50 protein-coding genes (1 of these 50 running past the window's edge) are annotated in these 57,671 nt (G+C 71.6%); 15 read left to right on the top strand and 35 right to left on the bottom strand.

What is annotated here, in order from left to right; genetic code table 11:
• The 22 genes from AB0898_RS27850 to AB0898_RS27745 all read right to left on the bottom strand — a co-directional run.
• Nucleotides 1-1,054: the 5' portion of a Fic family protein gene (locus AB0898_RS27850; RefSeq protein ID WP_366805755.1), read on the bottom strand. The gene continues 326 nt to the left of window position 1, outside the view; only the first 1,054 of its 1,380 coding nucleotides appear in the window; it begins with the start codon at nt 1,052-1,054; its stop codon lies off the left edge, out of view.
• 53 nt (nt 1,055-1,107) lie between these two features.
• A complete protein-coding gene (locus tag AB0898_RS27845; protein WP_366805754.1) occupies nt 1,108-3,315 on the bottom strand; it encodes a DUF262 domain-containing protein in 2,208 nt (735 codons plus the stop codon).
• A 36-nt stretch (nt 3,316-3,351) separates the two neighbouring features.
• The gene (locus tag AB0898_RS27840) at nt 3,352-3,750 is read right to left on the bottom strand and encodes a hypothetical protein (protein WP_366805753.1); all 399 of its coding nucleotides are present in this window, start codon (nt 3,748-3,750) and stop codon (nt 3,352-3,354) included.
• A gap of 70 nt (nt 3,751-3,820) precedes the next feature.
• Entirely contained in the window at nt 3,821-4,399 is a 579-nt protein-coding gene (locus tag AB0898_RS27835) for a maleylpyruvate isomerase N-terminal domain-containing protein (protein WP_366805752.1), read from the bottom strand.
• 173 nt (nt 4,400-4,572) lie between these two features.
• A complete protein-coding gene (locus AB0898_RS27830; RefSeq protein ID WP_366805751.1) occupies nt 4,573-5,616 on the bottom strand; it encodes a sugar phosphate isomerase/epimerase in 1,044 nt (347 codons plus the stop codon).
• A gap of 87 nt (nt 5,617-5,703) precedes the next feature.
• Entirely contained in the window at nt 5,704-7,062 is a 1,359-nt protein-coding gene (locus AB0898_RS27825) for a nucleotide pyrophosphatase/phosphodiesterase family protein (protein ID WP_366805790.1), read from the bottom strand.
• Between the two features lie 140 nt (nt 7,063-7,202).
• Nucleotides 7,203-8,372, bottom strand: coding sequence for a metabolite traffic protein EboE (eboE, locus tag AB0898_RS27820; RefSeq protein ID WP_366805750.1), 1,170 nt, complete (start codon nt 8,370-8,372; stop codon nt 7,203-7,205).
• A 3-nt stretch (nt 8,373-8,375) separates the two neighbouring features.
• Complete coding sequence (locus tag AB0898_RS27815) at nt 8,376-9,263, bottom strand: TatD family hydrolase (RefSeq protein ID WP_366805749.1); 888 nt, start codon at nt 9,261-9,263, stop codon at nt 8,376-8,378.
• Nucleotides 9,263-9,958, bottom strand: coding sequence for an EboA domain-containing protein (locus AB0898_RS27810; protein ID WP_366805748.1), 696 nt, complete (start codon nt 9,956-9,958; stop codon nt 9,263-9,265). Before AB0898_RS27810 ends, AB0898_RS27815 begins: the two co-directional genes overlap by 1 nt.
• Nucleotides 9,955-10,884: a sugar phosphate isomerase/epimerase family protein gene (locus AB0898_RS27805; RefSeq protein ID WP_366805747.1), complete on the bottom strand. Its 930-nt coding sequence runs from the start codon at nt 10,882-10,884 to the stop codon at nt 9,955-9,957. Before AB0898_RS27805 ends, AB0898_RS27810 begins: the two co-directional genes overlap by 4 nt.
• Nucleotides 10,881-11,189 carry a hypothetical protein gene (locus tag AB0898_RS27800; RefSeq protein WP_366805745.1) on the bottom strand — a complete coding sequence of 103 codons (309 nt, stop codon included), beginning with the start codon at nt 11,187-11,189 and terminating at the stop codon, nt 10,881-10,883. The genes AB0898_RS27805 and AB0898_RS27800 overlap by 4 nt, the downstream gene beginning before the upstream one ends.
• The gene (locus AB0898_RS27795; RefSeq protein ID WP_407078421.1) at nt 11,186-12,295 is read right to left on the bottom strand and encodes an SCO3242 family prenyltransferase; all 1,110 of its coding nucleotides are present in this window, start codon (nt 12,293-12,295) and stop codon (nt 11,186-11,188) included. The genes AB0898_RS27800 and AB0898_RS27795 overlap by 4 nt, the downstream gene beginning before the upstream one ends.
• Nucleotides 12,296-12,456: 161 nt before the next feature.
• On the bottom strand, nt 12,457-13,599 hold the full coding sequence (locus tag AB0898_RS27790; protein ID WP_366805742.1) for an inositol-3-phosphate synthase: 1,143 nt from the start codon (nt 13,597-13,599) through the stop codon (nt 12,457-12,459).
• Between the two features lie 153 nt (nt 13,600-13,752).
• Entirely contained in the window at nt 13,753-15,087 is a 1,335-nt protein-coding gene (locus tag AB0898_RS27785; RefSeq protein WP_366805741.1) for a ThuA domain-containing protein, read from the bottom strand.
• Nucleotides 15,088-15,207: 120 nt separating this feature from the next.
• Nucleotides 15,208-17,697, bottom strand: a complete 2,490-nt coding sequence (locus tag AB0898_RS27780) for a PQQ-dependent sugar dehydrogenase (RefSeq protein WP_366805740.1) — start codon at nt 17,695-17,697, stop codon at nt 15,208-15,210.
• A 90-nt stretch (nt 17,698-17,787) separates the two neighbouring features.
• Nucleotides 17,788-18,786: a sugar phosphate isomerase/epimerase family protein gene (locus tag AB0898_RS27775; RefSeq protein ID WP_366805739.1), complete on the bottom strand. Its 999-nt coding sequence runs from the start codon at nt 18,784-18,786 to the stop codon at nt 17,788-17,790.
• A 13-nt stretch (nt 18,787-18,799) separates the two neighbouring features.
• Nucleotides 18,800-20,152: a Gfo/Idh/MocA family protein gene (locus tag AB0898_RS27770; protein WP_407078420.1), complete on the bottom strand. Its 1,353-nt coding sequence runs from the start codon at nt 20,150-20,152 to the stop codon at nt 18,800-18,802.
• A gap of 62 nt (nt 20,153-20,214) precedes the next feature.
• Nucleotides 20,215-21,255: a substrate-binding domain-containing protein gene (locus AB0898_RS27765; RefSeq protein ID WP_366805738.1), complete on the bottom strand. Its 1,041-nt coding sequence runs from the start codon at nt 21,253-21,255 to the stop codon at nt 20,215-20,217.
• A 91-nt stretch (nt 21,256-21,346) separates the two neighbouring features.
• The gene (locus AB0898_RS27760; protein ID WP_366805737.1) at nt 21,347-22,366 is read right to left on the bottom strand and encodes an ABC transporter permease; all 1,020 of its coding nucleotides are present in this window, start codon (nt 22,364-22,366) and stop codon (nt 21,347-21,349) included.
• Entirely contained in the window at nt 22,363-23,880 is a 1,518-nt protein-coding gene (locus AB0898_RS27755; RefSeq protein ID WP_366805736.1) for a sugar ABC transporter ATP-binding protein, read from the bottom strand. Before AB0898_RS27755 ends, AB0898_RS27760 begins: the two co-directional genes overlap by 4 nt.
• Nucleotides 23,881-24,121: 241 nt before the next feature.
• Nucleotides 24,122-25,303, bottom strand: coding sequence for an ROK family transcriptional regulator (locus AB0898_RS27750; protein ID WP_366805735.1), 1,182 nt, complete (start codon nt 25,301-25,303; stop codon nt 24,122-24,124).
• Nucleotides 25,304-25,451: 148 nt separating this feature from the next.
• Nucleotides 25,452-26,429, bottom strand: coding sequence for a multicopper oxidase domain-containing protein (locus AB0898_RS27745; protein WP_366805788.1), 978 nt, complete (start codon nt 26,427-26,429; stop codon nt 25,452-25,454).
• Nucleotides 26,430-26,633: 204 nt separating this feature from the next.
• On the opposite strand from AB0898_RS27745, the gene AB0898_RS27740 reads away from it, so the two are divergent.
• Both AB0898_RS27740 and AB0898_RS27735 read left to right on the top strand, forming a co-directional pair.
• Complete coding sequence (locus AB0898_RS27740; RefSeq protein WP_366805734.1) at nt 26,634-29,111, top strand: ThuA domain-containing protein; 2,478 nt, start codon at nt 26,634-26,636, stop codon at nt 29,109-29,111.
• A 50-nt stretch (nt 29,112-29,161) separates the two neighbouring features.
• The gene (locus AB0898_RS27735) at nt 29,162-31,312 is read left to right on the top strand and encodes an OmpL47-type beta-barrel domain-containing protein (RefSeq protein WP_366805787.1); all 2,151 of its coding nucleotides are present in this window, start codon (nt 29,162-29,164) and stop codon (nt 31,310-31,312) included.
• Nucleotides 31,313-31,386: 74 nt separating this feature from the next.
• Here the strand turns inward: AB0898_RS27735 and AB0898_RS27730 are convergent, their stop codons facing one another.
• Nucleotides 31,387-31,860 carry a hypothetical protein gene (locus tag AB0898_RS27730; protein WP_366805733.1) on the bottom strand — a complete coding sequence of 158 codons (474 nt, stop codon included), beginning with the start codon at nt 31,858-31,860 and terminating at the stop codon, nt 31,387-31,389.
• A gap of 59 nt (nt 31,861-31,919) precedes the next feature.
• Here AB0898_RS27730 and AB0898_RS27725 point away from each other — a divergent pair, with 59 nt between their 5' ends.
• A complete protein-coding gene (locus AB0898_RS27725) occupies nt 31,920-33,470 on the top strand; it encodes an oxidoreductase (RefSeq protein WP_366805732.1) in 1,551 nt (516 codons plus the stop codon).
• 25 nt (nt 33,471-33,495) lie between these two features.
• On the opposite strand, the gene AB0898_RS27720 is transcribed toward AB0898_RS27725, so the two are convergent.
• The 5 genes from AB0898_RS27720 to AB0898_RS27700 all read right to left on the bottom strand — a co-directional run bounded on the left by AB0898_RS27720 (nt 33,496) and on the right by AB0898_RS27700 (nt 37,049).
• A complete protein-coding gene (locus AB0898_RS27720; RefSeq protein WP_366805731.1) occupies nt 33,496-33,786 on the bottom strand; it encodes a hypothetical protein in 291 nt (96 codons plus the stop codon).
• Nucleotides 33,783-34,091: a DUF3515 family protein gene (locus tag AB0898_RS27715; RefSeq protein WP_366805730.1), complete on the bottom strand. Its 309-nt coding sequence runs from the start codon at nt 34,089-34,091 to the stop codon at nt 33,783-33,785. The genes AB0898_RS27720 and AB0898_RS27715 overlap by 4 nt, the downstream gene beginning before the upstream one ends.
• A gap of 27 nt (nt 34,092-34,118) precedes the next feature.
• Nucleotides 34,119-34,739, bottom strand: a complete 621-nt coding sequence (locus AB0898_RS27710; RefSeq protein WP_366805729.1) for a DUF2975 domain-containing protein — start codon at nt 34,737-34,739, stop codon at nt 34,119-34,121.
• Nucleotides 34,740-34,836: 97 nt separating this feature from the next.
• Nucleotides 34,837-35,499: a DUF402 domain-containing protein gene (locus tag AB0898_RS27705; protein WP_366805728.1), complete on the bottom strand. Its 663-nt coding sequence runs from the start codon at nt 35,497-35,499 to the stop codon at nt 34,837-34,839.
• 71 nt (nt 35,500-35,570) lie between these two features.
• On the bottom strand, nt 35,571-37,049 hold the full coding sequence (locus tag AB0898_RS27700; RefSeq protein WP_366805727.1) for an oxidoreductase: 1,479 nt from the start codon (nt 37,047-37,049) through the stop codon (nt 35,571-35,573).
• Between the two features lie 426 nt (nt 37,050-37,475).
• Here AB0898_RS27700 and AB0898_RS27695 point away from each other — a divergent pair, with 426 nt between their 5' ends.
• Complete coding sequence (locus AB0898_RS27695) at nt 37,476-39,035, top strand: AMP-binding protein (protein ID WP_366805726.1); 1,560 nt, start codon at nt 37,476-37,478, stop codon at nt 39,033-39,035.
• A gap of 33 nt (nt 39,036-39,068) precedes the next feature.
• Here AB0898_RS27695 and AB0898_RS27690 read toward each other — a convergent pair whose 3' ends face one another.
• Entirely contained in the window at nt 39,069-39,791 is a 723-nt protein-coding gene (locus tag AB0898_RS27690) for an aspartate/glutamate racemase family protein (RefSeq protein WP_366805725.1), read from the bottom strand.
• 5 nt (nt 39,792-39,796) lie between these two features.
• Nucleotides 39,797-41,254, bottom strand: coding sequence for an NCS1 family nucleobase:cation symporter-1 (locus tag AB0898_RS27685; RefSeq protein ID WP_366805724.1), 1,458 nt, complete (start codon nt 41,252-41,254; stop codon nt 39,797-39,799).
• Nucleotides 41,255-41,398: 144 nt separating this feature from the next.
• Between AB0898_RS27685 and AB0898_RS27680 the strand changes: the two genes are divergently transcribed.
• Nucleotides 41,399-42,073, top strand: a complete 675-nt coding sequence (locus tag AB0898_RS27680; protein ID WP_366805723.1) for a GntR family transcriptional regulator — start codon at nt 41,399-41,401, stop codon at nt 42,071-42,073.
• Nucleotides 42,074-42,190: 117 nt separating this feature from the next.
• Entirely contained in the window at nt 42,191-42,535 is a 345-nt protein-coding gene (locus AB0898_RS27675) for a hypothetical protein (RefSeq protein ID WP_366805722.1), read from the top strand.
• A 101-nt stretch (nt 42,536-42,636) separates the two neighbouring features.
• On the opposite strand, the gene AB0898_RS27670 is transcribed toward AB0898_RS27675, so the two are convergent.
• Nucleotides 42,637-42,942, bottom strand: a complete 306-nt coding sequence (locus tag AB0898_RS27670; RefSeq protein ID WP_366805721.1) for a hypothetical protein — start codon at nt 42,940-42,942, stop codon at nt 42,637-42,639.
• 874 nt (nt 42,943-43,816) lie between these two features.
• Between AB0898_RS27670 and AB0898_RS27665 the strand changes: the two genes are divergently transcribed.
• From AB0898_RS27665 to AB0898_RS27645, 5 genes are all read left to right on the top strand, one after another.
• Nucleotides 43,817-44,029, top strand: coding sequence for a hypothetical protein (locus AB0898_RS27665; protein ID WP_018545975.1), 213 nt, complete (start codon nt 43,817-43,819; stop codon nt 44,027-44,029).
• A 218-nt stretch (nt 44,030-44,247) separates the two neighbouring features.
• On the top strand, nt 44,248-46,242 hold the full coding sequence (locus tag AB0898_RS27660; RefSeq protein WP_366805720.1) for a hypothetical protein: 1,995 nt from the start codon (nt 44,248-44,250) through the stop codon (nt 46,240-46,242).
• A complete protein-coding gene (locus AB0898_RS27655) occupies nt 46,239-46,943 on the top strand; it encodes a hypothetical protein (protein WP_366805719.1) in 705 nt (234 codons plus the stop codon). The genes AB0898_RS27660 and AB0898_RS27655 overlap by 4 nt, the downstream gene beginning before the upstream one ends.
• Before the next feature lie 131 nt (nt 46,944-47,074).
• Complete coding sequence (locus AB0898_RS27650; RefSeq protein ID WP_366805718.1) at nt 47,075-47,341, top strand: helix-turn-helix domain-containing protein; 267 nt, start codon at nt 47,075-47,077, stop codon at nt 47,339-47,341.
• Between the two features lie 17 nt (nt 47,342-47,358).
• Nucleotides 47,359-47,634, top strand: a complete 276-nt coding sequence (locus tag AB0898_RS27645; protein WP_366805786.1) for an IS3 family transposase — start codon at nt 47,359-47,361, stop codon at nt 47,632-47,634.
• Nucleotides 47,635-47,740: 106 nt separating this feature from the next.
• Here the strand turns inward: AB0898_RS27645 and AB0898_RS27640 are convergent, their stop codons facing one another.
• From AB0898_RS27640 to AB0898_RS27630, 3 genes are all read right to left on the bottom strand, one after another.
• Nucleotides 47,741-47,905: a hypothetical protein gene (locus AB0898_RS27640; protein ID WP_366805717.1), complete on the bottom strand. Its 165-nt coding sequence runs from the start codon at nt 47,903-47,905 to the stop codon at nt 47,741-47,743.
• Nucleotides 47,902-48,327, bottom strand: coding sequence for a helix-turn-helix transcriptional regulator (locus tag AB0898_RS27635; protein WP_366805716.1), 426 nt, complete (start codon nt 48,325-48,327; stop codon nt 47,902-47,904). The genes AB0898_RS27640 and AB0898_RS27635 overlap by 4 nt, the downstream gene beginning before the upstream one ends.
• 84 nt (nt 48,328-48,411) lie before the next feature.
• Entirely contained in the window at nt 48,412-52,056 is a 3,645-nt protein-coding gene (locus AB0898_RS27630; RefSeq protein ID WP_366805715.1) for a hypothetical protein, read from the bottom strand.
• 176 nt (nt 52,057-52,232) lie between these two features.
• Between AB0898_RS27630 and AB0898_RS27625 the strand changes: the two genes are divergently transcribed.
• Complete coding sequence (locus tag AB0898_RS27625; protein ID WP_366805714.1) at nt 52,233-52,640, top strand: hypothetical protein; 408 nt, start codon at nt 52,233-52,235, stop codon at nt 52,638-52,640.
• 165 nt (nt 52,641-52,805) lie between these two features.
• On the opposite strand, the gene AB0898_RS27620 is transcribed toward AB0898_RS27625, so the two are convergent.
• Entirely contained in the window at nt 52,806-54,350 is a 1,545-nt protein-coding gene (locus AB0898_RS27620; RefSeq protein WP_366805713.1) for an MFS transporter, read from the bottom strand.
• 298 nt (nt 54,351-54,648) lie between these two features.
• Here AB0898_RS27620 and mgrA point away from each other — a divergent pair, with 298 nt between their 5' ends.
• The 3 genes from mgrA to AB0898_RS27605 all read left to right on the top strand — a co-directional run.
• Nucleotides 54,649-55,695, top strand: a complete 1,047-nt coding sequence (gene mgrA, locus AB0898_RS27615) for an L-glyceraldehyde 3-phosphate reductase (protein WP_366805712.1) — start codon at nt 54,649-54,651, stop codon at nt 55,693-55,695.
• 195 nt (nt 55,696-55,890) lie between these two features.
• The gene (locus AB0898_RS27610; RefSeq protein WP_366805710.1) at nt 55,891-56,376 is read left to right on the top strand and encodes a TrkA C-terminal domain-containing protein; all 486 of its coding nucleotides are present in this window, start codon (nt 55,891-55,893) and stop codon (nt 56,374-56,376) included.
• A 5-nt stretch (nt 56,377-56,381) separates the two neighbouring features.
• Nucleotides 56,382-57,671, top strand: a 1,290-nt coding sequence (locus AB0898_RS27605; protein ID WP_366805709.1) for a cation:proton antiporter, incomplete at its 3' end; no start/stop codon positions are given.

The following is a 57,671-nucleotide window of genomic DNA, read 5'->3' as shown; positions in this document are numbered from 1 at the left end:
TGCCGTAGCGTTCCCGGCCCCGCTTGGCGAAGGCCGGGAGAGCGCGGAACTGCGGCGACTCCGGTGTGTCCAAGACCTTTTGCTGCCAGTTCCGGAGCAGTTCGAAGTCGAGGGAGGCGCCGCGCGCCGCGTCGGCCCGCAGCAGTTCCAGGGCGGCGAGCAGACCCTGCGCCCGGGCGGGGTCCACGGCCGCGTCGAAGCGGCGGATGTCGTTCGCCGCGCCGTCGCGTGCCGGGGTGACGGGGCCGTCCCCGCCACTGTCGGAGGCCTCGTGCCACGGCACGGTCCGGCGTACGGCCAGCCACCGCTCCAGGTGGTCCGGCGCGGGCTCGGTGGCGGACCCTACGCTCTCGCCGCCGTCCGGGCGCAGCGACAGCGCGAGCCGCTCCGCGACGTCCTCCACCAGTACCGGGTCGGGGCCGGTCCAGCTCTCGAACCGGCCGCCGATCGCCTCGCCGACCATCTTCTCGGCGCGTCGGGGCGCCACTCCCCAGCGGCTGAGGAACCAGCCGAGCACCTGACGGCAGTGCCGGTGCCAACCGCTGCCGCAGCCGGTGCGGTCGGTCACCTGCACGATCAGGTTGCGCGCGACACACTCCCACAGAATCCGCTGCTCATCGATGTCGGCCAGGTCCAACGGGTACGCGTCGAACCACCCGGCGAGGCTCTCCAGCCACTCCCGCCACTCGCACAGGGCCGCCACGACCCGGTCGAGCGTCTGCTCCGGCGTGGTGATCGAATCCCGGGGGCAGCACCAGTTCCCGACCGGCCCCCCGTCGAAGTCACCTTCGTCGTGCGCCCAGCGCCACCCCACGGTCCAGCTGCCGTAGCGCCCCACCAGAGCGTGCGACACGGCGTCGGCCCAGGGGCGGCCCTCGTCCCAGCTCCAGGTGCTCATCTCCAGACTCCCGCTCGGGACGTCGGGGCGGTTCGGCACCCGCCCCACCGGACCCAGCGACCGCACCACTCGCGCCGCCGACGCGCTGTCGAACGGGTGACGGGCGGGATCCACGTCGGCCCAGGACAGGTCACCGGGCGCCAGATCAGCAATCACCGGGCCAGCCTGTCACGACCGCACAACGGTCGTTCAACCGAATTTCGTCACCACTACAACAACCCGGCATCCACGGCCCGGTCGCGCACTGTTCGCAGGCTGATGCGCTGCCCCGTCTCGTCCTCGACGTGCCATTCGTTCATGCCCTGGCAGGTCTTGGTGCCCCGGGCGACGGCCCCGGCTTCGTCGACCCTGCCGTATGGGGTGCCGCCGGTAGCCGCGAGGATGATGCCTCCGTCCTCGTCGATGGTGGCCCAGTGCTCGGCGGAGCGGTACGCGAGAACGATCCGGGTGCCGGCTTTCAGGACCTGGGCCTGGATCATCTGGGCGACCTGCGTGCGGCGCCCCCGCGTGGCCGTTCTGCGCTGCGGCCGGCGTACCGGAGCGGTCGATGCCGTGCCGTTCGGAGCGGGTGGTGGGGTGGTGACCGGCAGGCCAAGTCGTCTGGGTTCCCAGATGTGTTCGAACAGCCGCAGGTAGAGGTCCTGACGGGTCTGGACGACCGAGGTCATGGTGTCCCCCGCGCCGAACGGTCTCAGCAGCTTGTCGAGTTGGTGGGTCTTGATGAACTCGCGCAGCACCGGATTCCGGAGGTCGTACTTGGGGGCCATGATGCCCAGCAGGATGTTGCCGCGGACGTAGACAGCGGTCTTCTCGCTGAGGGGCAGGTCGTTGAGGCTGGAGTTCTCACGCCCCAACAGCAGTCCGAGTCCGCCGAGTTGGTTGCGCAGGCTGCGGAAGACGACCTTGTCGGGTATCTCCGGGCGCACCCGGTGGTGATGGTTGGCCCACAGATGCTCGATGTGGAACTTCTCCGCGTCGAGATAGTCGAGAACCTCGTACGACCGTCGGCAGGCATCTTCGACGTAGGCGGTGGCCCGGGCCAGCAGGTAGCGGATCTGAGGGCCGTTGTTGCCCCGCAGCCCCAGGGTGACCGCGTCACGTATCGCTCCGCCCTCGTTCGCGACGAGACCGGCGAGTGCGGATGCGACCTCGTCCACGGTGCGGCATTTCCGCAGGAGGGGGACGAGTTCGGTGTGGATCAGAGAGTCGGCGTCGGCGGACTGGACGGGAAGGTCCTGCAGGATGCGCAGGGCGTACCAGCGGTCGATGTACGCGGCGACGAGACGGGCCTTGTCCTTGGCGGCGGTGGGCTGGTCGCAGGGGTCGATGGCGGCGAGAACGGCGACGGACTGGGCGCCGAGCCCGTTGCGTTCGTTGAAGAACACCGTCTCCAGGCGGTCGCCGTCCTTCTTCAGCGTGCGGGTGGCGGCGAGGAAGGGCCGGTAAAGGCGGGCCGAATCCAGGAGGTCCTGGACGAACTCCAGGAAGCGGTCGGGGCGCCCGGTGATCAGTCCGAGGTGCGTGGCGTTGTGGCGCACCCACACGTTGAGGTTGGTGGTGATCTGGCGGCGGTCGTCGGCGTCGCCCTCGCGTGCGCAGCGGGCGAGAAGGTAGGCCTTGATGAAGCGGGAGGCCGCCTGGGGGTCGTCGCGGTCGGTGGAGAGTTCCCGCAGCATCTCCTGCCACTGGGTGTTGAGTTGCTCCTCGCCCGCGCCGACGTTGGACAGCAGGTGGCTCTTGAGCAGGTCGACGGCGGTGAGGCGGGCACCGCGGTCGTTCATCGTCTCGAACATGCGGTAGCCGTGGTCGCGGCCTGCCGCGCGGATGCCGACCAGAACCACCCGCTTCAGCAACCACTCGGTGAAGTGGTGGAGTTCCTCGGCGTCGAGCTCCTCCACGAGCTGGGATTCCAGCTGCCGGCTGCGTGCCCACAGGTTGCGGCGGGAGAGCGAATCCCCCGCCCCCGTCTCGTACTTACGGCCCTCGCTGATGGCCCGCAGGACGGGGTCGTGGTCGGTGATACCGACGCTGAAGTGCTTGCCGTCGGGCGTGATCACGCGATTCAGCTGGTCGAGTGTGTGGGAGTCCTCGACCTCCTTGGCCCACAGCCTCAGTTGCAGGAAGAGCAGGTGCAGGGTCACGAACCGCTGCTGGCCGTCGACGAGGAAGCGGCGCCCCTTCTCCGGCTCGTGATAGACGAAGGGGCCGAGGAAGTACTCCGGGGCGGTGTGCGGGCGGCGCCGGTATGCCACGTCACCCGACCAGCTGCGGAACGAGTCACACAAGTCCCGCAGGAGGGTGCGGACTTCTTCCTCGCCCCAGGTGTAGTCACGCTGGTAGTAGTCGATCTCGTACGTCACATCGCGGAACAGCTCGTTCAGGTTGAAGCCCTGAGACCTGATCTCGTCCGCCCCCATGCACCCACCCCTCACCTGCCGCGCGACATCCCGCCGTCATGCTCCCAACGGGGGGTCATGGCGTACAGACGGCGCGGGGGTTCGGATTGGCGGTGCGGCTTCCAGCTCTTCTGCCCGCCTTGTGAGCTCCGTCGCGGTCTCGTCCCAGTCCGGACCGTGCAACCAGAGGTTCTGCGCGGCCTCACGCAGAAGGGCCGGCTCGTCCGGCCTCTGCAGCAGCACGAGTCGGTAGGCGAGGTTGCGGATCCACACCGGGAGCCGGCCGTCGACCACGTGGGGGCAGAGTTCGCGCAGCATCGACAGGATCGCGTCCGCATCGGCGAACGTCAGCTCCTCGACGAAGTAGTGCTCACGGTGCTCCTGACCGCAGGCCGGTGTCGGGCGGTACTCGTCTCCGTAGAGGCACCGGGCGTGCTCGGTCAGTGTGCTGTGCATGCGTTCCAACTTACGCCGTCATGATCCGCCGGAGCGGACCTGGTGCGGCAACCGGGAAGGCTCGCCGGGGTCAGCTCGGTCGGTCCGGTCGGGCTGCTTCCCACCTCCATGAGGTGGGGCGAGGGAGGCCGTCGAGATCCGCGCGACCGGTGCACCAGAGAAGCACCTGGCTGGGGTCTCCGGGCGGGGCGTCGGGGAAGAGCCGGTCGAGTACGGCCGCGCTCAGCGGTGCTGGTGGCAGCCAGTCCACGGACAGCCCCTGCGTGATGTCGTGCGTGTGCAGCAGTGTTTCGGCGACGCCCATCGCCGCGAACCCCTCGGGGTCGCACGGACCCCAGTGCCAGGCACGCGAGGCCGGGTCGGCCGTGGCCAGCGCGCTGCTGAGGAGCCCACCGCAGGCGGTGACGGCCTGAAGCACCTCGGCCGGTGAGGCGGTGGGGCGGACGTTCAGGTCGAAGGGAAGGTACGCGTCGGTGGGCTGTGCCGCCAGCTGCCCTGCGTAGGCCAGCAGGTCATGGCCGATGTGCGCCGCCGTTTGCCAGCAGGTCCATTCGAGTGGCCCCGCCGGCACCGTCCAGTCCTCGGCGGTATGAGGGCCGAGTATCCGCAGCATCTCTGCCACGGCGGCATCGACGTCCTCACGGTGCATGCGGGACTCCTCGCGGTGCGTGCTGTGCGGCTGGGCTGTGCCAGGCTGGCTCAATCTGAACTTACGCTTCGCAACCGCTGGTTGAGGTGTCCGACGTCCCATCGGCAGGCCGGACGACACCGGGCCCCGGTAGCTGTCCGGCCTGCCGACAAGTGGCCGTTCGATGGGCCGCGTCAGCACTTCTCGCGCAGGGAGTGCAAGTACGCGCTGGAGCGGCGGGCGAAGCGGAAGGAGTCGGTGGGGTTGTCGTGTTCGGTCTGCCAGTGGTGGGACTGGCGTTGGCCGCGGAGGTGGGTGACGGCGGAGATGAAGCGCTGGTAGTCGATGTCGCCGTCGCCGACGTCGGTCATGCGGTAGCCGAACTCGTTCGAGGGGTCGCTGACGCCGTCCTTGACGTGGAAGAGGGGGTAGCGGTGGGGGTGGGCGACGACGTAGTCGAGGGGTTCGAAGGGGGCGGGGGTGCCGTCGGGGCGCCGGGAGAAGCGGAACTGGCCCGCGTAGGCCCAGTAGATGTCCATCTCCAGGTACACGAGGTCGGGGTCGGTCTCGGCGAGCAGGACGTCGTAGAGGCGGACCTTGGGGTCGTCGGCGGCGAAGGCGAACTCGTCGGAGTGGTTGTGCTGGTAGAACTTCATGCCGCGCGCCTTGGCCGCGGCGCCGTAGGCGTTGAAGTCCTGGGCGGCGCGCTTCCAGGCGTCGACGGTCGAGCCGTAGCGGAAGGGGCCCGAGGCGGTGCCGATGTGCTTGAGGCCGAGGGCCTGGGCGTCGTCCAGGACCTGGTCGAGGTTCTGGGCGAAGGTGTAGGCGCCCGGGTCGTCGGAGTAGTAGCCGACGTGGCTGCCGATCAGGGTCAGGCCGTGGTCCCGGGCGAGGCGCTTGAGGCGGGCGAGGGTGATGGGGCCGGCCGAGCCCTGGGTGTAGCCCGCGAACTCGATCTCGTCGTAGCCGTACTTCTCCAGCTCGGCGAAGACGGGCGCGAAGCCGAGGGTGCCGACCTTGTCGCGCAGGCTGTAGAGCTGGATGCCGAGGCGGCCGGGGGGCAGGACGGGGCGGCCCCGGCCTGCGGCGGAGGCGGCCGGAGCGGTGGTGGACGCGGCGGCGGGTCCGGCGGCCGCGCCCAGGAGCGCGGCGGCCGTGGCGCCCGCGGCGACGCCCAGCATGCCCCTTCTGGAGAGGCGGTGGGTGAGTTCGGGGTCATTGCGGGAAATGCGGCTCATGGGGGAACTCCGGGGTGTGGGAGGGCGTTGTCAGTGGTGAGTGCTTCACTGGGGACCAGGTGCACAGGGCGGACTGGTGGCGGTTCGTCAGGTGATGCCTGCGAGTCGGAGCAGGAGTGGTTTCACATCGGTGGCCGCGAGGCGGTCGCCCACGGCACGGGGGGTGGAGCAGATGAGGAGCGGACCGTCGTCGTCGCTCGTGGGAAGGCGCCCGTGGCTGCCCCGAATAGGTGACGGGTCGAGGGGTACGACCGCCATCCGGTAACGCATGCCGAGCTTCTTGCGGGCCAGCGCGGCCGCGGCCCTGACCTTGACGTAGGGGTCCAGGGGGTCCAGGAAGAGTTCGGCCGGGTCGTAGCCGGGTTTGCGGTGGATCTCCACGAGCCGTGCGAAGTCGGGTGCCCGGGCGTCGTCCAGCCAGTAGTAGTACGTGAACCAGGCGTCCGGCTCCGCCACGGCGACGAGTTCGCCGGAGCGCGGGTGGTCGAGGTGGTGGGCCTTCTTGCCCTCGTCGTCCAGGAGTCGGTCGATGCCGGGCAGGCCGGTGAGGGCGGCCCGGGTGGCGTCGAGGTCCTCGGGGGCGCGCACGTAGACATGGGCGATCTGGTGGTCGGCGACCGCGAAGGCACGGGACGCCATCGGGTCCAGGTACTCCATGCCGTCCTGCGTGTGCACCTCCAGCAGCCCGGCGCGGCGCAGGGCGCGGTTGATGTCGACGGGGCGGTCGGCCCGGGTGATGCCGTACTCGGAGAGCACGACGACGGTACGGCCCTCCGCGCGGGCGTCGTCCAGGAGTGGCGCGAGCGCGGTGTCCAGGTCGGCGGCCGCGGTCAGGGAGCGCGGGTCGTCGGGGCCGTGGCGCTGGAGGTCGTAGTCGAGATGCGGGAGGTAGCAGAGGGTCAGATCGGGGTGGCGGGTGCGCTGGATGTGGCGGGTCGCGTCGATGATCCAGCTGCTGGAGGCGAGGCCGGCGCCGGGTCCCCAGAACTGGAAGAGGGGGAATGTGCCGAACTTCGCGGTGAGTTCGTCGTGCAGGCCGGGAGGCCGGGTGTAGCAGTCGGGTTCCTTGCGGCCGTCGGCGTAGTAGACGGGACGGGGGGTGACGGTGATGTCGGTGTCGGCGCCCATGGCGTACCACCAGCAGATGTTGGCCACGGTGTAGCCGGGGTGGGCGCGGCGCGCGGCGTCCCAGAGCTTGTCTCCGGAGACGAGGCCGTTGTGCTGGCGCCACAGGAGGACGTCACCCAGTTCGCGGAAGTACCAGCCGTTGCCGACGATGCCGTGCTCGGAGGGCATGACGCCGGTCAGGAAGGTGGACTGGGCGGCGCAGGTGACGGCGGGCAGGACGGTGCCGAGGTGGGCGCGGGAGCCCTGGGCCGCGAGTTCGCGGAGGCGGGGCATGTGCGGGAGGAGTCGGGGGGTGAGGCCGACGACGTCCAGGACCAGGAGGGGGGTGGGGCGGTCTGGCGGGGGCGCGGTGGGTTGCTGGGGCGCGGGTGCCGGCGGGGGCGATGTCGGTCGCTGGGGCGCGGGCGGGGGCGCGGGCCGGTGGGTCCCGGGTCCCGGTGAGGGTGCCGGGCGGTCGGTCACGGCAGCTCCTTCAGGCCGAGGTCGGTGAGCAGGTCGCGGGCGAGGGCCAGTTCGGCGGCGATGCCGTCGGCGAGCTGGGCGCGGGTGCGGGGCCTGAGCGTGGCGGGGAGGGCCTGCCAGGTGTAGGTCTCGACCTCCAGGTGGCGGGTGAGCGGGTGCGAACCGCCGACGAGGCGGGTCAGGGCGGCGGCGAGGACCGGGAGGGTGGAGGTGAGGGGCGCGGCGGGGGACGCGTGGAGGGGGACGTGGACGTGGGTGCGCCACGGCGCGGTGTCGGGCAGGGAGCCGTCCTGGAGGGCTTCGCCGAGGTCGTCGGTGCCCTGTCGTCCGGTGGCGGTGAGGGTGCGGGTCTGGTGCAGGAAGCGCGGTTCGGCGAAGGCGGTGAGGGCCTGGCGGACGTCCGGGCGGTGGGGGTGCTCGGCGTGGAGCGCGGCGGAGAGCTGGGACTTGACGACGGGGACGCCGGCGTGGGCGAGGGCGTCCAGGGCGGTGTGCGGGTCTTCGAAGGAGGTGGCGAGATGGCAGGTGTCGACACAGATGCCGATGCGCGGGTGCGCGATGTCGGTGAGTGGCGTGATGGCGTCGGTGGTGGTCTCGATGACGCAGCCGGGCTCGGGTTCGAGGCCGACGCGGATGGAGCGGCCGGTCATGTCCGCCAGGGCGTCGAGGCGTTCGCCCAGGGTGCGCAGCGCGGTGCGGGCCGTCTCCATGCGGGCGGCGCCGGCGACGGTGCGCCAGGCGAGCGGCAGGGTGGAGACGCTGCCCTCGGGGACGTCGTCGGGGAGGAGTCCGGCGAGGATGCGGGCGAGGGCGGTGGTGTGGCGGAGCCGTTCGGGGTCGGCCCAGTCGGGGGTGTAGACGCGGTACTTGACCCGTTGGGAGCCGAAGCCCTCGTAGGGGAAGCCGTTGAGGGTGACGACCTCCAGGCCGCGCCGGTCGAGTTCGGCGCGCAGGGCGCCGACCGCGCAGGGGTCGTTCTCCAGGGCGAGGGCGGCGTCCTTGGCGAGCCAGAGGCCGATGCCGAGCCGGTCACGGCCGAGGCGGCGGCGGACGGGTTCGCAGTGGTCGCGCAGCTGGGTGACCACTGCGTCGAGGGTTTCTGCGGGGTGGACGTTGGTGCAGTAGGCGAGGTGGACGAGGGAGCCGTCGGGGTGGCGGAAGCGCACGGGTCACTCCTCCCCGTCGGGCGCGGCGGCGGGTGCCGGGTCCCGGGGGACGCCGCGCAGGATGGAGTTGCCCTCGTGGGTGGCCCCGGTGTCGGTGACGTCCAGGTCCAGCCGCCCGCTGAGGCCGTAGAAGGCGACGGGGTTGCGCCACAGGACGCGGTCGGCGTCGTCCTCGGTGAAGCCCTCCTTCAGCATCAGGTCGGCCACCCTGCGGGTCTTCAGGGGGTCGCTTCTGCCCCAGTCGGCGGCGGAGTTGACCAGGACCTGTTCGGGGCCGTAGGTACGCAGGATCGCGACCATGCGTTCCTCGTCCATCTTGGTGTCGGGATAGACGGAGAAGCCGAGCCAGCAGCCGCTGTCCTTGGCCTCCTTGACGGTGGTCTCGTTGAGGTGGTCGACCAGGACGCGTTCGGGGGCGAGCGCGGACTCGCGGACGGCGTCGAGGGTGCGGCGCAGGCCGGTGAGCTTGTCCCGGTGCGGGGTGTGGACGAGGGCGGGCAGGCCGTGGTCGGCGGCGAGCTGGAGCTGGGCGGCGAGCGCGGTGTCCTCGGCGGGGGTCATCGAGTCGTAGCCGATCTCGCCGACGGCGACGACGCGGTCCTTGACGAGATAGCGGGGCAGTTCGCCGAGGACGGGGGTGCAGCGGGGGTCGTTGGCCTCCTTGGGGTTGAGGGCGAGGGTGCAGTGGTGGGCGATGCCGTGCTGGGCGGCGCGGAAGGGCTCCCAGCCGAGGAGGGAGTCGAAGTAGTCGAGGAAGGAGGCGGTCGAGGTGCGGGGCTGGCCGAGCCAGAAGGAGGGCTCGACCACGGCGCGGACACCGGCGGCGTGCATGGCCTCGTAGTCGTCGGTGGTGCGCGAGGTCATGTGGATGTGCGGGTCGAAGAGGCGCATCAGGACTCCTTGCGGTGGGGGTCGCGGTCGTCCGTGGTGTGCGGCGGGGGGCCGGGTTCGGTCAGGGCCAGGACGCGGTGCAGGTCCTCGGGGACGGGGCGGCCGGCGGCGGTGCGTTCGGCGGCGAAGTCGGCGAGCATGCGGGCGAGTTCGGCGTCACCGCGGGCGCGCTCGGCGAGCCGGGCGACATGGGCGACGGGTACGCCGGTGAACAGGCACTTCAGAACGGCGTGCCGCCACAGGTGCGGACCCAGATGGCGGCCGGCGTACGAACCGACGGCGGCGGTCAGGAGCCGGGTGTCGTTGGTGCGCAGCGCGTCCTCGACGAGCGGGAGGGCGTCGGGGCCCGGTACGAGGCCGGGCAGCGCGAGCAGGACGGCTCGGCGTTCGTCAGCGGTGCCCTGGTGGTAGAGGCGGGCGAGGGCGGCCGGGGTGGGGCGGGCCGTGTGCAGGAGGAGGACACGGGCGGTGTCGGCATGCGCGGGACCGCAGCGCCGGCCGGCTTCGGCGAGGCGTAACTCCCAGGCGGGGAGGGAGGTTTGGGTGGCGGTGGGGTCGGCGGCTTGGTCCAGGGCACGGTCCAGCCAGGCGCGGGCCGGCGGTGCGAGGTGGGTCCGCAGGGCTTGGAGCGGGGACGGGGAAGTCGCCTCGACGGGCGCGTTGTCGGGCGCCGGGGTGATGCGGGAGGAGGTCATGCGCTGCTCCCTTCCGTGGAGGGGGAAGGCCGGGTGGCGGGTGCGGCCGCCTGGAGGAAGGGCAGGGAGACTTCGGCGAAGTGGGGGCCGGCGTGGGAGTGGCGGGGCAGTTCGACCACGGTGAGGCCCTGGTACGAGGTGGCGGCCAGGGCGGCGAGGACGGCGGGGAAGTCGATGTCGCCGTCCCCGAAGGGCAGGTGTTCGTGCCGGCCGCGTCGCATGTCCTCGATCTGGACGTGGCGCAGCCAGGGCGCGGCGGCGCGGACGCAGTCGGCGGGAGAGAGGGGTTCGAGGCACTGGCAGTGGCCGATGTCGAGGGTGAGGCCGAGGTGAGCGGGGTCGCCGAGGAGGTGTCGGAGGTGGTGGAAGTCGGCGAGGGTGGCGAGCAGGTGGCCGGGCTCGGGTTCGACGGCGAGGGGGATGCCGGCGGCGGTGGCGGCTTCCAGGACCGGGGTGAGCGCCCCGGCCAGCCGGCCCCAGGCCGCGTCTTCGTCCGTACCGGGCGGAAGCGTGCCGCTGAAGCAGTGCACGGCGTGGGCGCCGAGGTCCGCGGCGACCCGGACGGCGCGGATCAGCAGGTCGGCGCGGCGGGCCCGGTCGGCTGGGTCGGGGTCGAGCAGGGAGGGGCCGTGTTTGCGGCGCGGGTCCAGGACATAGCGGGCCCCGGTCTCCACGGTGACCTCCAGGCCGAGCGCGGCCAGGCGGCGGCCGACCCTCCGGGTGCGGGCGGCGAGGTCCGGGGCCAGCGGGTCGAGGTGCATGTGGTCGAGGGTCAGGCCGACGCCGTCGTAGCCGAGGTCGGCGAGGAGGGCGAGGGCGTCGTCGAGGCGGAGGTCGGCCAGGCCGTTGGTGCCGTAGCCGAAGCGGAGGGCGGTGGGGGTGGCGGACCGTTCGTCGCCGGTGCGGGGGCGGGTCGCAGAGGTCATGTCGCGCTCGCCTTCTTCGCGATGCGGGCGGTGAGCGGGGACGGCGGCACGCTGACCGGCGCGAGGTCGGCAACGCCGCTGCCGCGACTGCGGAGGCAGCGGGCGGCGCAGGTGGTCCGCTCGCTCTCGGTGTACGGCCAGGTCGCGTCACGTCCCGGTTCCGCGTGAACCGTGCGGCGGGCAGGGACGCGGAAACTTCCGGCTCGCGCGAGGTCGGGGACGCTGTCGTGCTCACAGCCGCAGCAGCGACCGGTGGGAACGGTGGCTCGCGCCTCCTCGGCATGCGGCCGGATCGCGGACCTCATGTCACGCTCACCCTCTTCGCGAACCGGGCGGCGAGCGGGGCCAGGGTCGCGGTGATCAGGGCGCGGACCGGGGCGCCGGAGCGGGCGCAGAGGGCGGCTTGGAGGGGGATGGTGGCGCGGATGCCGCCGACGACGGCGCGTTGGGTGAGCGGGGGTGAGGGGTTGAGGGTGGCGTGGAGGTAGGGGCGGGCGGCCGTCGCGGCGTAGGCGAGGGCGCAGGCGGCGGGTAGGGCCGCACGAGCCCCCGACTTCAGAGAGGGCAACTGACTTTCACTTATGGACAGTTGAACCTTCGACCGGGTGTGCCCTCGGCCCAGCAGACGCGTCAGGGCAGCGGTGGTGGCGAGCGCCGTCAAGGGTGTCAGCGGGGCGCCTCCCTGGGTCTCGTGACGGGAGACCGCGGTGAGCGCGAGGGTGTGCGTGCCGAGCAGGGCGGCGGAGGGAAGCGCCGGTCGGACGCGGCCCGAGGTGGCGGCGGCGCCGAGCAGGAGGTCGAGGGCGCGGGCCGTCGCCATCGCGGCGGGGCCCGCCGGGGTGCGTTTGAGGCCGAGGTCGTAGGCCCAGACGGTCGCGGCCAGGGGCGCGGCGACCGCGAGCGCGGGGCGGCCGGACCGCGCCGCGAGGGCGAGGCCCGCGGCGGTCAGGGCGCAGGCCGCGGTGAGGGCGGCGGCGGGGTGGACACGGCCCGAGGGCAGCGGGCGGTGCGGGCGTTCGACGGCGTCCTCGGCGCGGTCGGCCCAGTCGTTGAGGACCATGCCTGCCTCGTACAGGCACAGGGAGGAGCCGATGGCCCACAGGGTACGGGGACCGGGGCGGGCGGGGGTGGTGGCGCTGCCGGCCAGGACGTCGCCGGGGACGGTGAACAGGGCGGGCAGGCGGAGGAGTTCGGCCCAGGCGGCGAAACGGCTCCCTCTGCCATGGCCGGGTCGCGGCGGCACGGGGACGGCCGTACGACCCCCGTTGACAGCGGTGGCGGTCCGTGCGGCGAGGCCGGTCGCGGGCGCTGGGCCGGGAGCGCCCGCCCCGCCCGAGGCACCGACCCCGGCTGCGGAGGCTCCCCCGGGTATGCCCCCGCCGCCCCCGCCTCCCGGGGCTCCCCCGGGCATCCCCACGCCGCCTCCGGTTCCGGCTCTCGTTACCACGGGTCCTTCACCCGCCCCTCCCGCTTCGGCCTCCCCCGGCGTACTCCCGCCGCCAGCCCCCGATCCGCCCACAGCCCGCGTGAGTCCGCCGGACTTCACCGTCCCGCCCGCGACCCCGCCGTCCCTCACCGCGACTCCCCCACGCGCCCGGCGTCACCACGCAGCCGGTCGGCGAGGCGGCCGAGCGCCGTGTACTGCTCGCCCAGCGCCGAAGTCCCCTCCCCCACCGAGTCCTTGAAGTAGAAGCCCAGCTCCCCCAGTGGACCCGACAGTCCCGCCTGCCGGGCCCGCAGCAGCAGCCGGGCCAGGTCGAGCACCAGCGGAGCCGCCAGCGCCGAGTCGCAGCCCTGCCAGGTGGTCTGGAGGACCATGCGGGTGCCGAGGAAGCCGTCGAAGGCGATGTGGTCCCAGGCGGTCTTCCAGTCGCCGAGGGCGGGCACGTCGTCGATGTGCACCTGGCCCTCGACCGGTGTGCCGAGGGTGTCGGTGAGGACGCGTTCCTTGCCCGCGTTCTTGGCGGCGGCCGCGGCCGGGTCGGCCAGGGCGGCGCCGTCGCCGCCGCCGAGCAGGTTGGTGCCGGACCAGGCGCGTACCGCGAGGGCGCGTTGCGCGAACATCGGCCCGAGCACCGAGCGCAGCAGGGTCTGGCCGGTCTTGCCGTCCCGGCCCGCGTACGGCAGGCCGCTCTGCGCCGCGGCCGCCGCCAGTGCCGGGTGGTGGAGGCCGGTGGAGGGGGTGAAGTTGACGTAGGGGCAGCCCGCGCGGAGGGCGGCGGCCGCGTAGAGCGAGCTGGGCGGGAGGGTGTCGCCGTGGGCGGCGGGTTCGGTGGAGGCGACGTTGACGACGACGGTCCCGGCGGGGGCGCGGCGGGCGGTGAAGTCGTGGATGTCGGCGGCGAAGGCGTCGATCAGCTGCTCCTCGTCGCGGTCGTCGTCCGGGAGCGGGCCGCCGGGCACGATCTCGCGGTCGGCGGCGGTGAGTTCGGCGGCGACGGCTGCGGGCAGGCCGGGTGGCAGGACGCCGCCGACCGCGAGTTGCTCGGCCCGTTTGGGCAGCGGACAGTCCAGTGTGTCGTGGCCGCCGAAGACGAGGGAGGACAGTTCGGGCAGGTCGCAGCCGGTGAACAGGGCGGTCTCGGTGACCATGCCGGTGGGCGGGTGCAGCCCCGCGGTCAGCGCGGCGCAGCCCGCGACGACGGTGGTCGCCACGGAGCCTCGGGCGCCGATGAGCCACACTCCGGCGGGACCTCGGGAAGGGGACGCGGACATGGTCGGCCTCCATTTCGGACGCGCGGGCGCACGGGCGCTCGTGCGGCGGTGCGGGGACGGCGGTGCGGGTGCGGGGGCAGCGGGCGGGTGTGGGGACGGCGGGCGGGAGTGGGGACGGCGGGCGGGAGTACGGCGTCTCCCGCCCGCCGCCGGTCAGCGGCCCTTCGCGGGCAGTTCCTTGATCCGGACGTCGCGGAACGACACCTGGTCGCCCTCCCCGTGGTTCTGGAGGCCGATGTGTCCGTCCCGCAGGCTGCGGGCCGGGTCGGTGTTGGTGAAGTCGTTGACCGGTACGCCGTTGAGCCGGACCCGCAGGCGTTCGCCCTGGACGCGGATCTCGTAGGTGTTCCACTCCCCCGGCGGGTTCAGCGCGCGGTCCCGGGCCGCCAGGTCGGCCGACTGGAAGCCGTACACGGCCCCGGTGGTCTTCTCCGGGACGTCGGTGGCGTCGATCTGGATCTCGTAGCCGTTGTCGACGGCGGACCAGGGGTCGTCCGAGGGCGGGAAGCCCACGAACACACCGGAGTTGCCGTCGCCGGTGACCTTCCAGTCGAGTTTCAGGGAGTACGAGGTGAGGCCGGAGGCGGCGTACCAGAGCAGCCCCATGCCGCCGGTCGAGGTGAGCGTGCCGTCGTCGGCCAGGGTGAAGGAGCCGGGCCCGGCCTGCCGCCAGTTCTCCAGGGAGGCGGCGGTGCCGTCGAAGAGCGGGTGGTAGCCGTTCTCGGGGCGGCAGTCGGCCTGTGCGGCGCCGGTCGCCCACTTCAGGCCGCCCAGCAGGTGGGCGCGGAAGGCGGGGTCGGCGTAGGACTCCTTGGTGTGGCCGCCGCCCGTGTAGAAGGAGCGGCCGCCCTGGTACTCCTGGCACCAGGCGATGGGATGGTCGCCGTTCATGGTGCCGCCGGAGTACGTGGACTCGTCGAGCGAGGCCAGGACGTGGGCGCGCTCGCGCGGGTCGGAGCGGTAGTTGTACCACTCATCGGTGCGCTCCCATCGGCCGGGCAGGGCGGCGGTCGCGGGGTGGGCGTGGTCCTCGACCACGACGGTGGCCGGCTGGATCGCCGGGTGCGACTGGAAGTACGCCCCGGCGAGACCGCCGTAGAACGGCCAGTCGTACTCGGTGTCGGCGGCCGCGTGGACGCCCACATAGCCGCCGCCCTGGCGGATGTAGCCCTCGAAGGCCCGTTGCTGGGCGGGGTTCAGCACGTCGCCGGTGGTGGAGAGGAACACCACGGCGTCGTAGCGGCGCAGATTGCGGGCGGTGAAGGCGGCCGCGTCCTCGGTGGCGTCGACCGTGAAGCCGCCGGTGTCGCCGAGCTGCCGTACGGCCGCGATGCCGTCGGGGATGGAGTCGTGGCGGAATCCGGCGGTCTTGGAGAAGACCAGGACGCGTCCGCTGTCCGAGGGGCGCGCGGCGGCGGGGCCGGTGACGCACCCCAGCAGCAGCGCGGCTCCCACGGCCGCGGTGGTGAGCAGACGTGTGGCGCGCATCCGTGTGCTGCGCATCCGTGTGGTGGGAAGACATGTGGTGGGAAGACATGTGGTGGGAAGACATGTGGTGGGAAGACATGTGGTGCGCAGATATGTGGTGCGCATGGAGGTGCCCTCCGCTCAGCCGGTGGTGAAGGTGAAGTCGTCCACGTCGAAGAGGGCTCCGGAGCCGCCCTTGAAGACCAGGTAGAGCGTGGTCGTGGCCTTCGGCGCGCGGGACAGGCCGGCGCTCACGTCCTGGAAGGTCTCCCAGCCGCCGGTCACCGGCACGGTGGCCTTGCCGAGCAGGGTGCCTCCCGCCGAGCCGGCGCGGACTTCGAGCGTGCCCCCGGTGCCGCTGGAGGAGATCCGCGCGGTGATCTTCTTGGCGTTGCCCAGCGCGTAGGGCGTGAAGGAGATCCAGTCGCCGTTGTGGATGTCGCCGACCGTCTTGCCGCCGTGGGCGGTGTCCTTGGACTGGAGGGTGACGCCCGAGGAGTCGCTGAAGTGCTCGGCCTGGCGGTGGCGGGGCTGGGCGACGTTCTGGTCGTGGGAGGTGAGCGCGGCCTGGCCGCCGCCTCCGTTGTCGGTGTACTCGGCGTCGAACACGCCGAAGATGTTCTCGTCCTCGTCGTGGCCGCCGTCGGCGCTGGTCTGGATGGTGCCGGTGCAGCCCTGGGCGGAGGTCAGCGGGTGGCCGTGGGTGTCGTGGCCGAGGATGAAGTGGACGGTCACCTTGGAGCAGTCGATCTTCCTGCCGTCCTCGGGGTCGGTGACCTTCACCGTGAACGGCACGGCGTCACCGAAGCTGAACAGCTGCCCGTCCTGCGGCAGTTGGAGCGTCACGGTGGGCGCGGTGTTGCCGACGACGATCCGTACGGCGGCGCTCCCGGTGCGGCCGGAGGGGTCCTCGGCGGTCAGGGTCGCGGTGTAGGTGCCGTTCTTGCGGTACGTGTGCGTGGGGTTGGCGGCGGTCGAGCTGCTGCCGTCGCCGAAGTCCCAGTGGTGGGTGAGGGTGTCGCCGTCCTGGTCGGTGGTGCCGGCCGAGGAGAAGCGGACCTTCAGCGCGGCCTGTCCCGAGGTCTTGTCGGCGGCCGCCTTGGCGACGGGCGAGTGGCCGTCGGTGGCGTTCTCGATGCGGTACAGGGCCGAGTTCTCGTCGCCGCCGAACCAGGCGGTGCCGTAGTCCAGCACGTACAGCGCGCCGTCGGGGCCGAAGGCCATGTCCATCACCTGGGTGCCGGTCCAGGGGAAGGCGTTGATCGACTTCACGGCTCCGTCGGCGCCGGTGTCGATGCGCTTGATCCAGCGGCGGCCGAACTCACCGGCGAAGAAGTTCCCGTCGTACGCCTCGGGGAACTTCACGGGCGAGTCGAGCGTGGCGTCGTAGTGGTAGACGGGGCCGCCCATCGGGGACTCGGAGCCGTCGCCGAACTCCGGTACGGACGCGCCGTCGTACGGAATCCAGGCGGGCTGCGCCGGGGGCAGGTCGGTCAGGCCCGTGTTGTGGGGGGAGTTGTTCTTCGGGGCCGCGCAGTCGAAGGCGGCGCCGGAGGTCTTCGTGGCGAAGTCGTAGTCCACGTAGGCGTCGTTCTTGCCGGTGCAGTACGGCCAGCCGAAGTTGCCGGGGCCGGTCACGCGGGCGAACTCGACCTGGCCGCCGGGGCCTCGGGCGGGGTCGGCGGCGCCGGCGTCGGGTCCGTAGTCGCCGACGTAGAGGATGCCGGTCGGCTTGTCGACGCTGAAGCGGAACGGGTTGCGGAAGCCCATGGCGTAGATCTCGGGGCGGGTCTTCGCGGTGCCGGGGGCGAAGAGGTTGCCCTCGGGGATCGCGTAGGAGCCGTCGTCCTTCACCTTGACGCGCAGGATCTTGCCGCGCAGGTCGTTGGTGTTGCCGGCGGTGCGCTGGGCGTCGAACGCCGGGTTGCGGCCGTCGCGTTCGTCGATGGGGCTGTAGCCGTCGGACTGGAAGGGGTTGGAGTCGTCGCCGGTCGACAGGTAGAGGTTGCCGTCCTGGTCGAAGTCGATGTCCCCGCCGACGTGGCAGCAGATGCCGCGCGAGGTCGGCACGTCGAGGATCTTCTTCTCGCTGGCGGCATCAAGGGTGCCGTCGGTCTTCAGGACGAAGCGGGAGAGCCGGTTGACGCCGTCGAAGGGGGCGAAGTCGGCGGCGGTGCCGGTCTCGGGGGCGTCGCCCGCCGGGGTGTCCAGCGGGGGCGCGTAGTAGAGGTAGACGAACCGGTTGTCGGTGAAGTGCGGGTCCACACCGACGCCTTGGAGCCCTTCCTCGTCGTGGGAGTACACGGCGAGCTTGCCCGCGCTGCGGGTGGTGCCGGTGGCGTCGGTGAGGCGGAGTTCGCCGTCGCGGGAGGTGTGCAGGACCGAGCGGTCGGGCAGGACGGCGAGGCTCATGGGCTCGCCGACCTCCGCGGCGCCCTGGGCGAGGGCGACCTGCTGGAAGTCCTCGGCGGCTGCCGTGCCGCCCCGGTCGGCGGGGGCGGCGACGGCGGCGCCGGGTGCGGTGAGGGCGGGGGCGGCGCCGATGAGCAGCGCGGCGCCGAACAGGGCGAGGGCGGTACGCAGCCGTGGTGGCCGGGTGGGGGTACCGGTGGGGCGGTCGTTCCCGTGCACGTGTGCCTCCAGATGGGGCCGGTCGTACGGGCGGGTGCGGGTGCGCCGGGATGCGCCGTCATCCCGGTGGGGGGTGGGGAGTTGGTGGGGTCAGTTGCCGAAGGCCGCGTCGAACGAGGCGGTCGGCGGGTCGAAGTCGTACGCCTTGAGGCGGGCCAGGGCCTCGGGGGCGCCCTGGAGCCGGTCCATGCCGGCGTCCTCCCACTCGACCGAGATCGGACCCTGGTAGTCGATGGAGCGCAGCATGCGGAAGACGTCCTCCCAGGGCACGTCGCCGTGTCCGGCGGAGACGAAGTCCCAGCCGCGGCGTGGGTCGCCCCAGGGCAGATGGGAGCCGAGGCGCCCGTTGCGGCCGTCGAGGCGCTTGCGGGCCTCCTTGCAGTCGACGTGGTAGATCCGGTCGCGGAAGTCCCACAGGAAGCCGACGGGGTCGAGGTCCTGCCACACGAAGTGGGAGGGGTCGAAGTTGAGGCCGAAGGCGGGCCGGTGGTCAACGGCGGCCAGGGCGCGCTGGGTTGTCCAGTAGTCGTAGGCGATCTCGCTGGGGTGGACCTCGTGGGCGAAGCGCACGCCCTCCGCGTCGAACACGTCGAGGATCGGGTTCCAGCGCTCGGCGAAGTCGTCGTAGCCGCGCTCGATCATCGTCTCGGAGGCGGGCGGGAACATGGCGACGAGGTGCCAGATGGCCGAGCCGGTGAAGCCGATCACGGTGTCGACGCCGAAGGCCGCGGCGGCGCGGGCGGTGTCCGCGATCTCGGCGGCGGCCCGCCTCCGTACGCCCTCGGCGTCGCCGTCGCCCCAGATGCGGGCGGGCAGGATGGCCTGGTGCCGTTCATCGATGATGGCGTCGCAAACGGCCTGTCCGACCAGGTGGTTGGAGATCGCCCAGCACTTCAGGCCGTACTTGTCCAGGAGTTGGTGGCGCGACGCGATGTACGACGGATCGGCGAGCGCCTTGTCGACCTCGAAGTGGTCGCCCCAGCAGGCGAGTTCGAGTCCGTCGTAGCCGAAGTCGCGGGCGAGTCGGCAGACCTCCTCCAGCGGGAGGTCGGCCCACTGGCCGGTGAACAGGGTGAAGGTGCGGGGCATGGCGGGGCCCTCCTCAGACCGCGATCGGGGTGTAGACGGAGTTCTTCGCCGCGCTCTCCTCGACGGCGGCGAGCACGCGCTGCACCTGGAGTCCGTCCGCGAAGGACGGCTCCGGCCTGCGGCCCTCGGCGATGGCGTGCACGAGGTCGCGGGCCTGGTGGACGAAGGTGTGCTCGTAGCCGAGGCCATGACCCGGCGGCCACCAGGCGTCCAGGTAGGGGTGGTCGGGCTCGGTGACGAGGATGCGGCGGAAACCCCCGTGCGTGGCCCCCTCGGTGGCGTCGTGGTAGTGCAGCTCGTTGAGCCGCTCCAGGTCGAAGGCCAACGAGCCCCGCTCGCCGTTGAGTTCGAGGCGCAGCGCGTTCTTGCGGCCGGTGGCGTAGCGGGTGGCCTCGAAGGAGGCGAGGGCGCCGGAGGGGAAGCGGGCGGTGAACACGGCGGCGTCGTCCACGGTGACCTGGCCGGTGCCCGCGCCGGTGACCGCGGCCAGGCCGCCGGCGGGCGCGCCCGGCAGGGGCCGCTGCCGTACGAAGGTCTCGGTCAGGGCGGAGACCCCGGAGAGCGTCTCGCCCGCCAGATACTGGGCGACGTCGACGATGTGTGCGCCCAGATCGCCGAGCGCGCCCGAGCCCGCCGCCTCCTTGCGCAGCCGCCAGGTCAGCGGGAACTCCGGGTCCACCAGCCAGTCCTGGAGGTACGCCACCCGGACGTGCCGCAGGGTGCCGAGCCGCCCCTCGGTGATCATGCGCCGGGCGAGGGCGACGGCGGGGACGCGGCGGTAGTTGAAGCCGACCATCGCCAACTTGCCTTGCCGGTAGGCCTCTTCGGCCGCGCGGGCCATCGCCTCGGCCTCCTCCACGGTGTTCGCGAGGGGCTTCTCGCACAGCACGTGCTTGCCCGCGGCGAGGGCGGCGAGAGCGATCTCGGCGTGGCTGTCGCCCGGGGTGCAGATGTCGACCAGGTCGACGTCGTCGCGGGCGATCAGGGCACGCCAGTCGGTCTCGGTGGCGGCCCAGCCGTGCCGGTCGGCGGCGGCGCGGGCGGCGGTGCCGTCGCGGCCGCAGAGCACCGACAGCACCGGGCGCAGGGGCAGGTCGAAGACGCGGCCCGCGGTGCGCCAGCCCTGGGAGTGGGCGGCGCCCATGAAGGCGTAGCCGACCATGCCGACGCGCAGCGGCGGTTTGCCGGCGGCCGGGCGGACCACCTCCCCGGCCGGACGGGCCTCCTCCCTGGCGGGGCGGCCCTCCTCCCCGGCCGGGTGGCTCTCCGGGTCCGTGCCCCCCTCCGGCCCCTCCGGCCCCTCCGGCCCCTCCGGCCCGTCCGGGCCGGCGGCCTGCGCCCCTGCTGACTGCTGCGGCTGTGCCATGCGGTGGGTCCTCTCCTCGTCCTCGTGCGGGGTGGTGCCGTGCGGGTGCGGCGAGGGCCCCGTCACCGGAAGCCGGTGGACATGTACCGGCCGACGTTGTCCTTGTCGACGACGGCCGAGTAGAGGGTGAGGGAGGCGGGGATCTCGAACTCGGCGAGGCCGCCGACGCCCTTGTTCTGGCCGAGGGCGCGGGCGAGGTCGATCGCGGAGGCGGCCATCGTCGGCGGGTAGAGGACGGTCGCCTTGAGCACGCTGTCGTCCCGCTCGATCGCCTGGAACGCGGCGAGCGCGCCGGCGCCGCCGACCATCAGGAAGTCGTCGCGTCCGGCCTGCTCGATGGCGCGCAGCGCGCCCACGCCCTGGTCGTCGTCGTGGTTCCACAGGGCGTCGAACTTCGACTGCGCCTGGAGGAGTTGGGCCATCTTGGCCTGCCCGGACTCGACGGTGAAGTCGGCGGCCTGGCGGGCGACCTTCTTGATGTTCGGGTAGTTCTCGAGCGCGTCGTCGAAGCCCTTGGTGCGCTGCCGGGTCAGCTCCAGGTTGTCGAGTCCGGCCAGCTCGACGACGCGGGCGTTCGCCTTGCCCTTGAGCTTCTCGCCGATGTAGTGCCCGGCGTTGAGGCCCATGCCGTAGTTGTCGCCGCCGATCCAGCAGCGGTACGCCTGGGGGCTGTTGAAGACGCGGTCGAGGTTGACGACCGGGATGCCCGCGCGCATCGCCTTCAGGCCGACCTGGGTGAGGGCCTTGCCGTCGGCGGGCAGCACCACCAGGACGTCGACCTTCTTGTTGATCAGGGTCTCGATCTGGCCGATTTGCGCGGCGGTGTCGTTGGAGCCCTCGGTGATCTCCAGGGTGACGTCCGCGTACTTCTTCGCGCGCCGCTTGGCGTTGTCGTTGATGGCGTTGAGCCAGCCGTGGTCGGCCTGCGGGCCCGCGAAGCCGATGGTGACGCGCTTGCCGGGCTTGTCGTCGGCGACCGGCTGGTCGTCCGCGCCGGCCTTGTCGTCCTTGGACTCGTTGCTCGTACACCCGGCGAGCACGACGCCCGCGGAGACGGCGGCGCTCCCGAACAGCAGTCCTCTGCGACTGGGGAGGTGCGACATGGCGGTGAACCTTTCCTCGGGGCTCGGGGGGCTCGGGTCGGGTCTCGGAGTTCTGCTCCCGGGCCTGCTCAGGCAGCGGTCGCGAACGCGCTCAGGCCGAGTTCGCGGTCCGGCGCTGCACCAGCACGGCGGCGACGATGATCGCGCCCTTGGCGATCTGCTGGACGTCGGTCTGGAGGTTGTTCAGGGCGAAGATGTCGGTGATCGTGGTGAAGATCAGGACGCCGAGCACGGAGCCGGTGATGGTGCCGCGCCCCCCGGTGAGCAGCGTGCCGCCGATGATCGCGGCGGCGATGGCGTCCAGCTCGTAGAGGTTGCCGTTGGTGTTCTGGCCGGAGCCGGACAGGATGATCAGCAGGAAGGCGGCGATCCCGCAGCACAGCCCGGACAGCAGATAGAGGTAGAGGCGCTGGCGGCGTACGTCGATGCCGGCGAGCCGGGCGGCCTCGGCGTTGCCGCCGACGGCGACGGTGCGGCGGCCGAAGGTGGTGCGGTTGAGCACCAGCCAGCCGATGACGGTGACGACGGCGAAGACCAGGACCAGCGGCGGGATGCCGAGGACGTAGGCGTCGCGCTCGCCGAGGCTCAGGACGGAGTCGACGCTGACGATCTGCGTGCGCCCGCCGGTGATCTGCAGGGCCAGTCCGCGTGCCGAGGCCAGCATGGCGAGTGTGGCGATGAACGGGACCAGGCCGCCGTAGGCGACGAGCAGGCCGTTGACCAGACCGCAGCCCACGCCGACGATCACCGCGGTGAAGAGGATGCCCGCGAACCCGAAGTCCTGGGTCGCCACCGTCGTCGCCCACACCGAGGCGAGCGCGACGATCGCGCCCACGGACAGATCGATGCCGCCGGAGGTGATGACGAAGGTCATGCCGACGGTGACGACACCGATCACGGAGGCCTGGGTGAGGACGAGTTGGAGGTTGCGGGTGTCGAGGAACTCGTCCGGCTTGGTGACGCCGCCGATGACGATCAGGACGGCGAGGACCCCGAGCAGGGAGAGGGTGCGGACGTCGGCGCGGCCCGCGAGCGCGCGCCAGGCGGGGGGCGGGGTGTCCGCGGGCACCTTGCCGGTGCCGTACCGGGGCGGGGAGGCGGGCTGCGTCATGAGGCCGGGCTTCCTTCCATGACGAGGTCGAGGACGCGGTGTTCGTCGAGTTCGCGGGCGGGCGCCCTGTGGACGACGCGGCCCTCGCGCAGCACCAGGACGCGGTCGGCGAGGCCGAGCACCTCGGGGACCTCGCTGGAGACCAGCAGCACGGCGAGGCCTTCGTCGGCGAGTCGGCGCACCACGGCGTACAGCTCGGCGCGGGCGCCGACGTCGACGCCCCGGGTCGGCTCGTCGAGCAGCAGAACCCGGCAGCCGCGCAGCAGCCAGCGGGCGAGGACGGCCTTCTGCTGGTTGCCGCCGGAGAGGGTGCGCACGGGGACGGCGGGGTTGTCGGGGCGCAGGGAGAGTTCGCGGGTCGCGGCGCGCGCGGCGTTCCGCTCGGCGCCCCGGTCGATCCAGCCTCCGCGCGCGAACCGGGAGAGGGAGGACAGCGAGACGTTGCGGGTGACGGACTCCAGCATGAGCAGGGCCTGCGCCTTGCGTTCCTCGGGGGCGAGGCCGATGCCGGCGCGCACGGCCGCGCGTACGCTGCCGGGGCGCACCGGGCTGCCGCCGACCAGGACCTGTCCGGTGTCGGGCCTGCGGGCGCCGTAGACGGTCTCCAGGATCTCGGAGCGGCCGGAGCCGACGAGCCCGGCTATCCCGACGATCTCACCGGGCCGCACCTCCAGGTCGAACGCCTCGAACTCACCGCTGCGGGCGAGCCCCCGGACCTCCAACACCGGCTCTGCGGAGGGGAGTTCGGCAGGACGGTCGGGGAAGACGTATTCGACGTCCCGGCCCGTCATCAGGGTGACGACCTCGCGCGTCGGGGTCGTCTTCGCGGGCAGCCCGCGTGCCACGGCCCGGCCGTCCTTCAGCACGGTCACGCGGTCCCCGATGCGCCGGATCTCGTCCAGGCGGTGCGAGATGTGGACGACGGCGACGCCCTCAGCGGTGAGTCCGGCGACCACGCGGAAGAGGTTGTCGACCTCGTCGGGGTCGAGCGCGGCGGACGGTTCGTCCATCACGATGAGCCGTACGTCGTGGGACAACGCCCGCGCCATGGACACGATCTGCTGCTGGGCGGCGGACAACTCCCCCACCAGACGCCCCGGTTCGATCTCGGGGTGTCCCAGCCGGCTGAGCAGCGCGGCGGTGTTCGCGCGTGCGGTGCGGCCCCGGACGACGAACCCGGCGGTGGTGGGCTCATGACCCAGGTGGACGTTCTCGGCGACCGACAGGTGTTCCACCAGGTCGAGTTCCTGGTAGATCGTGGCGATGCCGAGGCGCATGGCGGCCATCGGCGAGCGGAGGACGACCGGGTCGCCGCGCCAGCGGATGACGCCGGTGTCGGGCTGGTGGGCACCGGCCAGGACCTTGATGAGCGTGGACTTCCCGGCGCCGTTCTGGCCGAGCAGGCAGTGCACCTCGCCCTCGCGCACGTCGAGATCGACGCCGTCGAGCGCCCGGACTCCGGGGAACGCCTTGGTGATGCCGGTCATGCTGAGCAGGGGTGGTTCCGATGCCATGTGGGTTCCCCTCGGCGGGCGTGCGGGCCTGTTTCAGGGCGGTGCGCCGACGGGTCGGGCGGACCGGGGCGGAGCGGAGCGGTGCGGGGTGGCACGGGTCGTACGGGCGGTACGGGCTGTGGCAGTGCGCGTGGCGCTTACGCGGTACGAGGCGTGGTGGCCCGTACGCGGCCTGGCGGGCGGTGCTTGTCGTCGCGCTGTTCCTGTGGGCCGTCCGGCGGATCGGTGCCGGACGGCGCGGTCACGCCGGGGAGAACAGGTGGTCGCTGATGAGGCGGGCCGCGCCGATGACGCCGGCGTTCTGGCCCAACTCACCCAGCACGATGGGCAGGTTGCCGGTCGCGAGCGGCAGCGACTGGCGGTAGACCTGGGTGCGGATGGCGGCGAGCAGGGTGTGGCCGAGGCCGGTCACCCCGCCGCCGATCACCACGAGAGCGGGGTTGAAGAAGCTGACCAGGCCCGCGATGACCTGGCCGGTGCGGGTGCCGCCCTCACGGATGAGGTCGAGCGAGACGGCGTCGCCGGCGGCGGCCGCGGCGGCGATGTCCACGGCGCTCAGGGTGCCGTGGGTCTCAAGACGGGAGGCGAGTTCCGCCGAGAGTCCCTGGGTGGCCGCCTCCATCGCGTCGCGGGCGAGCGCCGCTCCGCTGAAGTGGGCTTCCAGACAGCCCCGGTTGCCACAGGCGCAGGGCCGGCCGTCGGGCACGGCCTGGATGTGCCCGATGTCGCCCGCGCTGCCCGTGGCCCCCCGGTACACCTCGCCGCCGACGACGATGCCGCAGCCGATGCCGGTACCGATCTTGACGCAGAGGAAGTCGCCGACCGAGCGGGCGACGCCGGCCTGCTGCTCGCCCATCGCCATCAGGTTGACGTCGTTGTCGACCATGACAGGGCAGCCGAGCTCCTGGCTGAGCGCCTCCCGCACGGGGAAGCCGTCCCAGCCGGGCATGATCGGCGGGGCGACGGGCACCCCTTCCGGGAAGCGGACGGGCCCCGGGACGCCGATGCCGGCACCGTCGAACCCCTCCGCCAGTCCGGAGGACCTCAGCTTCGCCGCCATGGCGAGGACGTGCTCGAAGACCACGACCGGGCCCTCGCGTACGTCCAGGGGCTGGTTGAGGTGGCCCAGCACCTCCAGTTCGGCGTTGGTGACGGCGACGTCGACCGAGGTCGCGCCGATGTCGATGCCGAGGAAGCGCAGGCTCGGGGCGAGGCGCAGATTGTGGGAACGGCGTCCACCGCGCGAGGCGGCGAGTCCGTCGGCCACGATCAGCCCCGTCTGCAGGAGGCGGTCCGCCTCCACGGCGAGCTTGGACCGCGACAGCTCGACCTGATCGCCCAGCTGCGCACGCGAGTGGGGCCCCTGGTCGCGCAACAGGCGCAGCAGCCTGGCCTGGTGGGCGTTGGCGGGTCGTGCCGTCATGCGTCTCACGAGTCCCTCCCGCCTCGAAGTGGCCGTCCGTCGCGTTCTTTCGGGTGGGAACGTAGCAGCGGCTGCCCGGACTGGGAAGAAGTAGCGCGGGAATTCGTACCCACTTTCCCCACTCACAGGACAAAGCCGCGTGCGGACGTCAGTGGCCGTGGTGCGCGGCGGTGTGGTGTCCCGTGTGGCCCGGCACCGTCCCGTCGGGCTTCGCCACCAGGAACAGCCCGGCCATCCCCATGTCGGAGTGGCTCTGTACGTGGCAGTGGTACATCCACGCGCCCGCACCCACGTGTTCGCCCGCTATGACCTGGAAGCCGAACGAGTCCGCCGGGCCGGTGATCTTGTTGTCGACGACACGGCTGGGGTCGTCGGGGCCGGTCAGCAGGCCGGTGCGGTTGTCGGCCCAGCGGTGACCGTGCATGTGGAAGGTGTGGTAGTACTCGCCGTGCGTGATCATGATGATTTCGACGCGGTCGCCCACCGTGGCCTCGAAGTCGGGGGTCTCGCCGCCGGTCCTGTTGTTGATCGTCATGTCGTTGAAGACGATCGTGAACTGTTTGTCCGGCAGGATGTCGCCCTTCCTGCGCACGACCACCGGACCGTACAGGCCCTTGCGGATGCCGCCCGTTCCGTGGTCGGTGCCCACGACGTGGTCGTGGTAGTGCCAGTAACCGGCGCTGCCCGCCTGCCAGGTGCCGTCCTTGCGCCGCCCGGGTGCGTGGGTGCGCCAGGTGTAGGTGCGGGTCCCGCCGGGTTCGACGTGGCTGCCCGTCATCCGGGTGCCGTCGTTGGCGATGTCGTAGTCCACGCCGTGGATGTGGAGGCTGGCGTCGGCGTCGGTGGTGTTCTCGAACTCGATGTGCAGGGTGTCGCCCTCGACCAGCTCGATGAGCGGGCCCGGCACGGTGGCCTTGCCCTTCTCCAGGCCGTATCCGAGCTGTCCGCCCGGCAGTTTCTCGGCGTAGAGCTTGAGGTGGCGCACCTGGCCGCCGGCCGGGGCGGTGGGCGGGGAGGTCTCCGCAGGCGCGGCGGAGGGGGCGGAGGCCACCGACAACGTTGCCGTACCGGCGGCGGCGACCACGCCACCGGCCAGCATCCGTCGCCCGAAAGTCCTTCTGTCCAGAGCCATACCGGTCTCTCCAGTGTCGTGAGGAGACGAGCGAGAAGCGGGAGTGCCCGTGGGGACGGCGGCCACGGTAGAGCCGTACCCCTCGTTTATCCACACCCAGGACAAAGTTGGTGAGATTCCGTCCGTTGGTATTGGCGGGTCGTTGAAAGGCGTCTAGCTTCTGGCGCTGTTGCTGAGACCACGGAGGGTGGGTGACCCATGCAGAGCGCACCACATCACCGGTCGAGATCCCGGCGCGTGAGCGCCGCGGCGCTGATGGCCGGGGCGCTGGCGGCATCCCTGCTGAGCGGGGGCACGGCCGCCACGGCCCGGCCGTTACCGGAGCCGAAGGCGTCGGCGCTGCCCTCGCCGCCGGGTGGCAAGAACGTCAAAGTCCTCGTCTTCCACGCCTCGGCCACCGAGGAGTCGCCGACCGTGGACGCGGGCATCGAGGCCATCGAGTCCATCGGCCTGACCGGCCCCGCCGAACAGCGCTTCAAGACCGTGGCCACGGACGACGCCTCGGTCTTCACCAACGACAAGCGGCTGGGCACCTTCAACGCCGTGGTCTTCCTGACCGGGAGCGGTGACGTCCTCGACCCCGAGCAGGAGGCCGGCCTTGAGGCCTACCTCAACGCGGGCGGCGGCTTCCTCGGCATCCATGACGCGGCCCGGACGGAGCCGTACTCCGACTGGTTCACCGGCCTGATCGGCGCCCGTCCCGCGAGCGCGAACCCGGCCGCCGTCCAGCGTGCCGTCGTCGAGGTCCCCGACCGGAGTCATCCGGCCACGAAGGATCTGCCGCTGGAGTGGAAGCGGCCCGACAAGTGGATCAACTGGGCGAGCAACCCGACCGGCAAGGTGCACACCGTCGCCAAGGTCCGGGAAGCCAGCTACCAGCCGGGGTCCGGCGCCAACGGCGTGGACCACCCGGTCTCCTGGTGCCGGGACTACGCCGGCGGCCGCTCCTTCTACACCGCGATGGGCGGCACGGTCGAGTCGTTCGCGGAGACCGACTTCCGCGACCATCTGCGGGGCGCGCTGCTGTGGACCACCCGGCTCTCGCGCGCCGACTGCAAGGCGACCATCGACGCCAACTACGCGGCGGTGCGCGTCACTCAGCCGAACCAGCCCGGCCAGCAGGACCAGATCGGCGAGCCGCACGGCATGGTCGTGGCGCCCGACGGACGGGTGCTGTACATCGGCCGGGGCGGCGGCGTGAACGGCGCACCGGTCGTCACCGACTGGAACAACCCCGACATCGGCAAGGGCGTCGGCCAGATCCACATCTACGACCCCGCGACGAAGAAGGTGACGCTCGCGGGCGCCCTGACCGTCTTCGGCAACAAGGGCGGCGGCGACGAACTGACCAAGGTCGAGGAGGGGTTGCTCGGCATCGAGCTGGACCCCGGCTTCGAGTCCAACGGCTGGGTGTACCTGCACTACACCCCGCACTCCGGCCTCGACCGCGACAAGCAGATCGCCGAACGCCGCGTCTCCCGCTTCACGTTGGACCGCGCCACGAACAAGCTGGACCTGTCCTCCGAGAAGGTCCTCCTCAAGTGGCCTGTCCAGGTGCACAGTTGCTGTCACGCGGGCGGCGGGATGGCCTGGGACTCCAAGGGCAACCTCTACATCGCGACCGGTGACAACAACTCCTCCGGTTTCAGCGACGGTTACTCCGGCAACAACCCGCAGCCCAACTACAAGGGTCTGTCCTTCGCGGACGCCCGCCGCACGGCCGGCAACACGCACAACCTCAACGGCAAGATCCTGCGCATCCACCCGGAGCCGGACGGCACGTACACCCTGCCCGAGGGCAACCTCTTCACCGGCAAGGAGCAGGACGAGGGCGGCGGCAAGACCCGGGGCGAGATCTATGTGATGGGTGTGCGCAACCCGGCGCGGATCTCCGTCGACAAGAAGACCGACATCCTCTACGCGGGCTGGGTCGGCCCCGACGCGGGCGCGCCGAGCACGACGTGGGGTCCGGCGAAGTACGACACGTTCGCCGCGATCACCAAGGCGGGCAACCACGGCTGGCCGTTCTGCATGGGCAACAAGCAGCCCTACCGCGACCGCAATCTGCCGGACCCGACCAAGCCGCTGGGCTGGTACGACTGCGACGCCCCGAAGAACGAGTCCCCGAACAACGACGGCCTGGTGAACCTCCCGCCCGTCACCGGCAACACCATCTGGTACTCCCCGCAGGGAGGCGCCCCCGACTTCCCGCGCAACTCCGCGGGCGTGCCCAGCTACAAGAACGAGGAGGCCACCTACCTCCTGCCGTGGCTCAAGGGCGGCGGCCAGGCCACCATGGACGGCCCGGTCTACCGCTACGACGCGGCGACGGCCGGCCCCGACGCGTGGCCGCAGTACTGGGACGGCAAGTGGTTCGTCGGCGACTTCTACGACGCGGACAATCCGCGCCACGCGGTGCTCACCGACCCGAAGACGGTCGGCAAGGGCGGCCTGCCGGTCACGGCGGAGTCGCTGAAGAAGATCATCCCTGTGGGTCAGGGCGGCATCCGCAACCTCATGGACTGGAAGTTCGCGCCGGACGGTTCGCTCTACGTCCTCGACTACGGCCGCGGCTTCTTCACCTCCGACTCCCAGTCGGCGCTGTGGCACGTGACGTACACCGGCGGCGCGGCCACCCCCGCCGCGAAGGATCTGGCCAGGAAGGCGGCACAGTGAGACATCGACCTCTCCGCCTGTACACCGCGCTGCTGGGCGCGCTGCTGCTGATGCTGGGGCTCACCTCGACGACGGCGTACGGACGTGACCGGGACCGCGACCGCGTGGCGGCTGCCCAGGTCCTCACCTGGACGGCGAGTTCCCGCACCGACCAGTACGCCAGCTTCCCGACGACGGCGGTGGCCGGCCCCACGACCCTCGTCTTCGAGAACAGCACGGCGACCGGCAACGACATCGGCATGCCGCACACGCTGACCTTCGACGTGTCGGACCCCGAGTACAACCACGACGTACCGGTCAACATCCTGGCCAATCCCGGCGACGACAGCGGCGGCAGGCACTCGGTCGAGGTGACGCTGACGCCCGGCCGCTACCGCTACTTCTGCGGCATCCCCGGCCACGGCCAGATGCAGGGCATCCTGACGGTGACCGAGCCCGGCGGCGAGGACACCACGGCGCCGACCGCCTCGGCGAACGTCGAGGGGCAGAAGAACGCCGACGGCGCCTACGTCGGCTCGGCCACGGTGACCGTGTCCGCCTCCGACGACGCCTCCGGGGTGAAGTCGATCGAGTACGCGGTCGGCACGGACGGCCCGTGGCAGGCATACACCGCGCCGGTCGTCGTCGACCAGGTCGGCACCCACACCCTGCGCTACCGGGCCACCGACCAGGCGGGCAACGTGGCCGCCGAGAAGACCGTGACCTTCAGCGTGGTCGCCCCGCCGACGGACGACACCACCGCCCCGGAGACCTCCGCGACGGTGAGCGGCGAGAAGGACGCGAACGGCGACTATCTGACGATGGCGACGGTCACGGTGACCGCCTCGGACACCGGTTCGGGCGTCGACACCATTGAGTACGCGCTCGGTTCGGACGGCGCCTGGCAGCCGTACACCGCACCGGTGATGGTGCACGCGGTGGGTACGCACACCGTGCGCTACCGGGCGACCGACAAGGCGGGCAACGCGGCGGCCGCGAAGTCCGTGACTTTCAAGGTCGTGGCGCCGCCCGCGCAGGACACGACCGCGCCGGAGACCTCGGCGACACTGAGCGGGACCAGGAACTCGAACGGCGCGTACGTCACGAGCGCCAAGGTGACGGTCAACGCCTCCGACTCCGCGTCCGGGGTGGCCCGTGTCGAGTACTCGCTCGACGGGGGCCCGTACCTGGAGTACTCGGCCGCCGTGACCGTGGACCGGCTCGGCTTCCACACGTTCGCCTACCGGGCGACGGACAAGGCGGGCAACACCTCCGCCGCCAAGAACGTCACCTTCACCGTCGCACAGGGCGGCGGTGTCCCGGCGCCCGCCTGTCCCGAGTACGACGAGCGGCTGACGGTCATCGTGGGCACGGTCGACTCGGGCGTGCCGAACCGGATGACCCGCAGCCGGTGCACGATCAACGAGCTGATCGAGGACGAGAAGGACTGGTCGTCGCAGGCGCTGTTCCTCAAGCACGTCGACGGCGTGCTCGACGGGCTCCTGGCGGACGGCGTCATCGACCAGCGCGAGTTCAACAAGATCACCAAGGCCGCCAAGCAGTCGAAGATCGGCAAGCCGGGTCAGACGACCGGGTACCGCGACCTGTTCGACGGCACGGAAGCGTCCCTGTCCAGGTGGGAGCAGGTCGGCGGCGGAAAGTTCGCGCTGACCGGCGACGGCGCGATCACCAGCAGCACGACCGTGCAGGGCATGGGCATGCTGTGGTTCCCGGAGCGCAAGTACGGCGACTTCTCGCTCAAGCTCCGCTTCCGCGACGACGCGCCGGGCACGGGCAACGCCAACGGCGGCGTCTTCATCCGCTTCCCCAACGTCCACAACCATCCGGAGGAGTCCCGGCCCGAGTGGGTCGCCATCAACTACGGCCACGAGATCCAGATCCTCGACAGCCCCACCGGCGACATGTACAAGACCGGTTCCGTCTACGGCTTCGACCGCGTGGGCCTGGGCAGCGCCGGCGTCACCCCGAAGGGCACCTGGAACGACTACGAGATCCGTGCCGAGGGCCAGCACTTCACGGTCCTGCGCAACGGCGTCGTCATCAACGAGTTCGACAACGTCGGCGGCCAGGTCTTCACCCCGCCGCGCGCGGGTGACCCGGGCACGGACGGCCGGCGCTACGCGACGGGCTACATCGGGCTCCAGGTGCACAGCACGTCGGACGTGATCTCCTACCGGGACATCCGGATCAAGGAGTTGTAGCAGGGCCGGTCGGAGGCCATCTCACGTGAGCCCTCACCGTTGGCGCGGTGGGGGCTCACCGCTGCCGCGCCGTACTACCGGACCGGCCCGCGCTCGTCGACGAACACAGGCGGCTCGGACAGGAAGACGTCCGGGTCGACGGGTCCATAGGCGATGTTGAACGTGTCGAGCCAGTAGGACCAGCCCCGCATGCCCATCGCGCTGCTGAACCGGTAGTTCAGCTGCCACCGCACCCACTGCCCGGGCAGCAACCGCACCGCCGGCGGCCTCCGGCGCCGGGGCGGCAGACCGAACATCGGGTCCACCCGCGCGAGCACCCGAAGCCGGTCGCCCTCGTTCCGCAGGCTGAGGCCGACCTCGCGCAGCGGCCTCTCCGCCGAACGCGGCTCGAACCCGTACCGCTCGGACAGATGCACGAAGTGGGCGACTCTGGACGGAAGTTCGGGCACGGCGAAGCCAACGGGCACCGCGTTCCTGAGGGCAGCGGCCTCCCCGCCCCGGGACTCCTTCGTCCAGGACACCTTGACCCACTGCACCGTGATCTCCACCGCACCTCCCCGGACCGGAATGCACAGACGTCATGACACTGGATCACTACGCTGCGGGGATGCTCTCATACGACGAGTTGACCGCGCCGGAACGTGAGGTGTGGGACGCGTTCCCCGAGGGACGCGACGTGGATCTGCGCACGGGCGTACCCGAGGACGACCGTGTCGCCGAGGGCGGACGGTGGGGTGCCGAGCGGACGGTCAGGGCCCCCGTGATCGTGGCGCTTCTCCAGGGCGCGAACACCACGCGGTCGAGCGCCGTCGCGTGTCTGAGACTCACGGGGGCGCGGATATCCGGGCAACTCAACCTGGCCGGCGCACAGATCGCTCATGCGTTCTGGCTGGAGGACTGCTGGTTCGAGGAGAGTGTGGACCTCTCCGGGGCGTCGGCCCAGTCGATCGCGATCGTGGGCAGCCGGGTGCCGGGGGTGGAGGCGGGCATGATCCGCGTCGAAGGACGTCTCGACCTCAGGCGTTCCCAGCTGGAGGGAGGCACGCCCTCACCCCTGCACAGCCGGGTCACCGCCGTGTCGCTCATCAACGCCCACGTGAGTGGCGCCGTGAACCTCAACGGCGCCCGGATCAGCTCGCCCGGGGAGTGGGCGCTGTCGGCGGGCGGACTCGTCGCGGAGGGCGGGGTGTACTGCCAGGACGGGTTCGTCACGCATGGTGAAGTCCGCCTGATGGGAGCGCAGTTGGCGGGCGGGCTGCACATGCGGGGCGCCCGCCTGGAACGCCCCGGCCGGCGCGGGGTGGCGCTGGCGCTGGACGGCGCCACGGCCTCGACGCTCGACTGCTCCGACGGCTTCCTCGCGAACGGGACCGTACGGCTGCGGGGTGCGCGGATCTCGGACAATCTGACCTTCGGGGGTGCCGTCCTGAACGGCCCGCGCTCCGGCCACGAGGTGCGCGACGGCCACGGGCCTTCCCTAACCGCCCCGTTGCTGCAGGCCGTCGACTTCGACCTCGGCCTCGCCCGGCCACCGTCCGGCCCCATGGATCTGCGGGGCGCGCAGGTGTCCTACCTCCATGACACCGCACACAGCTGGCCGGACGTGGTGGAGCTGGACGGCTTCGTCTACGGCTCCATCAGGACGGCCGAGGCGGGCCGCGACTCCGTGGCCCACCGCGTGGCCTGGATACGCCGCAGCCCGGGCTACAACCCGCAGCCCTACGAGCAGTTGGCGAGCTGGTACCGCAAGGCCGGCCACGACGACGAGGCCCGCCGCGTCCTCCTGGCCAGACAGCGTCACCGCAGAAACACCCTGGGGCTGCCCGCCCGGCTGTGGGGCCGCCTCCTCGACGTGACCGTCGGCTACGGCTACCGTCCCTGGCTGGCCGGCATCTGGCTCCTCCTGCTGACCCTCCTGGGCACCCTCTGCTTCGCCGCCCACTCCCCCCACCCCGCCCAGCAGGCCGAAGGCGCCCCCTTCAACCCCCTCGTCTACACCCTCGACCTCCTTGTCCCCATCGGCGGCCTGGGCCAGCGCACGGCCTGGTACTGGCCGAACCCCGGCCTCCAGTGGCTCGCCTACCTCCTGATCGCCTTCGGCTGGATCCTGACGACCGCCCTCATCGCGGGCGTCACCCGCACCCTGCAGAGGAACTAGGGGGTGTCTCTCCGATCTTCGTGGATCAGACCGCGGCGTCTGGTGCGGTGCCTCGGCGCGCGGTCGAGTCGCCCTCGTACTGGACGTACTTGGGCGATTCGGCCGTGCGGCGAGGTGCCGTGCCAGGCGGCGCGGGCCCGCGAAGATCGGGGAGACACCCCCTAGCGGCAGCGGACAGTCCCGACACGGGCCCGGACATCTCGGCGATCACGGCGTCCTTGTCCTTGATCCGTTCCGACAGGGTGAGTTCGGCCGCGGGGCTGCGGCCCTGGGTCAGGACCGTTTTGACGCCGTCGTGGGTGTTCGCCGCGTTCACGAGCCAGTCGACGCCGTTGACGGACGAACAGGGGCCGATTCAGGGACGTTCGAGATGTTGCCGCAGCGGAGGACGACATCGCCGTCTCCCCATACGGCCGTTCCCTTGATGTCGGAGTCGGTGCGCTCGCGACCGCCCAGTTTTCGCGGGGACTTGTTCACCAGGGTGGTGCACGCGGCGTTTTCACCGCCCGGGACCGCCGTCACGTTGTAGGAGCGCGAGGGCATCCCGCACGCCGTGAGGGTGGCGGCGCACACCGCGATCACGCCGGCCTGTAACAGACGGCGGCCAGAAGTCGGCTTCATGAGCAATCCCTTGTCGAGGTGGTGGCCTCAGACGAGGCCCTCGGTGTCGGCGCGGAGCCTCGTGCCCTGGCGGAAGACCTCGCCCAGGGCGAGGACGAGGAGGGCGAGCAGCACGTACTTGCCGGAGAAGGTGACGGCGAAGGGAATCCCGTCGGAGACGGCGCTGCCGCGCATCAGGAGCGCCGTGGTCACGGCCGGCAGCACGGGCGAGAGTACGGCCTGCACCAGCACCACGAGTCCTATGGTGCTCAGCCGGCGAGCGTTCTTCGGCACGAAGACATCACCGTCCCGAAGCGTCCTGGCCATCCGGAGAAGGAGAACCAGCACGAGCAGCAGAAGCAGACTGCCGACGGTCTCCGGCAGCGCGAGCAGCAGACGCCGGCCGAAGTCGGGGTGGAGAAAGCCGAGTTCGGCTCCGTGGGTACCGGTCAGGGTCATACCGAAGTCCGCCGCGCCGCTCTTCACCGCCCCGGGTACCCGCGTCGTGGCCTCAAGCCTGACGTCGCGGGTGTCCATGGGGTCGATCAGTCCGGCCACCCCGAGGGCCGGGAGCAGCACTCCGAAGACGCCGACGAGCAGAGCGGCCAGGGCCAGGACGCCCTCCAGCAGCCGGTTGTCGGTCCGGTTCCACCACGACTTCGTACGCACGGTTCCCCCCGTAGCTCATCGCCGCATATCGCTTATCGATACTATCGATAAGCGATATGCGGCCTGTCAAGGGAGTTCGGCGATTCGCCGACTCCACTCACCCCGGCTCCGCCCGCCGGCCCAGCCGCGGAGTCGGCCACGCCCCGTTCCACCGCCACGCCGACCAGCCCGCCCCCTCCGCGAACGGCCCCGCACGCTCACCGATCATCGCCAGCGCCTCGGCGCGTGCCGCGTCGACCGCGCGGTGATCGGTGTCGGTGACGAGGCCGAGCCTGCGGGCGTGGGCGTACTCGTCCTCGTCCTTCCACTCCCAGTGGGCGAGGTCGGGGGTGACGACGAGGTCCACGGCGAGGTCGAAGGTGTCGAATCCGTCGGGGGTGCGGAGCAGGGGACGCTCGAAGTTCACGTACCAGTTCCGCAGACCGGCCGTCGTATAGAAGGCGTTGACGCTGAACCAGGCGGTGGGCGGTTTCCAGGCCCGCAGCTCGGTGTCCCGCCAGCGGCCGGAGGTCTGTTCCCAAGTCCCCGCCGCCAGCGCGTCGAACGCCCTGACGCGCCCGGAACGGTCGCCTTCCGCGAGGGAGTCGGCATACAGGGCGGGCCACCGGGTCTCCGCTCCGGGGGCACAGGCCGTTTCCAGGGCGTCGCCGGTGTCGGTGAGGACGCGTAGCGCGTGTTCGCTCCATACGTGGCGTGCGGTGCCGCTGTGGTGCACGTCCCGTCGTACGACCGTCCGGCCGGACTCGAAAACACGGGTCAACGGTGGCTCCTTTCCGGTCCGGACGTCCGGACCGTCACCGCCGGACCAGCGCGTCCCGGGCGAGGGGAGGATCAGTTCCTGTTCAGGGTGCGGGTGATGCCGGCGAGTACCGCGGTCGTCAGGATCCAGCCGGCCGCGACGAGGCCGTAGGACAGCCACGCGGTCGCCCCGCCCGCCCAGTACCAGGACGCGCGCTGGCCGAGACCGCCGATGGGGATGAGCAGGTCGAGGGTGTAGACGAACGGGTTGAAGGGCGGCACCCGGCCGGGTTCGGTCGGCCGGGGGGTGTGACCGGCGAAGACGGTGGTGCCGAGCAGGACGAGCGCCGCGAGCCATACGCCCGCGAGCCAGGGACGGTAGCCGTAGCCGACCGTGGTGTCGAGGAGGTGGCCCCACAGCCGGGCGGGCAGCCCCAGGGTGCCTCGGCGGTGGCGCTGCCTGGCCAGCAGGACGCGCCGGGCGTCGTCGTCATGGCCGATCTGCCGGTACCAGGCGGCGAGTTGCTCGTAGGGCTGGGCGGCGTAGCCGGGGTGCCGGCGTATCCATGCCACGCGACGGTCCACCGACGCCGCGCGGGGATCGCCGCTCTCGTGGAGGAAGCCGTAGGTGAAGCCCTGGAGCCGTACGGTGTCCGGCCACGCGTCCTCCCGGTCGTGGACGGTGACGACCCGCGCGTTCCGCAGGTCCACCGCGCCGGACGGCCGCTCGGCCGGGGTGAAGACGAAGACTCCCGCCTGCATGCGCGCGCAGTCCAGCGCCGTACCGCCGGCCCGTAAGACGGCGCCGTCCAGGGTCAGTTGGTCGGTCACCTGCGCACCCCGCAGACTCACCGTCCCCTCGGCGGTGAAGCCCTGGGACAGCGCCATGGTGCTCACCACCGCGTGGTCGGCGAGGAGTGCGACGCCGTCGGGTTGACGCAGCCGCGCGTGCTCCATGTGCAGGCCGCCGAGCAGCTGGGCGCCGAGGAGGCGTATGCCACCGTGCACGACGGCTCTGCGGCAGAACAGCCCGCCCTCCATGACGAGCCCGCCGGCGACGAGCGCCCAGTCGCCGGGGTGGGAGACGACGGCGTCGCTGAGCAGCAGCTCGCCGCTCAGGTGCGCGTTCACCAGGGAGAGCGTGCCGGTCAGGACCGTACGGCGCAGGGCGACCCTGCCGGACACCCGTGCCATGGTCAGGTCGAGTCCGGGGAGCCTGCTGCGCTCGATCTCGATCGTCCGCGTTACGGCTCCGTACAGCCCGACGCCCTGTTCGAACCAGCACCCCTCGAACCGCAGCCCGTGCCCGATCTCGGCGTCGCTCAGGTCGAGCGCGCCGCTGATGCGGGCACCCGCGAGCCGCAGCGCGGGAGCGCTCCCGGGCGGTCCCGGATTCCCGCCGCGGACCAGCGCGGCCACGACGGAGGCCCTGACCGTCCGCTCGGCACCCCAGCTCTCGCCGTTCTCCGGGTCGTCCTCCGCCCCACCCGTACGGAAGTCCACCAGCCGCCCGGTGGGGCAGGCGTCCCACAACCGGCGTTCGGCAGAGGTGAGTTCCTCGTACGGATGCATGCCGGAAGACTATCCGGCAGCCCTCCGGCAGTTCCGTGACGCCGGTGGCCGGCCGGCGCGCACGCCGGCACCGTCCGTGGGCGTAGAAGCAGAGTCCGGACCGGCGCGCGACTCGCCCCCTGAGTCCCCCACGGGGCAACCACCCTCATCGCATGATTTTGGACAGCCCCGCCGCCCCTCACCCTCCCGTACGGCCACGAACAGCCGCTCCCTCCTTGCCCGGTGGCCCTCCCCCGCCTCCCCGCACCGGGCCGAATACCGCCGCTCGCCCGCGCCCCGGTTGGCCACGTCCCGCCCCCGCGACATAAAGTCGATCTTGGTTGGCCCGGGCAACGTTTCCGCAGGTCAGGGCCACCCTTCCCCCCACAGAGAACAGTCATGAAACCGGCACGCCGAGGCGGCGGGCCGGTGCAGGAGGTCCAGCAGATGTCCGACGTCGCCCCCCGCTTCCGCAGCCATGTGGAGGACATCCTTGAGGGTCTGCGGGACGAACCCGGCCGCGAAGCGCTCGTGCACGGTGGCCGCCGTGTCAAGGCCGGGGAGTTCCACGATCTCGTGCACCGGATGGCCTGGGCGCTTCAGGCGCAGGGAATCGAGCGGGGACAGACCGTCACCCTGCTCAGCGGCAACCTGCCGGAGGCGATCGCCCTGCGGTACGCCGCGAATCTGATCGGCGCGCAGGTCAATCACCTGTACAACAAGCTCTCGGCGGACGTGCAGGCCGCCATCGTGCGGGACGTGGAGACCCGGGCGCTCGTGGTCGACCCCCGGATGACCCGGCGGGCCGAGGAGCTCGCCGAGGCCGTCGCCGTGAAGTCGGTGCTCACCCTCGGCCCCGCCGGCCCCGATCAGGACGCGCCCGACGCCCAGGACCTCCTGGCCCTCGCCGCCCTCCAGTCCCCCGAGCCCTTCCCCAGCCGGGCCGAGCCGGACGACATCTGCGCCATCCGGCACACCGGCGGCACCACCGGTCACCCCAAGGGGATCTGCACCACCTACCGGCAGGTGCAGGAGCAGCGCACCGCGCGCCCGGACGACGACGGCAGCACCCCGCCCCGGCAGCTCATCGTCACCACCATCGCGCACGCGGCCGGAATGCTCGCCGACGGTGTGCTGGAGACCGGCGGCACCGTCGTCCTGCTCGACGACTTCGAACCGGGCGAGGTGCTCGGCACCATCGAGCGCGAGCGCATCACCCACATGTGGCTGCTGCCTCCCCTGCTGTACCAGCTCCTGGACCACCCCCACATGGAGCGCACCAACACAACTTCGCTCCGACAGGTGGTGTACGGCGGCTGCCAGGCGTCCCCCACCCGGATCGCGGAGGCGGTACGGCGCCTGGGCCCCGTGCTGATGCAGGGCTACGGCCAGAACGAGGCCGGCATCATCAGCATCCTCTCCCCCGCCGACCACGACCCGGACCGCCCCGAGCGGCTGCGCACCGCGGGACGGATCCTGCCCGGCGTCGAGGTGGAGATCCGCGGCGAGGACGGCACGGTGCTGCCCAACGGCGAGCACGGCGAGATCTGCGTCCGCTCCGCCATGGCGATGGAGGGCTACTGGAAGCAGCCGGAGCTGACCGCCGAGGTTCTGAAGGACGGCTGGCTGCACACCGGCGACATCGGCTTCCGGGACGACGACGGCTACCTCACCGTCGTGGACCGCATCAAGGACATGATCGTCGTGGTGGGCGGCCATGTGTACACCACCGAGCTCGAAGACCTGCTCAACAGCCACCCGGACGTCCGGCAGAGCGCGGTCTTCGGCGTCCGCGACGCGGACCGCATGGAGCAGGTCCACGCCGCCGTGCTGCTCGCCCCCGGCGCCACCACCGGCGCGGACGAGCTGCGCGCGATGGTCCGGGCGGAGCGCGGCGCGATGTACGAGCCCGCCCGCATCACCTTCCCGTCCGAGCTGCCCCTGACCGACGTGGGCAAGCCGGACAAGAAGGAGCTGCGCCGCCGCGCCGCCGCCCCCGCGGGCTGACCTCCGGGTACCGCCGCGAGCCGTCCCGCGCCGTCACGGTGCGGGGCGGCTCCATGTCCGGTGTTTGGCGAGGGGCTTGGCGTAACCCCCCACCCGGCTCGTCGTCAGCCCCAGCGCGACCAGCGACTCCGCGAGTTTCACCGCCGCCGCGACACCGTCGACCACCGGCAGGCCGAGCCGGTCGGCCAGTTCCTTTCGCAGTCCGGCCATTCCGGCGCAGCCCAGGACCAGGACCTCCGCCCCCGCGCGGGCGGCCCGTCCGGCGGCGGCCAGGAAGGCGGCCCCGGTGCGTGCCGGGTCGCCGGCCAGGTCCAGGACGCCGAGGCCGGTTCCGATCACCGCCGCGCAGTTGCGGGCCACTCCGGCCGTCTCCAGACTGTCCTCGATCTGGCCCCGGGACCGGTCCAGGGTGGTGACGACGGCGTAGCGCCGGCCGAGCAGACAGGCGAGGTGGGCGGCGGCCTCGGTGATGTCCACGACCGGTACGTCCACCAGCTCCCGTACGCCCTCGCGTCCGTGTTCGCCGAAGCCGGCCATGACCACCGCGTCGTAGGGCGGTCCGTCGTAGGTGCGGAGCGTGTCCAGGACGGCGGCGGCGGAGAGGTGGCTATCGAGCCAGCCCTCCGCCGACTCCGGGCCCCATGCGGGGGTCAGTCCGGTCACGGTGGTGCCCGGGGCCGCCGCGGCGCGGGCAGCGCCGGTGATCTCCTCCGTCATGGCCGTGGTGGTGTTGCAGTTGGTGACGACGATCCGCACTCCCCTCAGGCCTCCGCCCCGGTCGCGGCGCGCTCGCCCCGGCACAGCACGGCGTACAGCCCCGCCGCCATCGCCGCGCCGACGAACCAGGAGTAGGGGGCCACGGCATCGAAGGACTTCACCAGCGCGAGCACGGCGGCGACCGCGGCGGCGGGCAGGAAGGCGTACAGCGCCTTGGGGTTGACCCCCTTGCGGTAGTGGTACGGGGAGCCCGGGGCCGCGTCGAAGAGGGCGTCGACGTCCACCCGGCCCTTCTTCACGGCGTAGTAGTCGACCATGATCACGCCGAACAGCGGGCCGAGGAACGCCCCGAGGCCGCCGAGGAAGTAGTTGACCACGGTGGGGTCGGAGAAGAGGTTCCAGGGCGTGACGACCAGTGCGGCCACGGTGCTGATCATGCCGCCGGTCCTGAAGGTGATGCGCTGCGGCCAGACGTTGGCCAGATCGTAGGCCGGGGAGACGAAGTTGGCGACGATGTTGACGCCCATGGTGGCGACGGCGAAGGTCAGCGCGGCGAAGGCCAGGACCCAGGTGTTGCCGACCTTCGCGACCAGCTCGGCCGGGTCCGTGACGGCCTTGCCGAACACCTTCAGCGAACCGGCCGTGACGATCACCGAGACGACCACGAACGCGGTCGAATTCACCGGCAGGCCCCAGAAGTTGCCGCGCCGGACCGTGCGGTAGTCGGGTGCGAAGCGGGAGAAGTCGCAGAAGTTGAGCATCAGCGTGCCGTAGGTCGCGAGAATCAGGCCGATCGCACCGAACCACTGCCGCCACTGCTCCCCCACGGACACGGGGTGCGGGGTGGAGGTCAGCGAGATGCTCCAGTGGGCCCTCGCCAGCACCCACACGGCCAGCGCGATCATCACCAGCCAGATCGCGGGGCCGCAGAAGTCCTGGAACCTGCGCACGGACTCCATTCCCCGGCTGATGATCAGCGCCTGGATCACCCAGAGGGCGAGGAACGAGATCCAGCCCAGCGCGTCGAGTCCGAGGAAGGAGTGGTGCGTCAGCGACGCGAGGTCCGGCCACGCCGCGAGCAGCATCACGTTGACGGCGACGGACGCCAGATAGGTCTGGATGCCGTACCACATGATGGCGATCACCGCCCTGATGAGGGCGGGTATGTTCGCGCCCCACACACCGAAGGCGATCCGGCTGACCACGGGGAACGGCACTCCATGGCGCTGGCCGATCCGGCCCATCCAGTTCATGCCGACGAAGATGAGCACGAAGCCCGTCAGCAGGGCGGTGAAGACCTGCCAGACGTTCATGCCGAGCACCAGCAGACCGGCGGCGAAGGTGTAGTTGCCGAGGTTGTGGACGTCGGACATCCACAGGGCGAAGAGGTCGAAGACCTTCCAGTTCCGCTGCCCGGCGGGGGCGAGGTCTTCGTTGGTCAGGCGCGGGTCGGGGGTGTACGCGGGGGCGCCGGCGGCTTCGGCGCGGTCTGCGAGGGACACGGGGCCTCCAGGGACCGGGGGACGGAGGGCGGCGATCGTTTGGTATACCAAACAGGCCGTCATGGTCCCGTCGCCGGTCGTTCGGAGGGATGTCGCCGCCGTTACGGCTCCGTAAAAGCGTTGCCGGACAAGGAAGATGACCTCATGAGCCCCACCTCTGCGAAGACCGGATCCCTCGGCACGGTGCGCGCCCACGTCCTGGCGACCCTGCGCGAGGACATCATCGCGGGGCGCCTCGGGCCCGGTGACCGGCTGGTGGAGCGGGAGTTGGCGGAGCGGTTCGGGGTCTCCCGCGTGCCGGTCCGCGAGGCCATCCGCGCCCTGGTCGCCGAGGGCTTCGTCCTCTTCGAGTCGGCGCGCCGCAGTGTCGTACGCCGCCTGGCCCCGGACGACGTGCGTGAACTCTTCGAGTTGCGCGAGGCGTTGGAGGTGTACGCGGCGGGGCTGGCCGCCTCGCGGGCGACGGCCGCCGATCTCGGGGAGCTGCGGGAGCTGCTCGCCGAGGCGGCGGCCGCGACGGAAGCCGGCGACGCCGAGACGATCACGGACGTCAACACCCGTTTCCACGACCGCATCCTGGCCACAGCGGGCAACAGTCTGCTCGTCTCGGTCATGGAACCGGTCGACGGACGGCTGCGCTGGCTCACCCGCCGGAACACGAAGTGGTCCGAACTCATGGCCGAACACCAGGAGTTGTACGAGGCCATCGCCTCCGGCGACCCGGAGAGCGCCCGCGCACACGCCCTCACCCACGCCCGCGCCGCCCACCGCTCGACCGTGCGGCACCTCTTCGGGCAGGACGCCCCGGCGCCGTCCTGACGGCGGGACGGGCACGCCGGCCGCTTACGGCCACAAGCGGAATCGCTTATGTGTTTTGCCGGGGGGCTGTTGCGCCGTTTGCTCCGTTTCCGGCCAACTGTTGGCTACTCTCGTGCGTTGCCGGGATTGATGGTTCGGGAATTTCCGTTCCGGCGAGAGGGGTTGCTCGTGCTGTTCGTGCACGGAGCTTCGGTGACGGCGGTGGTCCGCGGCAGTACTGGTGAGCCGGTGGTGTTGATCTCGGGTCAGCCGTTTCCGGGGGCTGCCGGATCACACCGGCCGGATTCGATCAGCGCTGATTTGATCAGCGCCGATTTGATCAATGCGGCCCGCGCCGTTCTGGACGCGGCGGAATTCCGCGTGTTCGAGAAAGTGACGGCGGGGTGGGACCTGGGAGTTCCCGACAGGTTCGTGACGGCGGACGGGGAAGTGCTGTCCGTGTTCGAGGTGCGGATCATCTGACGGTCCGGTCCGCCGCGCGTGCGCGGTCGACGGCGTTTCCCGCATGACGGCGCCGCCCGCCACCGGAGTTTCCGGTGACGGGCGGCGCGGGCCTTCTCGGGTTACCGGCGCCAGCGCGGGAAGCAGTCGCGGTAGTTGTCGTAGCGGTCCCAGCCGTTGCGGTGGTCGCAGTGACGGCGCCAGTCGTCGTAGCGGCGGCAGTCACGGCCGTTGTAGTAGTAGCGGCCGTGGCGGTAGTCGTCGTTCCGCCAGTGGTCGTGGTTCTGCGCGGGCAGCGTGCGGTACGCCGACGCCACCGGGGTCGAGGCGGCGGAGATCGGAGCGGCGGCCGCCTGCGTCGAGAGCGGGACCACGACAACGCCGGCCGTCAAGACTGCGCCGGCCACCGCCTTAGCGAAGGTCTTCACCTAAATTCCTTTCGGACATCAGGGTTTCGGGTTCGGCCCTGTTGATGCGGCTGACGCTACCTCACCTTTTTCGCCCCTCACGCAAGTCGTGTGGACACCCGTTTTTCGCGAGGCGTATTGCCGCGGGGAGGGAATCAGCAGCTCAGCGGCGGGTTCGGGGGAATTCTCAACGCACGGCCGGCGATCCGGCAACGAGCGTCCGAGCAGGTGAATTCGGGAATGGGCGGGGCCACTTCCACAGGGTTGACCGACGGCGGCCTACGAGGCGAATTCGATCAATTTACCGCCCCGTGTTCCGCGAAGTACCGCATCGAGAAAACAGCCGGTCGCGCACAAAGGGCCGCGGTGATATCGCCCTTCGCTTTTCGGGGTGCGCTCCGCCGCCGTCCGACGGTCCGTCACTTCCGTTGCCTCCCCAGCCGGTCGCGCAGGGGCCGGCGGACGGCGCGTCGGCGTGGCGAAGGCGGTCGCGGGATCTCACCCCACCAAAGGGAACAGAGTGTCTATTTTGAAACTATGTCCGATATACAGGATTTGCACTGTCAGATCCCTTTCCATTACTGTCCAACGCCTCCGGACGAAACGTCCAGAGACTCTGGACGGCGAGTGGGCTGTGTTCTGCGCGTTCCCTTCTCGCAGGCTCGCCGTCCAGACCCCCGCGACCGGGCTCCTCACGGGCCTGGTCGCGGGGGAGCAGAGGCCGCGTCCGGTTCGTCCGTCGCTGTCCGCCGGCTCGCCCATTACCCCCTGGGCGGGCCGGTGAGGCGGCGGACACCGGAGGCGGTGGTGACAGGACAGCGGAGAGGCCGATGCCTCCTCACTGGGCCAACTCCTGTCACATACACATCCGTTCAACGATGAAAGGTGTATCCACATGAACATCGACCAGCTCGAGGCCGAGACCGCCGAACTGCTTCCGTCCCGCGAGGCGCTGGGCCGGTTCTCGTTCAACCTCACCAAGCTGACGAACGTGACGCGGAAGGTCGCGACCATCGACGCCCACAACGAGTCCGCCGCGGTGAACCAGTACTCGCCGCTCGCCGTGGCCCAGTCCTCGGCCGCTCAGGGCATCAGCGTCAACCAGTAACAAGCCGGGCGGTGCGAGGAAACGGATCTGCCCGGCCCGTCCCTCGCACCGCCCTCCCGAGTGCTGCTCGACGCAGCGGGCCGTGCCCCTGCGTAAACGGTTCTCCTTCACGCCTGCCCACCGGCACGGCCGTGGAGGAGAACCGTTCGGGCATCACCCCCCGGGCGCGGAGCACCGCCTCACGCGCCCCCTCGACTTCCCCCGCAGTGGAGATGACCATGACGCCGTCCGGAGACGACCCGCTCATGGACAGGGTGCGGGTACCCGCGCCCCGTCCCGGCCCGGACCGGGACCAGGACCGGAGCGAGCACCAGGACGACGAGCGGGACCACGGCCAGGAGCTCGCGGCGGAGCGGCCGGACCCGGACGTGCCGGCACCCATGACGGACCCCGCGCCCGGCCCCGACAGCGACACCGAGACCGAGACCGACACCGCCGCTCTCCATGTCCCCCGCCCCAGCCCGGGCCTCGAACTGCTCGGTGAATACCGGGGATCGGGGTTCACCGACCGCAGGTACATGGTGCGGCGGGCGGACGGCCAGATGCTGATGCTGTCCCGGCTGCTGTACCTCGTCGCCGGGTCGGTCGACGGCGTCCGCACCGCCGAGGCCGTCTCCCACCGGGTCAGCGGCCGCTACGGCGCCGAGGTCACCGCGCAGAACGTCCTCTATCTGGTGGAGCGGCGGCTCACCCCGCTCGGGGTCACCCTGCCCGCCCACGGCGAGGAGCGGGAGAGCAGGCTTCCGCGCTCCGATCTGATGCTGGCGCTGCGCGGCCACCGGGTGATCTTCCGCGAGGAGCAAGTGGCCCGGATCGCCTCCGCGTTGACCTGGCTGCACTGGCCGCCGATGGTGGCGCTGGTGCTGGCCGGGGTGGCCGCCGTCGACGTGTGGCTGTTCGCCGTGCACGGCGCGATCACCCCGGTGCTGCGGGTGCTGGAACAGCCGGTGTGGATGATCACGCTGTTCCTGCTCACCGTGGCCTCCCTGCTCTTCCACGAGTTCGGGCATGCCTCGGCCTGCCGCTACAGCGGTGCGGCACCAGGAAAGATCGGCTGCGGCATCTTCCTGATCTGGCCGTCCATGTACACGGACGTGACCGACGTGTACCGCGCGGGCCGGGCAGGCCGGCTGCGCACCGGGCTGGGCGGGGTGTACTTCAACGCCGTCTTCATGCTGGCGCTGGCGGCCGCTTACGCCCTGACCGGGCAGCCCGTGTTCCTCGCCGCCGTCTACCTCACCCACTTCGAGGTCCTCGAACAGCTGATGCCGGTCGTCCGGCTGGACGGCTACTACATCCTGGGTGACCTCGCGGGCGTGCCCGACCTGTTCGGCAGGATCAAGCCGGTTCTCCTCGACATGGTGCCGGGCCGGCGCCGGCGTACGGGCACCGGGGCGCACGATCTCAACCGCCCCGCGCGGATCACGGTCACCGCCTGGGTCCTGGCGGTGATCCCGGTTCTGGCCGCCGAGACGGCGTACGTCCTGTGGAACCTGCCCCGGCTGCTGACCACCGCGGTGCGCAGCCTCGCCCACCAGTGCGACGGCACGTACGCCGCCTTCGCCGACGGCCGTCCGGGCGCCGGGGTCGTGGGGGTCATCGGCACGCTGATGCTGCTGTGCCCGCTGGCCGGCGGCATCTATCTGGCCTGCCGGATCGGCATCCGTCTGGCGCGGGCCGCGCTCCGGGCGACCCGGGAGAAGCCCGCGCACCGGCTGGTCCTGGCGGCCGCCGTGTGCGCGGGCGTTCTGGGGCTGACGTTCGCCTGGTGGCAGGGGATCACTCCCCGCCCGCTGCCGGCGGCGGCCCCGGTCACGCCCGTTCTGCAGCCGGCTGCGCCCACGACCCGGCCCCCGCAGCCCACGCCCGAGGCCTCCGGCTCCCCTTCGCCCTCGGCGTCGCGGCCGGCGGCCACCGCTTCCGTCCTGCGCCCGACGCCCCGCCCGACGCCGGCCGCCCCGCGCCGTACCGCCCGGCCCGCCCCGCCGCCGGTCACCGCCTCCGCGACACCGGAGAAGCCGCCGGAGTCCGCGTCGCCCCGGCCCACTTCCGCGCCCCCGGACCGGCCCTCGCCGTCCTCGCCGGACGAGCCGGACCCCACGGACTCCGCGTCGGCGTCGCCCCCTGTGACCACCGTCCCGCCCACGTCCGCTCCCGCGAGCCCCACCGAGCCCCCGGACGGACACCGCCCCCACCAGAGGAACCAGTCATGAAACACCGCAAGCCACGCACCGGCCTTCTCATGAGCCGGGTGGCCGGGATCGGCGTGGCGGCCACCGCCGCGCTGGCCGCGACCGCCACCGTTCCCGCCACCGCCGTCACCCTCCCGACCGCGCCCACCGCCCCGGGCGGCGCGGCCGGCCGGGCGGCGGTCGCGGTGGACCTCGCCAACTCCCGTGCCGACAGGACCCACATGTACGACTTCGACGAGAGCTTCCGCATCCACGAGTATGGCCCCACGGTGGCCGTCACCGCCAACAACCGGGCCACCGCCGTCTCGGCGGGCTGCTCGGCCGACGCCCCGTGCCGTTCGGTCGCGCTGTCCTTCCAGATCGTGACGACGGCGGGCAGCAACGCCCGGCTCATCAACGCCACCAACCTCAGCCGGGCGCTGAACGAGCACTGCGCGGGCTGCGAAACCCTGTCGGCGGCCTACCAGTTCGTGGTGGCGACTCCGCGCGAGTTCCATCTCAGCAAGGCGTCGCGGTCCGAACTCGCCGGTATCGAACGGCAGGTGGAGGCGCTGCGAACCTCGCGGCTGCCCATCGCCCGGATCAAGGAGCGGGCCGACGCGCTCGCGCAGCAGGTGAAGGTCATCCTCGACCGCGAGACGGCGCGCGCTCCGCGGGGCGACGCCCGTGACCCGCGCACCAACTTCGCGCCCACCGTGACCATGCACCGCCACATCCGCTGACCCGGTGGGGCCCGGCCGCCGTCCGCCGGCCGGGCCCCGCCGAAAGGCCCTCGCGGGGTCCGGCGGCCGCGCACGCGGTGCCGGACCCCCGTCTTTCCCGGCATGAACCCCGACACCGGAGAGGTGGCTCAGTGAGTCCACACCACCCCGAGCTGCGTGATCTCGCCATGGAACTCCTCTCGCAAGGACGTCCGGCCAGGGAGATCGCACAACGCCTGCGGATCTCGCCGCAGACCGTCTACCGCTGGCGCCGGACCCGCGTCCCCCGGCCCGAGGCCGCGCAGACCCGCGGCCGTATCGCGGAGCTGGAGCGGGAGATCCTCATGCACCGCAGAACGATCGAGGCCCTGAAAGACGCGATGCCCCCAAAAGGCGCTACGCGGTCGTTTCTCAAGTAGCCGCGCACGGACACCCGATCAGCAGACTCGTCGCGCTCCTCGGTGTCTCCGAGTCCGGCTACTACGCCTACCGGAAGCGGCCGCCGTCGGCCCGCGCCCTGCGCCACGCGTGGCTCACCCAGCTCATTCTGACGATCCATCACGAGTCGGGCGCGTCCTACGGCTACCGCCGCATCCACCAGGTGCTCCACGACCGCTACGGCGTCACGGTCAGCCACGGCACGGTCGAACACCTCATGCGGCAGGCCCGCATCCACGGCAAGACCGGCCGCACCGCCGCCCCCAACCCCTGACGGGAAGTATGAACACAGCAGCAGCCCCGCTCGGTACGGCGCGTCCGTACCTCCCCGTCCACCCCGCGTCGGACACCGCGGGACCGCAGGCCCATCGCATCCGTCTCTACAGCGCGCTCGACACCCTGCGCGCCCCGCTCGGCGCGACCGACATCCAGGCGGTCTTCGACATCGCCGAACTGGACGCCGCCACCGTCCAGACGGTCATCGGCTGGATCACCGGACCGCGCACCGCCGGACCGCAGACCGGGCCGTCCGCCGCCCCGTTCACTCCGTCTCTTCCGGCTCTTCCGGCTCTTCCGCTCCCGCCGTCAGGAGCGATTCCACCAGGACCGCCACGTGCCGGCGGTCCGCCGCGCTGAGCCGGCACACGCTCGCGATGAGGATCTCCACCTCGGGGTCGGCCTGTTCGGGCACCGACTCGTAGTAGAGGCTGACGCCCGCCGCCTCGGCCGCCGCGCGCCGCAGCGGCTCCACCGGGACGCCGAGGCCCCGGGCCAGGCCCTCCAGCGTCGCCTCCTGCGGCATCCGGGCGAGCCGGGGCGCCGTGGCCAGGTGATGCACCGTGGAGCGTGAGATGCCTCCGCGCCGTGCCACATCGCCATAAGACCAGCCAAACCGATCCAACCTACTCCTGATCAGCTCCCGCAGCGAACTCGACACCACCGGCACATCCCATCGGAGACACAACATCCATCTGCCTAAGACCCAACGACCCGCCCCCGAAGTCGTTCTGCCCCGCACCCCGGTCGAGTGGTACGGGGGTTGACGCTCCGGTCAGCGCCAGGCCGCCTCGACCCGGTCCAGCGCCGAGCGCAGCCCCCGGTCCCGTACGACGGGGCGCATCCAGTCGACGTCCGTGGGCCTCAGATTCCACAGGCCGTCGCGGTCCAGGGTCAGCAACAGGCGTTCGGCGTGTACGGCCAGCCAGTCGTCGGCACCGAGGTCACGGGCGAGGCGGAGTACGCCGATCACGAGCGTGGGCGAGCGACGGTCCTCCGGTACGTGACCGTGGAGGGTGAGGGCGGTGGCGAGAGTCGTCTCGGCGTCCGCGCGCTGGGCTCCTCGCCACAGGTGGGTGGTCGAGGCTTCCTTCAGCAGGCTCTCCAGCCTGAGTTCGGCTGTTCCGCCGTTGTCGAGCGCGGGTGCCTCACGGCGGAACCTGCTGGTGATGTGGCGCAGTTCGGCGTGGGAGAGGTCCCGGCGGACGGCCAGCCGGGCCAGACAGTCGGCCAGCACCGGCCAGGTCCGTGCGGCGACCCCGCCGGAGCCGGTGTGCTGGGGCGAGGTCAGGGCGTCCAGCATCGCGATGGCGGTGTCCGGCGTCAACTGGTCTTCCGTGTCCCGGAGATGACGGGCCACCAGGTCGATGGCGAAGGCCCGGTCGTCGCCGCGCAGCGCCCGGAGGCCGACGAGGATGTCCGGGTGGAGCGCGTGCGGTGCCGAGGGGTCCGGGCGGCAGAGCAGAGCGATCAGATCCCGGGCCGCGGCCGTGCCGCCGTCACCGTCGAAGCGGTACGTGGTGAAGGCGTCCGGCGACCGGTCGAGCAGCGGCGCCACTGCCTGGAGCAGGCGCTGGAGGTCGGCGTCCCAGGTGAAGGCCGCGAGGGCGTGCAGGCGTACGGAGAGCGGCTGTTGCTCGACAAGACGCGCCGCACCCATGGAACGTCCGGGGACGGTCAGACCGAGCACCCCCGCCGGGTCCGGTGCGGCGGGTGGCGCACCGGGCAGGACGGTCAGGTCGGGAGGGTCGCCGTCGGCGCGCTGGACCCGGAGCGAGATGCTGAAGGCGGTCCAGGACGCCTCGCCGAACTGTGAGCGCCACAGCTGGGTCTGCCGGCGCCAGCGGTCGGGGGTGGCGTCCTCTCCGACGATCCGGGAGACCCGCAGGGGGCTCTCGGCACGGGCGGCCAGGAGCAGCAGGTTGGCGGTGTAGACCGCGTCCTGCCGGGTGCGGTGGGCCGGGGCGGGACGGTAGGGGACGGGGGTACGGCGGGAGTCGTCGTCCATGGTCCGCCGGAACAGGACGCCCAGTAACTCCATCAGTTCGGACCGGTGTTGAGGCGGCAGCCGGGAGAACAGCTCCCCCATGTCGGTCAGGGCCTCCGCACGGTCGCTGAGCGGTACGTGGGAGAGCAGCGCGTGGAGACGGCCGTCGTCGGCGTCCTTGCCGTCGGTCAGCAGGCAGCGCAGTTCGCCGGTGATCAGGCGGGTGAGGAGGTACTCCCCGAAGGTGGCGTGCAGGAATTCGTAGGACCGCAGTTCCGTGTGCGTCACCACCGCCTGGGACTCGTGGATGAAGAAGAAGCGGCCGAACAGCAGCGGGGTGGGCTCGGGGGCGTCGGCGCCGAGCAGGACCGCGAGGTCGTCCTCGGCCTCCTGTGCGGTGATGCTCTGCTTGCGGCGGTTGAACATGCCGGTCGCGATGACGGACAGGCGTCGCAGCTCGCGCTCGACGGCCTCCGTCCAGGCCGGCCGCTCCCCGTCGTACTTGGTGATCTGGCGGCGTACGAACTCCGCCAACAGCCGTTCGTACAGGCCGAGTCGGTCGATGCCGGTGCCCTCGCGGCCCGAAAGGGCGTTGTCCGAGGCGTCGTAGAGGGCGAGCATCATCAGCAGGAGGGGCTGGGCCGCGAGTTCACGGTGGGGGCGCAGCACTTCGGGCGTGAACGGCCGCAGGCCGGTGTCGAGGAAGTACCTGCGGTTGGTGGCGTTCCAGGTCCGCAGCCAGTGCGCCACGCGCTCGTCGTCGAACGGTTCGAGCCGGATCACCGTGCTCGCGAGGGGAGTTCGCGCCTGGTCGGCCACGACGGTGCGGCTGGTGACGATCGCCGCCGTGGGGCGGCCCTGGTCCGTCTCCCGTTGCTGGAACCCCGCGACGCTGTGCAGGTAGTCGTAGTGGCGTTGCCGGTCGGCCTCGCCGGCGGCGGCCTGGAGGAGTTCGTCGAAGCCGTCCAGGAGGACGACGCGGACGACGCCGGAGTCGGGGGCGGTGATCTCGGACCACGGTGTGCGGCGGCCGGTCGAGCGCCACAGGGCTTCCTCGATCTGGTCCCGGACGTCCAAGTCGGCGGGGAGATGGCGGAGTTCGACGCGAAGGCAGAAGAACTCCGAGGCGGGCAGGCGGGCCGCGATCAGCTTCGTGAGCAGGGACTTGCCGCTGCCGGGGTGGCCGAGGACGACCAGGGGGCCGCTGGTGGCGTCGTGGGTCAGCAGGTACGCCGCCAGGAACTCCGCGAGGTCGTCCCGCGACGGCATGCGGAGCCACCAGTCGTCGCGGGAGAGTCCCGGGGAGGCGGTGTGCCCGGCGACGCGGAAGGCGGGGTCGACGTACCCCGCTTCGAGGGTGGGGATGCGCGGCCCGGCCGCTTCGCCCGCCGCGAGGGGTGCGCGCAGTTGGTGGCGGTGGCGGTCGGGGGCCTTGGCGCCCGCGGCGAACTGTTCCAGCAGGTCCGCGAGACCGGTGAGCGCGGTGGGGAGGTGCGGGCCGGTGGAGGCCGGCGGTTCGACGGCCTCGGGCGGGTCCTCGGGGTGGGAGGTGAGGCGCAGCTCGGGGCAGTCCCAGAGGACGTGGTCGAGCAGGGTCTCGTAGCGGCGCCAGGCGTTCCGGGCCAGGTCGGCGGGGTCGACTTCATGGGCTCCGGCGCCGTGGACGAGGTCGGCCGCGTACGAGTAGGCCGTCTCGATCTCGTGTCGGCGTCCGGCCGGGGTGCCGGCCCTCATGGAGCCCAGCGTGACGTGCTCCAGCTCGGCCACGATCTCGGTGGTGGGGTCGCCGTCGCGCGTCAGGGGCGGTTCGGGGTCGTGGACGATGCCGGACTGGGCGACGGCCTCGCAGAACGCGGTCACGAGGACGGCCAGGTCGGCCGCGCAGAGCAGGGCGGTGCGGGCGGTGCCGTGGCTCGCCCGGACCCGTTCCGCGAATCCTTCCAGGACCGGGCGGAGGTCGGTCCCCGTGCCACCGGTCAGCCGCAGCGGCTCCAGCAGCCGTTCGGCCAGACCATGGAAGGCCGGGCGTCCGCCGCCCAGGATCTCGACCGCTCCGGCGAAGTCGGGGGCGACCTCGGCGGGCGGTGGCGGCGCGACGGGCGGCTGTCTCCCGGTGCGCCGCCTCCCGGCGCGCTGTGCGGGGACGGCGGCCGCGTTCACCTCGGCCTCGTCCAGCCGCAGCCGCCACCAGCCCCGGTCGAAGGTCAGCCCGGCGGGCGGGCGCGGGCCGCCGCGCGTGCGGCAGTACTCCACGACGCCGAGCACGTCGTCCCAGGTGGGCGGTGTGGCGCGGCGGGCGTTGAGGAGGGCGGAGACCGCCGGCTCGCTGCGGTGCAGCGCCCGCGCCAGGTCGCTCTGCGGGACTCCGCAGCCACGGACCAGCCGCCGGAGCAGTCCGCAGAAGTCCGCCACCGCGCCGGACGTCTCCCCCACCGCACACCCCCCGCTCTTCGGCCCGCTTCAACGCGGACGGCAGCCCTGTGCGGCTCCGGCCGGTGTCAATGCCCGCACGGTTTCGCGTACTTCCGCGTTCCCACGCCGAACGTCCCTGTGTCGTCAGGGTCATTGGGGCACGCCGTGTACCCGCGCATCAAGAAGGAGACCAGCCCATGTCCCGGCTTTCCGCCGAACTGCCCGCGCTGTCACTGTCCTTGACGTTCCTCGGCGCCTTCGCCGGAGTGGTGCTGCCCGCCGTGTGGTCCGCCCGGCCGGACCGCCGGCGGGACGCGGCACGCGTGCTCGGGCAACTGCTGGCGGGCCTGGGTCCGGCCCTACGGCACACCGCTCCGCTCGCGCCGCCCCAGGGCTCGCTGTACACAGAAATCATGAGTCACGAGAGCGCTGCCCAGCTGTACCACCCGGGAGACGTCGTCCCGGACTCCGGGATCTACGAGTGCGACTGCGCCCGGGCGCACGAGTACAGCACCGACGTGAAGGGCCACCGTTTCCCGCCCCTGCGGCACGACTGCGGCGGGCAGGGGTGGCGGCTCAAATCCGCCACCCCCTCGGGAGCCTGATACCCGCCTCCGAAACCCGCGACCGCGACCGCGACGACGGACCAACGGCCACAGACCGCGACCACGCACCGCTACCGCCGGGGCGGGAAACCCGCCGTGATCCTCGGCCCCGCCCCGGCCGCGTCACGCCGGCCGCGTCACCCCGATCGCGCCATCCCGGGCGCGTCACCCCCGCCCCGTCCCCGCCCGCTCCTGCGCCAGCGCGTACAGCTCCTTGGACGTCGTGATCAGCTCGCGCCGCTCCTCCCTGGACCCCACCATCGGCCGGGAGCCGTTCAGCGGCACCTGCGCCGTCTCGGGGAGGAACTTGACGGTCACCAGCCCGATGAGGCCCGCGAGCATCAGGTAGTACGCGGGCATCAGATCGTCGCCCGTGATGTCGACCAGCGCGGCGGTCACCAGCGGGGTCGTGCCGCCGAAGGCCGCGACGGCGAAGTTGAAGCCGATGCCCATGGCCGCGTAACGGACGGCGGTGGGGAACAGGGCGGGCAGGGTGGCCGCGCTGGGGGCGGCGAAGCAGGCCAGCAGGGTGGCCAGGATCAGCACCCCGAGGATCGGCAGCCATGTCCCGTGGGCCTTGATCAGCAGGAACGCCGGGATGGCGAGCACGATCATCGCGGCCGCTGCCCAGCCGTACAGCGGGCGTCGGCCCACCCGGTCGCTGAGGCGGCCGAGGAAGGTGATCAGGATGACGATCCACACCATGCCGATGAGCACGAGCACGTCGGCGGAACTGCTGGAACGTTTCAGCGTCTCGGTCTGGTAGGTCGGCAGATAGCCGGTGACCATGTAGTTCGTGACGTTGTAGAGCAGGACCAGGCCCATGCAGACCAGCAGGCCGCGCCAGTGCCGCTGGATGATGTCCTTGAACTCGCTGCCCGCCGACTCCTGCGCCAGGCTCTTCTCGTGTTCGTCCAGCTGCTGCTGGAAGGCCGGGGACTCCTCCAGCTTGAGCCGCATGTAGAGGCCGATGACCCCGAGCGGCCCGGCGACCAGGAACGGGATGCGCCAGCCCCAGGAGAGCATCTGGGCGTCGGTCAGCCACAGGTTCAGCCCCGTGACCAGGGCCGAGCCGAGGGCGTAGCCGACGAAGGTGCCGAAGTCGAGCCAGCTGGAGAGGAAGCCGCGCCTGCGGTCCGGTGAGTACTCGGCGACGAACGTGGTCGCCCCGCCGTACTCGCCTCCGGTGGAGAAGCCCTGCACCATACGGGCCACCAGCAGCAGGATCGGCGCGGCGATGCCGATCGAAGCGTAACCGGGGATGACGCCGATGGCGAAGGTGCCGAGCGCCATCATGATCATGGTGGTGGCCAGCACCTTCTGCCGCCCGACCCGGTCGCCGAGCGGGCCGAAGAAGAGGCCGCCGAGGGGCCGTACGACGAACGCGGCCGCGAAGGTCGCGAACGAGGAGATGACCTGGGCGCCCGGGGAGGCGCCGGGGAAGAAGACCTTGCCGATGGTGGCGGCGAGGTAGCTGTAGACGCCGAAGTCGAACCACTCCATGCAGTTGCCGAGCGCGGAGGCGCCGACGGCCCGCTTCAGCAGCGGTGACTCGACGACCTGGACGTCCTCCTTGTTGAAGGCCCCCCGGTTGCGGCGCAGTCTGCGGGTCAGCTCCTCGCGCACCTGGTGCGGAAGCCCCGCGACGGCCTGCGAGGCCTTCGTCCGTGCCCTGTGCGGCCCTTCACCGTCGGACGTCGCATCGCTCACGTGCCGCTCCCTTCACCGCCGGTGCTGCCGTCGTGCGCGCACCCGGCGGCACCGGGTCTTCGCCCTGTGCTTCATCCTGCTGCCCCACGCCGCACACGTCACACCGGCAACAGGCACATGGGGGAACCGCATACTCACGAACGACGATTACGGTGTTGGCCACACACAGGCGATTAAGAAGCCATGGCGCTCAATTCCATGACAGACGGCGGTTGGACTTCCGAATCTTGAAGGCGCAGGGTGGACCAGCCCCTTTTTGTCTCGGGGCACCCCTACGGCACCACCCGGAGAACACCCGATGAACCACGTCGCGGACCCCGCTCGCTACGACGGCACCATGCGCTACCGGCGCACCGGCCGCTCGGGGCTGGACCTCCCCCTGCTGTCCCTGGGCTACTGGCACAACTTCGGCGACGACCGCCCCTTCGAGTCCCAGCGCGAGATCGCGCTGCGCGCCTTCGACCTCGGGATCACCCACCACGACCTGGCGAACAACTACGGTCCGCCCTACGGCTCGGCGGAGATCAACTTCGGCCGGCTGATGAAGCAGGACCTCGCGCCGTACCGCGACGAGATGGTGATCTCCACCAAGGCGGGCTGGGACATGTGGCCCGGCCCCTACGGTCAGGGCGGCGGCTCGCGGAAGTACGTGCTGGCCTCCCTGGACCAGTCGCTGAAGCGTATGGGCCTGGACTATGTGGACATCTTCTACTCCCACCGGCTGGACGCCAGCACCCCGCTGGAGGAGACCATGGGGGCGCTCGACACGGCCGTCCGCCAGGGCAAGGCGCTCTATGTGGGCATCTCCTCCTACGACGCCGAGCGCACCCGGCAGGCCGCGGCCATCCTGCGCGAGCTGGGCACGCCGATGCTGATCCACCAGCCCTCGTACAGCATGCTCAACCGCTGGATCGAGACGGACGGGCTGCTGGAGGCGGCCGAGGAGGAGGGCTTCGGCGTCATCGGCTTCACGGCGCTGGCGCAGGGCCTGCTCACCGGCCGCTACCTGGACGGCGTGCCGCAGGACTCGCGGGCCGCGCAGGGCAAGTCCTTCGACCCGGCCTGGCTGACCGAGGAGATGCGGGGCCGGCTGCGCGCCCTGAACGACATCGCGGCCCGGCGCGGGCAGACCCTGGCCCAGATGGCGCTGGCCTGGGCACTGCGGGACGAGCGGGTGACCTCGCTCGTCATCGGCGCCTCGCGGGTGGAGCAGCTGGAGCAGAACGTGGCGGCGCTGGAGAACCTGGAGTTCACCGCCGAGGAGCTGGCCGAGATCGACAAGTACGCCACGGACGGCGGCGTCGACCTGTGGCGGGACGCCCGGCTGGGCACCATGGGCGGCTGAGCCCCTCTGGCTCCCCGCGCCCCGGGCGTTTTACCCTCCCCCTGTCTCGGCGGTCGGCCGACCTCCGAAGCAGGGGGACAAATAAGTACATATGCCCCCTGACCAGCCCGTTTCTTCGGGTGGCCATGCACCGTCAAGGTAAGGTGCCGGTAATGGCCACTTCAAGAAACAGTCAAGTCAGTCAGGGGGGTCGCCATGGGCGCCGCACGCACGAGTAGGACACCACTGCCGGGAATCGGCGTCCGGTACGACCTCACCACCAAGGAACAACGCCGCCTCTCGGTGGTGGCCCACCGGGACGGGTCACGCACGCTCAGCGCCTACCGCGAGGACGACCCCGACGCCTGCGCGCTCTCGGTCCAGCTCACCGGCGGGGAGGCGGACGCGCTCGCCGGGGCGCTGAAGCCGACACACCACAGCCCGACCCTGCTGTCCACGACCGAGCTGGGCCTCGTGGCGGAGCGGATCTCGCTGTCCTCGGTCTCGCACTGGAACGGACGGCTGCTCGGCGACACGCGGATGCGCACCGAGACCGGCGTGTCGATCGTGGCGGTGCTGCGCCGCGCGGACGCCATCCCCTCCCCCGGCCCCGGCTTCCGGCTGGCCGGCGGGGACACGCTCATCGTGATCGGCACCCGCGAGGGCGTCGACGCGGCCGCCGCCATCCTCGGCAGGGAGTGATCGCGATGCACTCCTCCGCGGTCTTCCTGATCGAGTTCGGCGCCATCATCCTGGCCCTCGGACTGCTCGGCCGGCTCGCCGCCCGCCTGCGCTTCTCGCCCATCCCCCTCTACCTGCTGGCGGGGCTCGCCTTCGGGGAGGGCGGGCTGCTGCCGCTCGGCGCGAGCGAGGAGTTCGTGGCGATCGGCGCCGAGATCGGCGTGATTCTGCTGCTGCTCATGCTGGGGCTCGAGTACACGGCGGGCGATCTCGTCTCCAACCTGAGGACGCAGTACCCGGCGGGGCTCGTGGACGCCGCGCTCAACGCGCTGCCCGGCGCCGCGATGGCGCTCATCCTCGGCTGGGGACCCATCGCCGCCGTGGTCCTCGCGGGCATCACCTGGATCTCCTCCTCCGGCGTCATCGCCAAGGTCCTCGGCGACCTGGGCCGTCTCGGCAACCGTGAGACACCGGTCATCCTCAGCATCCTGGTGCTGGAGGACCTGTCGATGGCGGTCTATCTGCCGGTGATCACCGCGCTGCTGGCCGGGACCGGGCTCGCGGCGGGCAGTGTCACGCTCGCGGTCGCCCTCGGCGTCGCCGGTCTCGTCCTGCTGGTGGCGGTGCGCTACGGCAGGGTCATCTCGCGGTTCGTCTCCAGCGACGACCCCGAGAAGCTGCTCCTCGTCGTGCTGGGCCTGACCCTGCTGGTGGCGGGTGTGGCGCAGAAGCTCCAGGTGTCGGCGGCGGTGGGCGCCTTCCTGGTGGGCATCGCACTGTCCGGCGAGGTCGCCGAGGGCGCGCACAATCTGCTGGCGCCGCTGCGGGACCTGTTCGCGGCCGTGTTCTTCGTGTTCTTCGGCCTGCACACCGACCCGGCCAGCATCCCGCCGGTGCTGCTGCCCGCGCTCGCGCTGGCCGTCGTCACCGCCCTCACCAAGATCGCCACGGGGTACTGGGCGGCGCGGAGAGCGGGGGTGTCCGAACGCGGCCGGTGGCGGGCGGGCGGCACGCTGGTGGCGCGGGGCGAGTTCTCCATCGTCATCGCCGGACTCGCCGTCACCTCCGGGATCGACTCCCGGCTCGGCCCGCTGGCCACGGCGTACGTGCTGATCCTGGTCGTCGTCGGCCCGCTCACCGCCCGCTACACGGACACGGTCGCGATGCGGCTGACCGGCCGGCTACGGCGCACGCGCCCGGCACCGGTGGAGGCCCCGGCCGCGGAGCCCGCGGGCGACCCGGGCACCTTCCGGTACGGCTACCTTGTTACGACTTCGTCCCATTCGCCTGTCCCTCCTTCGACAGCTCCCTCCCAC

The organism is Streptomyces sp. NPDC005435, from assembly GCF_040703155.1.
Lineage (GTDB): Bacteria > Actinomycetota > Actinomycetes > Streptomycetales > Streptomycetaceae > Streptomyces.
Note: the sequence above shows the minus strand (reverse complement) of the source record. Positions and strands in the feature narration are given on the sequence as shown.

Excerpts from the sequence above, each read along its gene's own strand:
- AB0898_RS27845 (WP_366805754.1), bottom strand. The coding sequence starts at position 3,315 with ATGGGGGCGGACGAGATCAGGTCTCAGGGCTTCAACCTGAACGAGCTG.
- AB0898_RS27840 (WP_366805753.1), bottom strand. The coding sequence starts at position 3,750 with ATGCACAGCACACTGACCGAGCACGCCCGGTGCCTCTACGGAGACGAG.
- AB0898_RS27835 (WP_366805752.1), bottom strand. The coding sequence starts at position 4,399 with ATGCACCGTGAGGACGTCGATGCCGCCGTGGCAGAGATGCTGCGGATA.
- AB0898_RS27830 (WP_366805751.1), bottom strand. The coding sequence starts at position 5,616 with ATGAGCCGCATTTCCCGCAATGACCCCGAACTCACCCACCGCCTCTCC.
- AB0898_RS27815 (WP_366805749.1), bottom strand. The coding sequence starts at position 9,263 with ATGCGCCTCTTCGACCCGCACATCCACATGACCTCGCGCACCACCGAC.
- AB0898_RS27810 (WP_366805748.1), bottom strand. The coding sequence starts at position 9,958 with ATGACCTCCTCCCGCATCACCCCGGCGCCCGACAACGCGCCCGTCGAG.
- AB0898_RS27805 (WP_366805747.1), bottom strand. The coding sequence starts at position 10,884 with ATGACCTCTGCGACCCGCCCCCGCACCGGCGACGAACGGTCCGCCACC.
- AB0898_RS27800 (WP_366805745.1), bottom strand. The coding sequence starts at position 11,189 with ATGAGGTCCGCGATCCGGCCGCATGCCGAGGAGGCGCGAGCCACCGTT.
- AB0898_RS27795 (WP_407078421.1), bottom strand. The coding sequence starts at position 12,295 with ATGCCCGGGGGAGCCCCGGGAGGCGGGGGCGGCGGGGGCATACCCGGG.
- AB0898_RS27790 (WP_366805742.1), bottom strand. The coding sequence starts at position 13,599 with ATGTCCGCGTCCCCTTCCCGAGGTCCCGCCGGAGTGTGGCTCATCGGC.
- AB0898_RS27785 (WP_366805741.1), bottom strand. The coding sequence starts at position 15,087 with ATGCGCGCCACACGTCTGCTCACCACCGCGGCCGTGGGAGCCGCGCTG.
- AB0898_RS27775 (WP_366805739.1), bottom strand. The coding sequence starts at position 18,786 with ATGCCCCGCACCTTCACCCTGTTCACCGGCCAGTGGGCCGACCTCCCG.
- AB0898_RS27770 (WP_407078420.1), bottom strand. The coding sequence starts at position 20,152 with ATGGCACAGCCGCAGCAGTCAGCAGGGGCGCAGGCCGCCGGCCCGGAC.
- AB0898_RS27765 (WP_366805738.1), bottom strand. The coding sequence starts at position 21,255 with ATGTCGCACCTCCCCAGTCGCAGAGGACTGCTGTTCGGGAGCGCCGCC.
- AB0898_RS27760 (WP_366805737.1), bottom strand. The coding sequence starts at position 22,366 with ATGACGCAGCCCGCCTCCCCGCCCCGGTACGGCACCGGCAAGGTGCCC.
- AB0898_RS27755 (WP_366805736.1), bottom strand. The coding sequence starts at position 23,880 with ATGGCATCGGAACCACCCCTGCTCAGCATGACCGGCATCACCAAGGCG.
- AB0898_RS27750 (WP_366805735.1), bottom strand. The coding sequence starts at position 25,303 with ATGACGGCACGACCCGCCAACGCCCACCAGGCCAGGCTGCTGCGCCTG.
- AB0898_RS27740 (WP_366805734.1), top strand. The coding sequence starts at position 26,634 with ATGCAGAGCGCACCACATCACCGGTCGAGATCCCGGCGCGTGAGCGCC.
- AB0898_RS27735 (WP_366805787.1), top strand. The coding sequence starts at position 29,162 with ATGCTGGGGCTCACCTCGACGACGGCGTACGGACGTGACCGGGACCGC.
- AB0898_RS27725 (WP_366805732.1), top strand. The coding sequence starts at position 31,920 with ATGCTCTCATACGACGAGTTGACCGCGCCGGAACGTGAGGTGTGGGAC.
- AB0898_RS27715 (WP_366805730.1), bottom strand. The coding sequence starts at position 34,091 with ATGAAGCCGACTTCTGGCCGCCGTCTGTTACAGGCCGGCGTGATCGCG.
- AB0898_RS27700 (WP_366805727.1), bottom strand. The coding sequence starts at position 37,049 with ATGCATCCGTACGAGGAACTCACCTCTGCCGAACGCCGGTTGTGGGAC.
- AB0898_RS27695 (WP_366805726.1), top strand. The coding sequence starts at position 37,476 with ATGTCCGACGTCGCCCCCCGCTTCCGCAGCCATGTGGAGGACATCCTT.
- AB0898_RS27680 (WP_366805723.1), top strand. The coding sequence starts at position 41,399 with ATGAGCCCCACCTCTGCGAAGACCGGATCCCTCGGCACGGTGCGCGCC.
- AB0898_RS27665 (WP_018545975.1), top strand. The coding sequence starts at position 43,817 with ATGAACATCGACCAGCTCGAGGCCGAGACCGCCGAACTGCTTCCGTCC.
- AB0898_RS27660 (WP_366805720.1), top strand. The coding sequence starts at position 44,248 with ATGACGCCGTCCGGAGACGACCCGCTCATGGACAGGGTGCGGGTACCC.
- AB0898_RS27655 (WP_366805719.1), top strand. The coding sequence starts at position 46,239 with ATGAAACACCGCAAGCCACGCACCGGCCTTCTCATGAGCCGGGTGGCC.
- AB0898_RS27635 (WP_366805716.1), bottom strand. The coding sequence starts at position 48,327 with ATGTTGTGTCTCCGATGGGATGTGCCGGTGGTGTCGAGTTCGCTGCGG.
- AB0898_RS27625 (WP_366805714.1), top strand. The coding sequence starts at position 52,233 with ATGTCCCGGCTTTCCGCCGAACTGCCCGCGCTGTCACTGTCCTTGACG.
- mgrA (WP_366805712.1), top strand. The coding sequence starts at position 54,649 with ATGAACCACGTCGCGGACCCCGCTCGCTACGACGGCACCATGCGCTAC.
- AB0898_RS27610 (WP_366805710.1), top strand. The coding sequence starts at position 55,891 with ATGGGCGCCGCACGCACGAGTAGGACACCACTGCCGGGAATCGGCGTC.